General features: G+C 62.3%; 65 protein-coding genes and 4 tRNA genes (2 of these 69 only partly in view). 12 read left to right on the top strand and 57 right to left on the bottom strand.

The genetic code is table 11. The features are described from left to right. Nucleotides 1–1,539, top strand: the 3' portion of a protein-coding gene (locus ACE3OV_RS06805) for a penicillin-binding protein 1A (protein WP_374326205.1). It extends 795 nt beyond the left edge of the window; only the last 1,539 of its 2,334 coding nucleotides appear in the window; its start codon lies beyond the left edge, outside the window; the stop codon is at nt 1,537–1,539. A gap of 15 nt (nt 1,540–1,554) precedes the next feature. Here ACE3OV_RS06805 and ACE3OV_RS06800 read toward each other — a convergent pair whose 3' ends face one another. Beyond that, entirely contained in the window at nt 1,555–2,445 is an 891-nt protein-coding gene (locus ACE3OV_RS06800) for a LysR substrate-binding domain-containing protein (RefSeq protein WP_374326204.1), read from the bottom strand. Between the two features lie 175 nt (nt 2,446–2,620). Here ACE3OV_RS06800 and ACE3OV_RS06795 point away from each other — a divergent pair, with 175 nt between their 5' ends. From ACE3OV_RS06795 to ACE3OV_RS06785, 3 genes are read left to right on the top strand one after another with little or no spacing between them, the layout of a single operon-like run. Beyond that, nucleotides 2,621–2,959: a DUF2917 domain-containing protein gene (locus ACE3OV_RS06795; RefSeq protein WP_374326203.1), complete on the top strand. Its 339-nt coding sequence runs from the start codon at nt 2,621–2,623 to the stop codon at nt 2,957–2,959. Continuing rightward, nucleotides 2,956–3,351, top strand: coding sequence for a PaaI family thioesterase (locus ACE3OV_RS06790; protein ID WP_374326202.1), 396 nt, complete (start codon nt 2,956–2,958; stop codon nt 3,349–3,351). Before ACE3OV_RS06795 ends, ACE3OV_RS06790 begins: the two co-directional genes overlap by 4 nt. A 37-nt stretch (nt 3,352–3,388) precedes the next feature. Next, complete coding sequence (locus ACE3OV_RS06785; protein WP_374326201.1) at nt 3,389–3,886, top strand: cupin domain-containing protein; 498 nt, start codon at nt 3,389–3,391, stop codon at nt 3,884–3,886. 11 nt (nt 3,887–3,897) lie between these two features. Here ACE3OV_RS06785 and ACE3OV_RS06780 read toward each other — a convergent pair whose 3' ends face one another. After that, nucleotides 3,898–4,644: a M48 family metalloprotease gene (locus tag ACE3OV_RS06780; RefSeq protein WP_374326200.1), complete on the bottom strand. Its 747-nt coding sequence runs from the start codon at nt 4,642–4,644 to the stop codon at nt 3,898–3,900. Between the two features lie 131 nt (nt 4,645–4,775). Between ACE3OV_RS06780 and ACE3OV_RS06775 the strand changes: the two genes are divergently transcribed. Then, a complete protein-coding gene (locus ACE3OV_RS06775) occupies nt 4,776–5,666 on the top strand; it encodes an alpha/beta fold hydrolase (RefSeq protein WP_374326199.1) in 891 nt (296 codons plus the stop codon). Here the strand turns inward: ACE3OV_RS06775 and recG are convergent. After that, on the bottom strand, nt 5,656–7,683 hold the full coding sequence (gene recG / locus ACE3OV_RS06770; RefSeq protein WP_374326198.1) for an ATP-dependent DNA helicase RecG: 2,028 nt from the start codon (nt 7,681–7,683) through the stop codon (nt 5,656–5,658). The two genes, ACE3OV_RS06775 and recG, sit on opposite strands and share 11 nt — an antisense overlap. Before the next feature lie 4 nt (nt 7,684–7,687). Next, nucleotides 7,688–8,068 carry a RidA family protein gene (locus ACE3OV_RS06765; RefSeq protein WP_374326197.1) on the bottom strand — a complete coding sequence of 127 codons (381 nt, stop codon included), beginning with the start codon at nt 8,066–8,068 and terminating at the stop codon, nt 7,688–7,690. 53 nt (nt 8,069–8,121) lie between these two features. Between ACE3OV_RS06765 and ACE3OV_RS06760 the strand changes: the two genes are divergently transcribed. After that, nucleotides 8,122–8,442: a tetratricopeptide repeat protein gene (locus tag ACE3OV_RS06760; protein ID WP_374326196.1), complete on the top strand. Its 321-nt coding sequence runs from the start codon at nt 8,122–8,124 to the stop codon at nt 8,440–8,442. Here ACE3OV_RS06760 and ACE3OV_RS06755 read toward each other — a convergent pair. From ACE3OV_RS06755 to ACE3OV_RS06740, 4 genes are all read right to left on the bottom strand, one after another. Further along, on the bottom strand, nt 8,439–9,257 hold the full coding sequence (locus ACE3OV_RS06755; protein ID WP_374326195.1) for an SPOR domain-containing protein: 819 nt from the start codon (nt 9,255–9,257) through the stop codon (nt 8,439–8,441). The two genes, ACE3OV_RS06760 and ACE3OV_RS06755, sit on opposite strands and share 4 nt — an antisense overlap. An 8-nt stretch (nt 9,258–9,265) precedes the next feature. Beyond that, on the bottom strand, nt 9,266–9,781 hold the full coding sequence (locus ACE3OV_RS06750; protein ID WP_374326194.1) for a DUF2802 domain-containing protein: 516 nt from the start codon (nt 9,779–9,781) through the stop codon (nt 9,266–9,268). Between the two features lie 6 nt (nt 9,782–9,787). After that, nucleotides 9,788–10,870 (bottom strand): OmpP1/FadL family transporter, encoded by a 1,083-nt coding sequence (locus ACE3OV_RS06745; RefSeq protein ID WP_374326193.1) that lies wholly within the window; start codon nt 10,868–10,870, stop codon nt 9,788–9,790. Nucleotides 10,871–10,932: 62 nt separating this feature from the next. Continuing rightward, nucleotides 10,933–11,328 carry an acyl-CoA thioesterase gene (locus tag ACE3OV_RS06740; RefSeq protein WP_374326192.1) on the bottom strand — a complete coding sequence of 132 codons (396 nt, stop codon included), beginning with the start codon at nt 11,326–11,328 and terminating at the stop codon, nt 10,933–10,935. 91 nt (nt 11,329–11,419) lie between these two features. On the opposite strand from ACE3OV_RS06740, the gene ACE3OV_RS06735 reads away from it, so the two are divergent. Then, nucleotides 11,420–13,216, top strand: a complete 1,797-nt coding sequence (locus ACE3OV_RS06735) for an ABC transporter ATP-binding protein/permease (RefSeq protein WP_374326191.1) — start codon at nt 11,420–11,422, stop codon at nt 13,214–13,216. A gap of 116 nt (nt 13,217–13,332) precedes the next feature. Continuing rightward, nucleotides 13,333–14,874: a SpoIIE family protein phosphatase gene (locus ACE3OV_RS06730; protein WP_374326190.1), complete on the top strand. Its 1,542-nt coding sequence runs from the start codon at nt 13,333–13,335 to the stop codon at nt 14,872–14,874. A gap of 66 nt (nt 14,875–14,940) precedes the next feature. Here ACE3OV_RS06730 and rplQ read toward each other — a convergent pair whose 3' ends face one another. From rplQ to ilvD, 48 genes are all read right to left on the bottom strand, one after another. Then, nucleotides 14,941–15,342 carry a 50S ribosomal protein L17 gene (rplQ, locus tag ACE3OV_RS06725; RefSeq protein WP_374326189.1) on the bottom strand — a complete coding sequence of 134 codons (402 nt, stop codon included), beginning with the start codon at nt 15,340–15,342 and terminating at the stop codon, nt 14,941–14,943. Between the two features lie 57 nt (nt 15,343–15,399). Continuing rightward, entirely contained in the window at nt 15,400–16,374 is a 975-nt protein-coding gene (locus tag ACE3OV_RS06720; protein WP_374326188.1) for a DNA-directed RNA polymerase subunit alpha, read from the bottom strand. A 24-nt stretch (nt 16,375–16,398) separates the two neighbouring features. Beyond that, on the bottom strand, nt 16,399–17,028 hold the full coding sequence (gene rpsD / locus ACE3OV_RS06715) for a 30S ribosomal protein S4 (RefSeq protein ID WP_374326187.1): 630 nt from the start codon (nt 17,026–17,028) through the stop codon (nt 16,399–16,401). Between the two features lie 12 nt (nt 17,029–17,040). After that, the gene (gene rpsK / locus ACE3OV_RS06710) at nt 17,041–17,430 is read right to left on the bottom strand and encodes a 30S ribosomal protein S11 (RefSeq protein WP_374326186.1); all 390 of its coding nucleotides are present in this window, start codon (nt 17,428–17,430) and stop codon (nt 17,041–17,043) included. A 12-nt stretch (nt 17,431–17,442) separates the two neighbouring features. Then, the gene (rpsM, locus tag ACE3OV_RS06705) at nt 17,443–17,805 is read right to left on the bottom strand and encodes a 30S ribosomal protein S13 (protein ID WP_374326185.1); all 363 of its coding nucleotides are present in this window, start codon (nt 17,803–17,805) and stop codon (nt 17,443–17,445) included. A 50-nt stretch (nt 17,806–17,855) separates the two neighbouring features. Beyond that, nucleotides 17,856–17,969, bottom strand: coding sequence for a 50S ribosomal protein L36 (rpmJ, locus tag ACE3OV_RS06700; protein WP_121458103.1), 114 nt, complete (start codon nt 17,967–17,969; stop codon nt 17,856–17,858). Nucleotides 17,970–18,045: 76 nt separating this feature from the next. Beyond that, nucleotides 18,046–18,264, bottom strand: coding sequence for a translation initiation factor IF-1 (infA, locus tag ACE3OV_RS06695; protein WP_028994205.1), 219 nt, complete (start codon nt 18,262–18,264; stop codon nt 18,046–18,048). A 3-nt stretch (nt 18,265–18,267) separates the two neighbouring features. Next, nucleotides 18,268–19,590 carry a preprotein translocase subunit SecY gene (gene secY / locus ACE3OV_RS06690; protein ID WP_374326184.1) on the bottom strand — a complete coding sequence of 441 codons (1,323 nt, stop codon included), beginning with the start codon at nt 19,588–19,590 and terminating at the stop codon, nt 18,268–18,270. A gap of 16 nt (nt 19,591–19,606) precedes the next feature. After that, on the bottom strand, nt 19,607–20,041 hold the full coding sequence (gene rplO, locus ACE3OV_RS06685) for a 50S ribosomal protein L15 (protein ID WP_374326183.1): 435 nt from the start codon (nt 20,039–20,041) through the stop codon (nt 19,607–19,609). 3 nt (nt 20,042–20,044) lie between these two features. Beyond that, nucleotides 20,045–20,227 carry a 50S ribosomal protein L30 gene (gene rpmD, locus ACE3OV_RS06680; RefSeq protein ID WP_121458100.1) on the bottom strand — a complete coding sequence of 61 codons (183 nt, stop codon included), beginning with the start codon at nt 20,225–20,227 and terminating at the stop codon, nt 20,045–20,047. A 3-nt stretch (nt 20,228–20,230) separates the two neighbouring features. Then, nucleotides 20,231–20,758, bottom strand: a complete 528-nt coding sequence (gene rpsE / locus ACE3OV_RS06675) for a 30S ribosomal protein S5 (protein ID WP_374326182.1) — start codon at nt 20,756–20,758, stop codon at nt 20,231–20,233. Nucleotides 20,759–20,784: 26 nt separating this feature from the next. Beyond that, nucleotides 20,785–21,138: a 50S ribosomal protein L18 gene (gene rplR / locus ACE3OV_RS06670; protein ID WP_374326243.1), complete on the bottom strand. Its 354-nt coding sequence runs from the start codon at nt 21,136–21,138 to the stop codon at nt 20,785–20,787. Between the two features lie 12 nt (nt 21,139–21,150). Continuing rightward, on the bottom strand, nt 21,151–21,681 hold the full coding sequence (gene rplF / locus ACE3OV_RS06665) for a 50S ribosomal protein L6 (protein ID WP_374326181.1): 531 nt from the start codon (nt 21,679–21,681) through the stop codon (nt 21,151–21,153). Nucleotides 21,682–21,692: 11 nt separating this feature from the next. Further along, the gene (gene rpsH / locus ACE3OV_RS06660) at nt 21,693–22,091 is read right to left on the bottom strand and encodes a 30S ribosomal protein S8 (protein WP_374326180.1); all 399 of its coding nucleotides are present in this window, start codon (nt 22,089–22,091) and stop codon (nt 21,693–21,695) included. Between the two features lie 14 nt (nt 22,092–22,105). Further along, nucleotides 22,106–22,411: a 30S ribosomal protein S14 gene (gene rpsN, locus ACE3OV_RS06655; RefSeq protein WP_374326179.1), complete on the bottom strand. Its 306-nt coding sequence runs from the start codon at nt 22,409–22,411 to the stop codon at nt 22,106–22,108. A 7-nt stretch (nt 22,412–22,418) separates the two neighbouring features. Then, on the bottom strand, nt 22,419–22,958 hold the full coding sequence (rplE, locus tag ACE3OV_RS06650; RefSeq protein WP_374326178.1) for a 50S ribosomal protein L5: 540 nt from the start codon (nt 22,956–22,958) through the stop codon (nt 22,419–22,421). Between the two features lie 9 nt (nt 22,959–22,967). Beyond that, nucleotides 22,968–23,285 carry a 50S ribosomal protein L24 gene (rplX, locus tag ACE3OV_RS06645; protein ID WP_374326177.1) on the bottom strand — a complete coding sequence of 106 codons (318 nt, stop codon included), beginning with the start codon at nt 23,283–23,285 and terminating at the stop codon, nt 22,968–22,970. A gap of 11 nt (nt 23,286–23,296) precedes the next feature. Next, nucleotides 23,297–23,665: a 50S ribosomal protein L14 gene (rplN, locus tag ACE3OV_RS06640; protein ID WP_028994194.1), complete on the bottom strand. Its 369-nt coding sequence runs from the start codon at nt 23,663–23,665 to the stop codon at nt 23,297–23,299. 153 nt (nt 23,666–23,818) lie between these two features. Further along, nucleotides 23,819–24,085, bottom strand: coding sequence for a 30S ribosomal protein S17 (gene rpsQ / locus ACE3OV_RS06635; protein WP_374326176.1), 267 nt, complete (start codon nt 24,083–24,085; stop codon nt 23,819–23,821). Beyond that, complete coding sequence (gene rpmC, locus ACE3OV_RS06630; protein WP_374326175.1) at nt 24,082–24,276, bottom strand: 50S ribosomal protein L29; 195 nt, start codon at nt 24,274–24,276, stop codon at nt 24,082–24,084. Before rpmC ends, rpsQ begins: the two co-directional genes overlap by 4 nt. A 2-nt stretch (nt 24,277–24,278) precedes the next feature. Next, nucleotides 24,279–24,692 (bottom strand): 50S ribosomal protein L16, encoded by a 414-nt coding sequence (gene rplP, locus ACE3OV_RS06625; protein WP_374326174.1) that lies wholly within the window; start codon nt 24,690–24,692, stop codon nt 24,279–24,281. A 1-nt stretch (nt 24,693) separates the two neighbouring features. Next, entirely contained in the window at nt 24,694–25,479 is a 786-nt protein-coding gene (gene rpsC, locus ACE3OV_RS06620; RefSeq protein WP_374326173.1) for a 30S ribosomal protein S3, read from the bottom strand. Between the two features lie 9 nt (nt 25,480–25,488). Further along, on the bottom strand, nt 25,489–25,818 hold the full coding sequence (rplV, locus tag ACE3OV_RS06615; protein WP_374326172.1) for a 50S ribosomal protein L22: 330 nt from the start codon (nt 25,816–25,818) through the stop codon (nt 25,489–25,491). Between the two features lie 9 nt (nt 25,819–25,827). Then, complete coding sequence (gene rpsS / locus ACE3OV_RS06610; RefSeq protein ID WP_028994188.1) at nt 25,828–26,103, bottom strand: 30S ribosomal protein S19; 276 nt, start codon at nt 26,101–26,103, stop codon at nt 25,828–25,830. Nucleotides 26,104–26,113: 10 nt separating this feature from the next. Then, a complete protein-coding gene (gene rplB, locus ACE3OV_RS06605; RefSeq protein WP_374326171.1) occupies nt 26,114–26,941 on the bottom strand; it encodes a 50S ribosomal protein L2 in 828 nt (275 codons plus the stop codon). Then, nucleotides 26,941–27,243, bottom strand: a complete 303-nt coding sequence (rplW, locus tag ACE3OV_RS06600) for a 50S ribosomal protein L23 (protein ID WP_374326170.1) — start codon at nt 27,241–27,243, stop codon at nt 26,941–26,943. The genes rplB and rplW overlap by 1 nt, the downstream gene beginning before the upstream one ends. Then, nucleotides 27,240–27,863 (bottom strand): 50S ribosomal protein L4, encoded by a 624-nt coding sequence (gene rplD / locus ACE3OV_RS06595; protein WP_374326169.1) that lies wholly within the window; start codon nt 27,861–27,863, stop codon nt 27,240–27,242. Before rplD ends, rplW begins: the two co-directional genes overlap by 4 nt. Nucleotides 27,864–27,872: 9 nt before the next feature. Next, nucleotides 27,873–28,511 (bottom strand): 50S ribosomal protein L3, encoded by a 639-nt coding sequence (gene rplC, locus ACE3OV_RS06590; RefSeq protein WP_374326168.1) that lies wholly within the window; start codon nt 28,509–28,511, stop codon nt 27,873–27,875. A gap of 110 nt (nt 28,512–28,621) precedes the next feature. Further along, complete coding sequence (rpsJ, locus tag ACE3OV_RS06585; protein ID WP_028994183.1) at nt 28,622–28,933, bottom strand: 30S ribosomal protein S10; 312 nt, start codon at nt 28,931–28,933, stop codon at nt 28,622–28,624. A 66-nt stretch (nt 28,934–28,999) separates the two neighbouring features. Next, nucleotides 29,000–30,190 (bottom strand): elongation factor Tu, encoded by a 1,191-nt coding sequence (gene tuf / locus ACE3OV_RS06580; protein WP_374326158.1) that lies wholly within the window; start codon nt 30,188–30,190, stop codon nt 29,000–29,002. Nucleotides 30,191–30,211: 21 nt separating this feature from the next. Then, nucleotides 30,212–32,305 carry an elongation factor G gene (gene fusA, locus ACE3OV_RS06575; RefSeq protein WP_374326167.1) on the bottom strand — a complete coding sequence of 698 codons (2,094 nt, stop codon included), beginning with the start codon at nt 32,303–32,305 and terminating at the stop codon, nt 30,212–30,214. 18 nt (nt 32,306–32,323) lie between these two features. Further along, the gene (gene rpsG / locus ACE3OV_RS06570; protein WP_374326166.1) at nt 32,324–32,794 is read right to left on the bottom strand and encodes a 30S ribosomal protein S7; all 471 of its coding nucleotides are present in this window, start codon (nt 32,792–32,794) and stop codon (nt 32,324–32,326) included. Nucleotides 32,795–32,904: 110 nt separating this feature from the next. After that, a complete protein-coding gene (gene rpsL / locus ACE3OV_RS06565) occupies nt 32,905–33,282 on the bottom strand; it encodes a 30S ribosomal protein S12 (RefSeq protein ID WP_011286083.1) in 378 nt (125 codons plus the stop codon). Nucleotides 33,283–33,437: 155 nt separating this feature from the next. Further along, nucleotides 33,438–37,649, bottom strand: coding sequence for a DNA-directed RNA polymerase subunit beta' (rpoC, locus tag ACE3OV_RS06560; RefSeq protein ID WP_374326165.1), 4,212 nt, complete (start codon nt 37,647–37,649; stop codon nt 33,438–33,440). Between the two features lie 21 nt (nt 37,650–37,670). After that, complete coding sequence (gene rpoB, locus ACE3OV_RS06555) at nt 37,671–41,954, bottom strand: DNA-directed RNA polymerase subunit beta (protein WP_374326164.1); 4,284 nt, start codon at nt 41,952–41,954, stop codon at nt 37,671–37,673. A 205-nt stretch (nt 41,955–42,159) separates the two neighbouring features. Further along, complete coding sequence (gene rplL / locus ACE3OV_RS06550) at nt 42,160–42,531, bottom strand: 50S ribosomal protein L7/L12 (RefSeq protein WP_374326163.1); 372 nt, start codon at nt 42,529–42,531, stop codon at nt 42,160–42,162. A gap of 38 nt (nt 42,532–42,569) precedes the next feature. Next, on the bottom strand, nt 42,570–43,067 hold the full coding sequence (rplJ, locus tag ACE3OV_RS06545; protein ID WP_374326162.1) for a 50S ribosomal protein L10: 498 nt from the start codon (nt 43,065–43,067) through the stop codon (nt 42,570–42,572). A 225-nt stretch (nt 43,068–43,292) separates the two neighbouring features. Further along, the gene (rplA, locus tag ACE3OV_RS06540; protein WP_374326161.1) at nt 43,293–43,988 is read right to left on the bottom strand and encodes a 50S ribosomal protein L1; all 696 of its coding nucleotides are present in this window, start codon (nt 43,986–43,988) and stop codon (nt 43,293–43,295) included. A 2-nt stretch (nt 43,989–43,990) separates the two neighbouring features. Continuing rightward, complete coding sequence (gene rplK / locus ACE3OV_RS06535; protein ID WP_301276452.1) at nt 43,991–44,422, bottom strand: 50S ribosomal protein L11; 432 nt, start codon at nt 44,420–44,422, stop codon at nt 43,991–43,993. Nucleotides 44,423–44,525: 103 nt separating this feature from the next. Beyond that, on the bottom strand, nt 44,526–45,059 hold the full coding sequence (gene nusG, locus ACE3OV_RS06530; protein WP_374326160.1) for a transcription termination/antitermination protein NusG: 534 nt from the start codon (nt 45,057–45,059) through the stop codon (nt 44,526–44,528). Beyond that, nucleotides 45,056–45,409, bottom strand: a complete 354-nt coding sequence (secE, locus tag ACE3OV_RS06525; protein ID WP_374326159.1) for a preprotein translocase subunit SecE — start codon at nt 45,407–45,409, stop codon at nt 45,056–45,058. The genes nusG and secE overlap by 4 nt, the downstream gene beginning before the upstream one ends. A 24-nt stretch (nt 45,410–45,433) precedes the next feature. Continuing rightward, nucleotides 45,434–45,509, bottom strand: a tRNA-Trp gene (locus ACE3OV_RS06520). Nucleotides 45,510–45,569: 60 nt separating this feature from the next. Then, nucleotides 45,570–46,760 (bottom strand): elongation factor Tu, encoded by a 1,191-nt coding sequence (tuf, locus tag ACE3OV_RS06515; protein ID WP_374326158.1) that lies wholly within the window; start codon nt 46,758–46,760, stop codon nt 45,570–45,572. Between the two features lie 53 nt (nt 46,761–46,813). Further along, nucleotides 46,814–46,888 (bottom strand) — tRNA-Thr (locus tag ACE3OV_RS06510). A 30-nt stretch (nt 46,889–46,918) separates the two neighbouring features. Further along, nucleotides 46,919–46,992, bottom strand: a tRNA-Gly gene (locus tag ACE3OV_RS06505). Nucleotides 46,993–47,032: 40 nt separating this feature from the next. Continuing rightward, nucleotides 47,033–47,117: transfer RNA gene (locus ACE3OV_RS06500), tRNA-Tyr, on the bottom strand. A 116-nt stretch (nt 47,118–47,233) separates the two neighbouring features. Continuing rightward, entirely contained in the window at nt 47,234–47,542 is a 309-nt protein-coding gene (locus tag ACE3OV_RS06495) for a c-type cytochrome (RefSeq protein WP_374326157.1), read from the bottom strand. Between the two features lie 184 nt (nt 47,543–47,726). Beyond that, entirely contained in the window at nt 47,727–49,583 is a 1,857-nt protein-coding gene (gene ilvD / locus ACE3OV_RS06490; RefSeq protein WP_374326156.1) for a dihydroxy-acid dehydratase, read from the bottom strand. An 88-nt stretch (nt 49,584–49,671) separates the two neighbouring features. On the opposite strand from ilvD, the gene lgt reads away from it, so the two are divergent. Genes lgt through ACE3OV_RS06475 form a run of 3 tightly spaced genes read left to right on the top strand, consistent with a single transcriptional unit; the run spans nt 49,672 to nt 51,762 of the window. Then, the gene (gene lgt / locus ACE3OV_RS06485) at nt 49,672–50,463 is read left to right on the top strand and encodes a prolipoprotein diacylglyceryl transferase (RefSeq protein ID WP_374326155.1); all 792 of its coding nucleotides are present in this window, start codon (nt 49,672–49,674) and stop codon (nt 50,461–50,463) included. 41 nt (nt 50,464–50,504) lie between these two features. Further along, nucleotides 50,505–50,978 (top strand): VOC family protein, encoded by a 474-nt coding sequence (locus ACE3OV_RS06480; protein ID WP_374326154.1) that lies wholly within the window; start codon nt 50,505–50,507, stop codon nt 50,976–50,978. Nucleotides 50,979–51,000: 22 nt separating this feature from the next. After that, nucleotides 51,001–51,762 (top strand): hypothetical protein, encoded by a 762-nt coding sequence (locus tag ACE3OV_RS06475; protein ID WP_374326153.1) that lies wholly within the window; start codon nt 51,001–51,003, stop codon nt 51,760–51,762. Nucleotides 51,763–51,816: 54 nt separating this feature from the next. On the opposite strand, the gene htpX is transcribed toward ACE3OV_RS06475, so the two are convergent. Then, the gene (gene htpX, locus ACE3OV_RS06470; protein WP_374326152.1) at nt 51,817–52,695 is read right to left on the bottom strand and encodes a protease HtpX; all 879 of its coding nucleotides are present in this window, start codon (nt 52,693–52,695) and stop codon (nt 51,817–51,819) included. Between the two features lie 102 nt (nt 52,696–52,797). Here htpX and ACE3OV_RS06465 point away from each other — a divergent pair, with 102 nt between their 5' ends. After that, nucleotides 52,798–53,505, top strand: partial view of a LysR family transcriptional regulator gene (locus tag ACE3OV_RS06465; RefSeq protein WP_374326151.1) — the 5' portion only. The gene runs 195 nt beyond the window's last position; only the first 708 of its 903 coding nucleotides appear in the window; it begins with the start codon at nt 52,798–52,800; the stop codon falls past the right edge of the window.

Here is a 53,505-nt window from a genome sequence, read left to right as displayed (position 1 = left end):
CAGCCGCTGGCGGTCAGCCAGCGCATGCAGTTCGAAGCCCAGGCCGACCATGTTGCGGAGATGGTGCGCCAGGAGCTTTTCGCGCGTTACCAGAGCGCCGCCTACACCCAGGGCTTCAACGTCTACACCACGCTCGACAAGGCCGAGCAGAACGCCGCCTACGAATCGCTGCGGCGCAACGTGCTGGCTTACGATCAGCGCCATGGTTACCGCGGCCCGGAAGGTTTTGTCGAGCTGCCGGCCAATGCCGATGAGCGGGAAGAAGCGATCGACCAGGCACTGAGCAAACACCCGGGCAGCGACAGGCTGATCGCCGCCGTCGTCACCGAAGTTTCGGCCAAGCGCGTACGCGCCGAACCGGCCTTCGGCGACACCCTGGAAATCACCGGCAATGGCCTGCGCTTCGCCGCCCGCGCGCTGCAGCCGAAAACACCACTGGCCCAACGCATCCGCGTCGGCTCGGTGATCCGCGTCAGCCAGGACGGCAAGGGCCGCTGGGCGATTGCCCAGATGCCGGAGGTGGAAGCCGCCTTCGTCGCCCTCGACGCCGAGGACGGTTCCTACCGGGCACTGGTCGGCGGCTTCGACTTCTACCGCAAGCAGTTCAACCACGTCACCAGCGCCTGGCGCCAGCCAGGTTCGATCATCAAGCCCTTCATCTATTCGGCGGCGCTGGAGAAGGGCTTCTCGCCGGCCACCCTGATGAACGACGAACCGATCTCGCTACCCGGCGGCGCCGATGGCCAGCCGTGGGAACCAAGTAACGACGACGGCTACGACGGCCCGCTGACGCTGCGTCGGGCGCTGGCGCGCTCGAAGAACGTGGTCGCCGTGCGCCTGCTGCAGGCGATCACGCCGCAGTACGGGCGCGACTACCTGGCGCGTTTCGGTTTCGACACCGCCAAACACCCGGACAACCTGACGCTGACGCTGGGCAGCGGCTCGGTGACGCCGCTGCAGATGGCCCAGGCCTACGCGGTATTCGCCAATGGCGGACACACGGTCAGCCCGCGCCTGATCGAAAAAATCACCGACGCCCGCGGCCAGGTGCTGTGGGAAGCCCCGGCGCCGTCGCAGGAGGAAAGGCAAGCGGCGATCGATCCACGCAACGCCTTCATCATCGACAGCATGCTGCGCGAAGTGGTGACCAGCGGCACTGGCGCCGCCGCCAGCCAGCGCCTGGGACGCGGCGACCTCGCCGGCAAGACCGGCACCACCAGCGACGCCTTCGACGGCTGGTTCGCCGGCTACGCGGGCAAGGTGGTGGCGGTGGCGTGGATGGGCTACGACCAGCCGAAATCGCTCGGCGCCCGCGAATTCGGCGCCACGCTGGCGCTACCGATCTGGGCCGACTACATGCGCCAGGCGCTGGCCGGCAAGCCCCCCACCGAGCGAACGGCACCGCCCGGCGTCTCCTACATCGACGGCGACTGGGTGTACGACGAGTTCGCCGGCGACGCCGGGGTCAAGGCGCTGGATGTCGAAATCTCGCCCATCGACAGCATCATGGACGCGATGCGCAAGCTGTTCGGCGAGTAAGGCGAAAGGCGCCGGCTAGGCTGCGCCCTGCCCGGCCAGCCAGTCAGCGAAGGCAGCCACCGCCGCACCGTCGCTGCTGGGCGCGCGCAGCAGCCAGTAAGCGTAGGGGCTAGCGAAGGCCGGCGCGTCCGGCCAGCGGCACAAGCGTCCATCGCCCAGCGCCTCGGCGAGCAAGGGCAGACGGCCGAGGACGACGCCCTGGCCGGCGATGGCGGCCTGCACCGCCTGGTCGTACTGGTTGAAGCCGAGCCGGCGCAAGCTCCCCCCTGAGAGGCCGAGGCTGGCCAGCCAGGGCGTCCAGTCGAGACCGGGCAGGCTTCTTTCCTGGTATTCGATCAAGGTCGGGCTTTCTTCCGGGCTGGCCGCGAGCTTTTCCGCCAGAGCCGGCGCCAGCACCGGGGCGATGCTCTCGCGGAACAGCAGGCGGTCGCCGCGCCCTATCGTCGGTTCGGTCTGATAGCGGATGGCCAGATCGATGCCGGCCGGGACCAGGTCGACCGGCGAGTTGGCGGCGACGACGCGGACTTCGACGGCCGGATGGGCGGCCTGGAATTCGCCCAGACGCGGCAACAACCAGAGCGCGGTGACGCCGATGCTGGCGGTGATCGTCACACTGTCGGCGGCGGCCCGCTGGCGCAGGCTGGCGGCAATCTCGCCGTATTCGGTGAGCCAGGCGATGGCGGCGGGCAACAGGCGCTCGCCGGCGGCGGTCAGTTCGATGGCGCGGTGCTTGCGAACGAACAGCGGCACGCCGAGCGCGTTCTCCAGCGACTGAATCTGGCGACTGATCGCCGACTGGGTCAGACACAGGTCGACCGCCGCGAGCGTGATGCTGCGCCGGCTGGCCGCCGCGACGAAACCGCGCAGGGGCTCCAGCGGCGGCAGCGAGAGCAGGTCTTTTCGCATGATTTTCACGCATCCATTCAATGCCGATATTGCGTTTGAACTAGCTGTAATTCTGCGGAAAACTGACTTTAACCGCAGCGCAACCGAAGCCTCAAGCAATGCGGGATTTGCAACCGAAACGCATCTGGATGCTGGGCTTTTGGCGAACCTTCGTCAAGCCCGGCAGGAGACGATCATGACCGAACACCCCGATCTGCCCGGCAGCTTGTTCTGCCACCTGCAACTGAACTCCGAGCAACTGACCAGGCTGTCGCCGCGCCGCGTCGCCGCGCTGAGCGTCGAAAGCGGCCGGGCCTGGATCACCCGCCATGGCGAAGCCAAGGACCTGATACTCGGCCCCGGCCAGCGCCTGAGCTTGAGTGCCGACGACGCGCCGCTGCTGGTCAGCGGTTTCGACAACGAGCGGATGACCGGGCTGCGCGTCGAATTCCGTGTCCCGGCAAGCGACTGGCGGCTGCGCCTGGCGCGCCGGCTGCTGCTCCCGCGCGGCCCCCTGGCCGGAGTCTGGCAATGAACGCGCGCCAACCCTGCGACGACTTCCGCCTGTTGTCGAGCAACCCGCTGGTGCGCCTGGACGGCGGCGATGCCGACCTCTCGTTCAAGGTCGGCAAGCGCCACCTCAACGGCGCCGGCACGCTGCACGGCGGCGTCCTCGCCAGCGTCTTCGACAGCGCCCTCGGCGAATGCGTCTATCGCCAGGCGCAGCACAGCGGCCGGCCGGCAAGCCTGGTGGTGACCACGCAACTGGACATCCACTACTGCGCGCCAGCCCATGTCGGTGAGCGGGTGGCGGTCGCCGTCGAGGTGCTGCGCCTGGGCGGCCGGCTGGCGGTGGCGACGGCGCGCGCCTCGGTAGCGGAGCGGCTGGTCGGTACGGCAACCGGCTCCTTCTACCTGACGCGCTGAACCCGGCTTATAGTCTTCCGCTCAAGGAGGGAAACCGATGACCAAGCCGCCTTTCGTCCATATCGACGATCTCGAACTGCACGACGAAGCGCACGGCGAGCGCTTCGCCTCGGCCAACGCCAGCATCGGCGCCCAGCTCGGCCTCAAGAGCCTGGGCTGCCGACTGAGCGAAGTGCCGCCGGGCAAGACCGCCTGGCCGCGCCACGCCCACCTGGCCAACGACGAACTGGTCCTGATCCTCGCCGGCAACGGCCGCCTGCGCTACGGCAACGCCGAATACGCGGTTGCCGCCGGCGACCTGCTCGCTTTCCCCGGCGGCGACCCGGCGGCGGCGCACCAGATCGTCAACGACGGCCACGTGCCGCTACGCTACCTCTGCGTATCCACGCAACAGGCACCGGATATCGCGATCTACCCCGATTCCGGTAAGTTCTTCGTCGTCGCCGGCAGCGCGCCAGGCGGCGACAAGACGGCGCGGACTTTCGCCCATGTCGGCCGCTTGGTCGACGCGGTCGATTACTGGGCCGACGAGTGAGGCTGGAAAACTCAGATCTGGGCGCGGATGCGGTCAGCGCGTTCGCGCGGGCTGGGATGGGTGGACAGCCAGGAGGCATTGTTGCCGCCCAGGCCGTCCAGCTTTTCCAGCGCAGTGACGCAAGCCTGCAGCGGATACTGCTTTTCGCGCATGAAGTTGAGGGCGCGGTCGTCGGCTTCGTTCTCGTTGGCTTGCGAGTGCTTGGCGTGGACCACCTGTTCGAACAGGCTGCCCAGGGCGGAATCGGCAACATCGCCGGCGGTACCGCCGGCCGAGGCGACCGCATTGCGCAGCGCGCTGGTGCGCAGCGCCGTCTGGATGCGTGCCTTGGTGTGGCCAGCCTGGACATGGCCGATTTCGTGGCCGATCACGTAGCGGATTTCGTCGTCGCTGAAACGGTCCATCAACCCGCTATAGATGCGGATCACACCGTTGGCCATGGCGAAGGCGTTCACTTCCGAGGAAATATAGGCCCTGATGTTGAGCGTCAGGCCGTCGTAGCTGCTCAAGCCTTCCGACAACTTGGCGATACGCTGGCCGTAGGGCGAGAAGGAACTGGCAAGCTGGTTCTGGCGGTCGGAATTGGCGGCCAGGCGGTCGAAGTAAACGCGCAAATCGGAATCGGAGATGGTTTCCGACTGCAGGATGTTGCGGCCAGCCTCGAGCGCGCGCCCCCAGTTGAATTGCGCGCTGGCGGAATTGACGAAGCTGACGCCGGAAAACATGGTGGCGAGCAGGACAAAATCGCGACGTTTCATGAAAGCTCCCTGACTTTTGCTTGGTTTGATATGCCGACATTATATGCCCTTGGCAATATCAGGGTATTGCCGGCTGGCGTATTTGCCGCATCGGCTAGAATCAGTAGCTTGATCCCCTGATTTTCCAGAACATGCTGCCTTCCCGATCCGAATTTCTCGACCTCAACGGCGTCCGCCTGCACATCCGCCGCTGGGGCCGCGCCGACGCCCCGACGTTGTTCCTGCTGCACGGCTGGATGGACGTTTCCGCCTCCTGGCAGTTCGTCGTCGATGCGCTGGCGCGGGAATGGAACATCGTCGCCCCGGACTGGCGCGGCTTCGGCCAGTCGCAATGGCTGAACCGGCCGTATTTCTTCGCCGAGCACATGGGCGATCTGGTGGCGATCATCGAGCGCTACGCCCAGGACGAAGCGGTGCGCATCGCCGGTCACAGCATGGGCGGCATCCTCGGTACGCTGTACGCCGGCATCCGGCCGCAGCGCGTGCAGCGCCTGGTGTCGCTGGAGGGCATGGGCATCGCACCGACCACCGCCGACATGGCGCCGGCCCGCTACCGCCAATGGCTGGACGAGCTGGCCCAGCCGCCGCGCATGCACGTCTATCCTGACCGCCAGGCCTTCGCCCGCCGCCTGCTGAAAAGCGATCCTTACCTGAGCGAGGACCGCGCCGAGTTTCTCTCCCGCCACCTGGCGCGCATCGGCGACGGCACCAACCGCCAGGGCGAAGCGCGCCACGGCGTGATCTGGAACGGCGACCCATGGCACAAGGCGACCTCGCCCTACCTGTTTCGGCTCGAAGAATCGATGGCAATCTGGCGCGAAGTCGCCTGCCCGGTGCTCTGGATCAGCGGTCGCCAGTCCTGGATCGTGCGCGATTTCGCCGCCCGCCCGGGCGACTGGGAAGCGCGCCGCGCCTGCTTCGCCAACCTGCAGGAAAGCTGGATCGACAACGCCGACCACATGCTGCACCACGACCAGCCGGAACAGGTGGCGGCACTGATCGAGGACTGGTTCAGGACTTGAGCAGTTCCTCGCGGGCGCCGAGCCAGCGCTGCAGGTGTTTTTCAGCCAGCGCCGGGTGCTCGGTGAGCATTTCCTCGGCAATCTGGCGCGCCATCTCGACCAGGTCGGCATCCATTTCCAGGTCGGCGTAGCGCAGCAGCGGCACGCCGCTCTGGCGGGCGCCGACGAATTCGCCGGGGCCACGCAGTTGCAGATCCTGGCGGGCGATCTCGAAACCGTCGGTATTCTCGAAGATGATCTTCAGCCGCTGGCGGGCGATCTCGCCGAGCGGCCCGGCGTAGATCAGCACGCAGCTCGATTCGTACTGGCCGCGGCCAACGCGGCCGCGCAACTGGTGCAGTTGCGAGAGGCCGAAGCGTTCGGCGTGTTCGATGACCATCAGGCTGGCGTTGGGCACATCGACACCGACTTCGATCACCGTCGTCGCCACCAGCACGTCGATGTCGCCGGCCGCGAAGGCGCTCATCACCGCCTGCTTCTCGTCGGCCTTCAGCCGTCCGTGCACCAGGCCGACGGTCAAGCCAGGCAGATCGGCCGAAAGCTGGGCGTAGGTCTCTTCCGCCGTCTGCAATTGCAAAGCTTCCGACTCCTCGATCAGCGGGCACACCCAGTAGGCCTGGCGGCCTTCCTCGACGTGTTTCTTGACGAAACCGACGACGTCCTGGCGCCGGTTGTCGGCGACCAGCCGGGTCTTGATCGGCGTCCGCCCGGGCGGTAGTTCGTCGAGGACGGTGACGTCGAGGTCGGCGTAGTAGCTCATGGCCAGCGTGCGCGGAATCGGCGTCGCCGACATCATCAACTGGTGCGGATTGCTGCCCTTCTTGCGCAGCGCCAGGCGCTGGGCGACACCGAAGCGGTGCTGCTCGTCGACGATGGCCAGGCCCAGTTTGGCGAAGTCGACACCGTCCTGGATCAGCGCATGGGTGCCGACCACCAGTTGCGCGTCGGCCGCGGTCGCCGCCAGTTGCGCGCGCTTGGCTTTCGACTTCAAGCTGCCGGACAGCCAGGCGACGCGCACGCCGAGCGGCTCCAGCCAGTCCTTGAGTTTCAGGTAATGCTGCTCGGCGAGGATTTCGGTCGGCGCCATGAAAGCCGCCTGCCAGCCGGCGGAAATCGCCTGGCAGGCCGCCAGCGCGGCGACGATGGTCTTGCCGGCGCCGACGTCGCCCTGCAATAGGCGCTGCATCGGGTAAGGCTGGGCGAGGTCGCCGGCAATCTCGGCCATCGCCCGCAACTGCGCGCCGGTCAGGCCGAAGGGCAGGCGGTCGAGCAGGCGGGCGCCGAGGTCGTCCTGCGCCACCAGCACCGGCGCCCCCTGCTCGCGGCGGGCGAGGTAGGCGCGGCGCAGCGACAGTTGCTGGGCGAGCACTTCATCGAACTTGACCCGCCGCCAGGCCGGGTGATTGCGCGTATGCAGCGTGTCGAGGTCGGTACCGGGCGGCGGCCGGTGCAGGAAGTGCAGGCTGCGCGCCAGGCCGGGCAGTTTCAGCCGCTGGCGAATCTCGTCGGGCAGCGTCTCGGCGAGGTCGCCGTCGGCCAGCGCGCGACCGATCAGCTTCTGCAGCGCCGAATTAGCGAGCCCGGCGGTGGACGGGTAGATCGGCGTCATCTCGCTCGGTAGCGGCTCGCCGTCGGCGATCTTCCTGAACCGTGGATGCACCATCTCCAGCCCGAAGAAACCGCCGCGCACCTCGCCGAAAGCGCGCACCCGAGAACCGGCGCTGAACGCCGCCTGGTGATTCGGGTAGAAGCTGAAGAAGCGCAGGGTGATTTCGCCGCTCTCGTCGTAAGCGCGGACCACCAGTTGCCGGCGCGGCTTGAACTGGATTTCACTGTCGGCGACGCTGACCTCGATCTGCACCGGTTCGCCGGCAAAGGCGCGGGCGATCGGGGTGATCCGGGTTTCGTCCTCGTAGCGCAGCGGCAGGTGGACCAGCAAATCGGCCTCCGTGTGGAGGCCGATTTTGGCCAGCTTCTTCTTCAGCGCGTCGGAGGCGCGGATCGGCGCCTGCGACATGCGCTCAGCCGAGGAACATCACCGCGTCGGCCTCGACCAGCGCGCCACGCGGCAATTCCTTGACGCCAACGGCGGCGCGCGCCGGGAAGGGCTCGCTGAAGTAGCTGGCCATGGTTTCGTTGACCTTGGTGAAGTTGCCGAGGTCGGTCAGGAAGACGTTGAGCTTGACCACGTCGGCGAGCGTGCCGCCGGCCGCTTCGGCAACCGCCTTGAGATTGTCGAAGACGCGAACGATTTGCGCGTCGATGCCGTCTACCATCTGCATGCTCGTCGGATCGAGGCCGATCTGCCCGGACAGGTAGACGGTGTCGCCGACGCGCACTGCTTGCGAATAGGTGCCGATGGCGGCCGGCGCATGCGGCGTGGCGATGATGGTCTTGGCCATGTTGCGTTCCTCTTGGTGAATTTGCAAAACCGTTATTTTAGACCCGAGCTTCCATGAACCCACGCATCGAATCCCTGGAAAAAATGATCGGTGGACCGCGCGACGGCGCCCTGCTGCGCTTCTCGCTGGGCAACGAGTACCTGAAGGCGGAAGCGCCGCGCCAGGCGGCCGACTGCTTCCGCGCCGCGGTCGACCGCGATCCGAACTATTCGGCGGCCTGGAAAGCACTGGGCAAGGCGCTGACCCAGGCTGGCGAAAGCGCCGCTGCGGCGGACGCCTACAGCGACGGCATCCGGGTGGCGGAAGCGCGCGGCGACATCCAGGCGGCCAAGGAGATGAAGGTCTTCCTGCGCCGGCTGCAAAAAAGCGCCTAGCGATTGCCCTTCGGTTCGACGAGCATGCTTTCGATGCCCAGTTCGCGCAGCTTGGCCTGCGCGGCGGCGGCTTCGCGCCGGGTCCGGAAAGGACCGACCTGGACCCGCGCCTCGATCTGCGACGGCACGCCGTTAAGCGTCAGCCGGGCATGCAGCTCCTCGGCACGCTGGGCGCTGGCGAAGACGCCGGCCTGCAGCACGAAGCCCGAGAACAGGCGGGGCGCTGCCGGCGTTTCAGCAGCGGGTGGACGCGCTGCGCCGGGCGTCGTCGTCAACACCTTGGCGGCAGGTGTGGGCGCCGGCGCTGCGACAACCGGAAGCGCTGGCTTGGCCGGCTCCGGCAGCGGCGCCACGGCCGGCTTGGTCGGCAAGAGTTGCGGCGGCGCCGTCATTTCCGGAACGACCTCCGCCTCCGCCGGGGCGCCGTTGCGCCGCCCCGTCTTCGTTACCGTGGGGGCTAGCGCCTGCGTTTGCGACGGGTTGGCCGCCACGTCGGGCGGCGGCGGCGGCGGCGCCTCGCCTGCATCGACGGTCGCGGGTTCCGCGCTTTCCGGTACGGCGGCTTCGGCAGGCGGTGCGGCTTCGGGCTCGGCCGGGGTCACCGGCTGGGTCAGCATTTTCGGCGGCGCCACCGGCACCGGCCGGGTGTAGACGGCGACTTCTTCTTCCTCGGCTGGCTGCGAGAAGCGATCGAAGATGGCCAGCACGCCGAGCAGAACCGCCACCAGGGCACCGGCGACGGCCAAGCGGCGGGCCAGTTGTGCCCGTAATTCCGATTCGACCGGCACTACCGTATCTGGGCGTTTTTCCGTCATTTTCGTCCTCACTCGACCCGGCTGCGCGCCAGGGCCACGACCAGTTCGGCCTCGGCGCGGGCGATGCCGCAGCGCTCGGCGATCATCGAGGCATCGTAACCGGCCGCCGCCATCTGCATCGCGTCACCGTAGATCGGCGCCACCGTCTGCGTGGCGCGCAGGTGGGCCAACTCCTGCTGCATGTCCTCGCGCAGTGCAGCGAGTTCGGCGCGCATCACTTCGACTTCGTCACGCAGTTGTGCGAGCTCCCGCTCCAGTCCTTCAACCAGCAGTTCGCTGGCAAGATGCGAAGCGGTTTCGGCATAGGCCGGCGGCACTGGCTCGACGACCGGCACTGGCGGCACGGCCGGCGGGGTAACAACCGGTTCAGGTTGAGGCGCCGGCTGGCGCGGTGGTGAGCGACGGAAACGGAGCAGCACGAAGCCGATATAAAACGCGACCAGGACCAACAGGACGAGGACGCCTTCGCGCACGCCAATCGTCAGACCGGCGATTTCCAGCGAAGGCAGCCCACTTCCCTGCACGACCCCTTAGAACCCGACGGTGTATTGAACGCCGAGGACATGCGCGCCGTTTTCGTACTTGCCGACGGCAGCGCCATCGTTGATCTTGGCGTCGCGCATGTAGCGGTAGGCGTAACCGACATCGACCAGGCTGGCGCGGCCGAGCTTCCACTGGCCACCGAGCGACAGCCACAGGCGGTCGCTGTCCGGCATCTGGACCGGGCGGTTGCTGCTGCCGACCGGACTGCGCTCGTAGGCGACGCCGAACTTGAGCTTGGTCACCTCGGAGAGCTTGTACGCCGTGCCCCAGGCGAGGCGCCAGGAGTTGTCGAAGTCGAGGTCGTCGACGCCGCTCCAGTGAGTGTAGGAGAGGTCACCCATGGCTTCCCAGTGATCGGACACCTGCTGCCAGACGGACAGGGTGAAGCTGGCCGGGGTGTCGACGTCGACACCGGCCACGTCGTGGTCGATCTTCGAACGGTAGGCGACGCCGACGCGCATCGCTGGCGACAGCGTGAACAGGGCACCGGCATTCCAGCCCAGCGCGCTGTCGTCACCCTTGAAGGAAGTCGGCGCGGCATCGGTGTAACGCATGTCTAGCTGCTGGTAGTTGAGGCCCAGGCCGAGCGACACCTTGTCATTGACCTGATAGGCAACGGCCGGGTTGAGATTGAGCGTGGTGATTTCCGACTTGAGGCCTTCGGTGGCACCATCCCAGCCAGCGTTGTACTTGATGTCGTTGAGGAAGGGGCGGGAAATGCCGAGGCCGAAGCTGAGGCCCGGGATCGCCTGCCAACTGACGAAGGCGTTCGGCAGCACATTCGTGTTGCCGGCATCACCGCCCGACGAGACGCCGGCCGCATTCTGGAACTTGTGGCTTTCGGCAACACCGACCGCACCGAAGGAGACATTGAAGCCGGCGAGGCGGGTCAGGCCGGCCGGATTGGCGAACATCGTCGCCGCGCTGTCGGCGATCGCCGCAGAACCGGCGTAGGCAGTTCCCAGCCCGCTGGCATTCTGTTCAAGGGCCTGAAAACCCGCCGCCGGCGCCAGGCCGGCATAGGCCAGCAGCATCATGGCTGGCAGGAGACGCATCGTGTGCTTGGTCATTGCTTCGTTCCTCGAAGGCTTCCGATTAATTCAATCGCGCGATTTTATTCCATTTCCGTGTTTCATTCGGCAGAAAGTTCGCGCTTGGCGCCGCTTTCGTCGATCGCGACATAGGTTAGCTCGGCCTGCGTGACGCGGACGACGATCGGCCGATCGTGATGACGCTCGGCAAACACCTCGACACGGACGGTGATCGAGGTGCGGCCGACGCGGACGATTTCGGCGTAGAGACTGACGATGTCGCCGACCGAGATCGCCTGCCGGAACTGGAAGGAGTTGACCGACACCGTCGCCACCCGGCCGCGTGCCCGGCGCATCGCCGGGATTGCGCCAGCAACGTCGACCTGGGCCATGACCCAGCCGCCGAAGACGTCGCCGTTCTGGTTGAGGTCGGCCGGCATCGGTACGACGCGCAGCGTCGGTTGCCGGTCGGGAAGCTGCAGGGGTTCGCTGTGCATGATTCAAGGCCTGTTTCTGAATGCTCGGGATTCTCCCGGAAAGGCGGCGGATTTCATATACTCGCCTTCCTTTCTTCTCGCGCCTGTAGCCATGCGTCGCGCCTCCGCCCTGCCCAAACCGCCCGCCGGCCAGCCGCTGCCGGATCTGCACGTGTGGCAGACGCTGCGCCTGCTCTTCCCCTATCTCTGGCAGTACCGGGTCCGTGTCGTCGGCGCCCTGCTCTGTCTGGTCGCCGCCAAGCTGGCCAATGTCGGCGTGCCACTGGTGTTCAAGGAGATGATCGACGGGCTGTCCGGCGAACTGCTGGCGTTGCCGGTGATGTTGCTGCTGCTCTACGGCAGCCTGCGTTTCAGCAACTCGCTGTTCACCGAACTGCGCGAGATGCTTTTCGCCCGGGTCACCCAGCGGGCGATCCGCAAGGTGGCGCTGGAAGTCTTCCTGCATCTGCACGCGCTGTCGCTGCGCTTTCACCTCGAGCGGCAGACCGGCGGCATTTCGCGCGACATCGAGCGCGGCACCCGGTCGATTTCCAGCCTGATCTCGTATTCGCTGTATTCGATCCTGCCGACGCTGGTCGAGATCGCCCTCGTGCTGGGCATCCTCTTCGTTCGCTACGATGCCGGCTTCGTCGTCATCACGGTGATCTCGCTGGTCGCCTACGTGTTGTTCACGATCAAGGTCAGCAATTGGCGGATCGCCATCCGCCGCGCCGTCAACGAAAGCGATTCAGCGGCCAATACGCGCGCCGTCGATAGCCTGCTGAACTACGAGACGGTCAAGTATTTCAATAACGAAGCTTGGGAAGCGGACCGTTACGACCAGCAACTGCGTCAGCTCGAAAACGCCAGCACGCGCAGCCAGACCACGCTGGCCGCGCTCAACCTCGGCCAGCAGGCGATCATTGCCCTGGGCGTGACGGCGATGATGTGGCGCGCGGCTGACGGCGTGGTTGCCGGCACCATGACGATCGGCGACCTGGTGCTGGTCAATGCCTTCCTGATCCAGCTCTACCTGCCCCTCAACTTCCTCGGCATCGTCTATCGCGAACTGCGGCAGGCGCTCACCGACATCGAGCGGATGTTCGGCTTGCTCAACGAACACCGCGAAATCGCCGATGCAGCGGATGCCCAGATCCTGCCCGGCGGGCAGGCGGTGACGATCGAGTTCGCCGCGGTGGACTTCGCCTACGAGCCGAACCGCCAGATCCTCCACGAGCTCAGCTTCACTGTGCCCGCCGGCAGCAGCGTCGCCGTCGTCGGCCACAGCGGCGCCGGAAAATCGACGCTGGCCCGGCTGCTGTTCCGTTTCTACGACGTCACCGGCGGCAGCATCCGCATCAACGGCCACGACCTGCGGCAACTGACCCAGCACAGCCTGCGCTCAGCGATCGGCATCGTGCCGCAGGACACCGTGCTGTTCAACGACTCCATCCTTTACAACATCCGCTACGGGCGGGTCGATGCCAGCGACGACGAAGTGATCGCCGCCGCCCGCGCCGCCAGCCTGCACGATTTCGTCAGCCGTCTGCCCGATGGCTACGCCACCCGGGTCGGCGAACGCGGCCTGAAACTCTCCGGCGGCGAGAAGCAGCGTGTCGCCATCGCCCGCGCCCTGCTCAAGAACCCGCCCATCCTGATCTTCGACGAAGCGACTTCAGCGCTCGACTCGGCAACCGAAAAGGCGATCCAGACACAACTCGAGCTGGCAGCACGCGGCCGGACGACGCTGGTGATCGCCCACCGCCTGTCGACGGTGATGAACGCCGACCGCATCCTGGTCATGGATGCCGGCCGCATTATCGAAAGCGGGACGCATGCCGAACTGGTTGCAAAAAATGGAAAATATGCCAACATGTGGCTGCTGCAGCAAAGGGAGAACGCCATTTGAAGGGCGTTTCCCGCGACGTGGTAGGATGGCGCCCTAGCCGGCATTTACCAGACATTCATGATGCGCTCCGATTCTCTGAATAACGGCTCTCCTTCGGTGATTACAGGCCAGCAAAAATGAGTAACGCATTCGACAAGATGAGCGTTCTGGCGGTCGACGACAATCGCACGAATCTGCATATTCTTCAGGTCTTCCTGAAGAAACTGGGGCACGACGTCATCCTCGCCGAGAACGGCGAACAGGCAGTGCAACGCTTCCAGAAGGATCACCCGGACCTGGTCCTGCTCGACATCATGATGCCGGTCATGGACGGTTTCGAGGCCGCCCGGCGGATCAAGGCAGCCAGCCGCGACAAGTGGGTGCCGATCATCTTCCTGTCCGCGCTCAACCGCGACGAGAACCTTGTCGAGGGCCTGGAAGCCGGCGCTGACGACTACCTGACCAAGCCGATCAACTTCGTCGTGCTCGAGGCCAAGTTGCGCTCGATGCAACGTTCGCTGGCCCTGCAGCGCAACGCTGCGGTATCACTTCAACGCCTGCAGGCAATTTCCGACAACGTTCTCGACGCCATCATCACCGTCGATTGCAAGGGTGAAATCCTGAGCCTGAATCGCGCAACCGAACGCATTTTCAACCGCCGCATCCGCGACCTGCTGGGACAACCCGTCAGCACGCTATTGCCCGCGCTGCTCACCGCCCCCACCGGGACCGACCGCAATGGGCAAGCAGTCTGCGCGCTCAGTGCGTTCAAGGGGCGCGACCGGGAATCCGTCGGCCGCCACGGCGATGGCAGCGACTTTCCGGTCGAAGTTGGCGTCTCGGAAGTGTCCATCGACCAGGAAGGACTTTTCGTCTGCGTCATCCGCGACATTTCGGAACGCCAGAAGGCTGCTCGCCAGTTGCAGGAAAACGCGGCGCTCCTGCAGACTTACTACGACCACAGCCAGAGCGAACAGCAACTGGCGGTCCGCCTGATGGAAAAGCTGCTGCACCGACCGGGACTGAGCGACCCCAGGCTACGCTACAAGGTAACCGCCAGCGAGAATTTCAGCGGTGACATTGTCGCCGCCGCGCGCTCCGCCGCTGGCCGCTTCTACGCGCTGCTCGCCGACGCCACCGGCCACGGCCTGCCGGCAGCGATCAGCGTGCTGCCGGTGCTGGCACTGTTCTACCGGATGACTCGCCTGAACGTCGATATCCCCGAACTCGTGTTCGAACTCAACCAGCAGTTGAAGGAATCGATGCCGGTTGGCCGCTTTGTCGCGGCCACCTTGCTCTGCCTCGACGAAACCGGAAAAACCGGGGAAATCTGGATCGGCGGCACCCCGGAAGCCTTGATGCTCGATCGCGACGGCAATCCGGCCATGCGTTTCGCGTCGGAGAATCTGGCACTGGGCATCCAGGAGAGCGATTTGATCAATTGCGCCCCCCGCTGTTTCACCTGGGAGCCCGGCAGTCAGTTGTTGTTCTATTCAGACGGCCTGCTTGAAGCGGCCGACCGCGAAGGTCGTCAATTCGGCAGCGAAGGCGTCCTCGCCGCACTGCGTGGCCAGCCGGGGGAAAACCGTTTCGCCCGACTGGAAGAGGCGCTGGCCGCGCATCTGGGAGAGAACCCGGCGGCCGATGACGTCTCGCTGATGCTGATCGACTGCCCCTGAAGAAAAACGCCGCAGCATGAAAAAAGGCCGGATCGCTCCGGCCTTTATTTGACATGCTGGCGAAGCTTACTCGCCAGACTCGTCAGCAACTTCAACCGCTTCCGTCGGTTCCGGACGGTCCAGCAGTTCGACAAACGCCATCGGCGCATTGTCGCCGACGCGGAAGCCGCACTTCAGGATGCGCAGATAGCCGCCCGGACGGGTAGCGTAGCGCGGGCCAATTTCGGCGAACAGCTTGACGACGATCTCACGATCACGCAGACGGTCGAAGGCCAGGCGCTTGTTGGCCAGCGTCGGGGTCTTGCCGAGGGTGATCATCGGCTCGACGACCCGGCGCAGTTCCTTGGCCTTGGGCAGCGTGGTCTTGATCGCTTCGTGACGCAGCAGCGAAACGGTCATGTTGCGCAGCATTGCCAGACGATGGCTGCTGGTACGGTTGAGTTTGCGAAGTCCATTACGGTGACGCATGGTTAATCCTTTCTATGTTCTGCAGGCGTCCCTTGGCAGCCCGGATCGGGAAAAGGCTTACGCCTTCTCCAGACCGGCGGGCGGCCAATTCTCGAGTTTCATGCCGAGCGTGAGACCACGGGCGGCAAGCACTTCCTTGATTTCATTGAGCGACTTGCGACCCAGGTTCGGGGTCTTCAGCAACTCGTTTTCAGTGCGCTGGATCAGGTCGCCGATGTAGTAGATGTTCTCGGCCTTCAGGCAGTTCGCGGAGCGAACCGTCAGCTCGAGATCATCGACCGGGCGCAGCAGCACCGGATCGACCTGGGCCGGCTTGGAGGCTTCCGCCACCGGGGCGGTACCTTCCAGATCGGCGAAGACCGACAGCTGCTCAATCAGCACGCGGGCAGCGTAGCGGATCGCTTCTTCCGGTTCCACGACGCCGTTCGTTTCGATATCGACGATCAGCTTGTCGAGATCGGTACGCTGCTCGACGCGGGCGTTTTCGACCGAATAGGCAACGCGACGAACCGGGCTGAACGAGGCGTCCAGAACCAGTTGGCCGATCGTCTTCGAATCGCCGAGATTGCGCACGTTGCCGGGCACATAGCCGCGACCACGTTCGACCTTGATCTCCATCGCCAGCTTGCCGGCGGCGGAGAGGTGGGCAATCACATGCTCCGGATTGATGATTTCGACGTCGTGCGGCAACTCGATGTCACCAGCGCGAATCACGCCCTCGCCTTCCTTGGACAGCTTGAGGGTGACGACTTCGCGGTTGTGCAGCTTGAAGACGACGCCCTTCAGGTTCAGGAGGATGTCCACGACGTCTTCCTGAACACCGTCGATGGTCGAATACTCGTGCAACACGCCGTCGATCGACACTTCCGTCGGCGCGTAGCCCGGCATCGACGACAGCAGGATGCGGCGCAGGGCGTTGCCGAGGGTGTGACCGAAGCCGCGTTCGAACGGCTCCATGACCACCTTGGCTTCGACCGGCGAAACACTCTGCACGTCGATGATGCGGGGCTTGAGAAGTCCACTGCTTTGCATGGGCTAGATTCCTCTGCTTGCGGGTTACTTCGAATAAAGTTCGATGACCAGACCTTCGTTCAGCGTCGCCGGGAGTTCCGAGCGCTGCGGCATGGCCTTGAACGTGCCCTTGCCTTCCTTGACATCGACGGAAATCCATTCCGGGAAACCACGGGACTCGGCAGCTTCGAGCGCAGCCTTGCAGCGCAGCGAAGCGCGGGCACGATCGGTGAGTTGCACGACGTCACCCGGTTTGACCAGGAAAGACGGGATGTTGACGCGCTTGCCGTTGACCAGGACGCCGTTGTGACGGACAACCTGACGGGATTCGGTGCGCGAGGCGCCAAAGCCCATGCGGTAGGCGACGGAATCCAGGCGGGCTTCCAGCAACTGCAGCAGGTTTTCGCCAGTCTGGCCCTTGCGGCGCTCAGCTTCGGCGAAGGTTTTGCGGAACTGGCCTTCGAGGACGCCGTAGACGCGACGGATCTTCTGCTTGGCACGCAGGTGAACGCCGTAGTCGGACAGACGGGCACCGGACTTCTGACCGTGCTGGCCAGGTGCATACGAGCGACGCTCGATGGCGCACTTGTCGGTGAAGCACTTTTCGCCCTTCAGGAACAGCTTTTCGCCTTCGCGGCGGCACTGACGGCATTTCGGATCGAGATTACGAGCCACTTGTCTTTCTCCTTAGATGCGGCGCTTCTTGGGCGGACGGCAGCCGTTGTGCGGCACCGGCGTCACGTCGGAAATCGCGGTGATCTTCATGCCCAGCGCGTTGAGCGCACGGACGGAAGATTCGCGGCCGGGGCCGGGGCCCTTGATGCGCACTTCCAGATTCTTCACGCCACATTCCTGAGCGGCCTTGCCGGCGGCTTCAGCAGCGACCTGGGCAGCGAACGGGGTGGACTTGCGCGAACCGCGGAAGCCGGCACCGCCGGAAGTCGCCCAGGACAGGGCGTTGCCCTGACGGTCGGTGATGGTGATGATGGTGTTGTTGAACGACGCGTGGATGTGGGCGATGCCCTCGGCGACGTTCTTCTTGACCTTCTTGCGAACTTTGGTAACGGTCTTGGCCATGTTCTGTCCTTATTACTTCTTACCAGCGATGGCCTTGCGCGGCCCCTTGCGGGTCCGGGCGTTGGTCTTCGTGCGCTGACCGCGGCAGGGCAAGCCCTTGCGGTGACGCAGACCACGGTAGCAACCGAGGTCCATCAGGCGCTTGATGTTCATCGTGACTTCGCGACGCAGGTCACCTTCAACGGTGAACTTGCCGACTTCGTCACGCAACCGGTCCATGTCCGCGTCGGACAGGTCCTTCATTTTGGTGGTACGAGCCACGCCGGCCGCGTCGCAAATCTTTTGCGCACGGGTGCGGCCAATGCCGAAAATCGCCGTCAGGGCGATTTCGGCATGCTGGTGGTTCGGAATGTTTACCCCTGCAATACGGGCCATTGACTCACTCCAATATTTCTAAAATTAACGAATGCCGAATTCGTCAGGAATTAACCCTGGCGCTGCTTATGACGGGGATCCTTGCAAATGATGCGCACGACACCCTTGCGACGGATCACCTTGCAATTGCGACAAACGCGCTTCACTGAAGGTTGCACTTTCATGTTTCACTCCTCGTCTGCGAGAGCTTGGAAGCAGCCGTGATTCCTTGCCCTGCGGTTTATTGCGTAGAGAACTTGTTTACTTTGCCCGGAAAACGATCCGGGCCTTGCTTAAATCATACGGGGTCAGCTGTACCGTAACCTTGTCGCCAGGCAGGATGCGGATGTAGTGCATGCGCATCTTGCCGGAGATGAAGCCGAGTACAACGTGGCCGTTTTCCAGCTTGACCTTGAAGGTTGCGTTGGGGAGGTTTTCAATGACCTCGCCCTGCATCTCGATGTAGTCTTCTTTAGCCATCGTTTACTTGACCAGCGGGGAACCCTTGAAGTTTGCCTTCTTCAGAAGACTCTCATATTGGTGCGACATCACGTAAGCCTGGACCTGCGACATGAAGTCCATGGTCACGACGACGATGATCAACAGCGAGGTGCCGCCGAAATAGAACGGCACGTTCCACTTCAGGATCAGGAACTCGGGCAGCAGACAGACCACCGTGATGTAGGCAGCGCCGATCAGGGTCAGACGCATCAGAATCTTGTCGATGTAACGGGCAGTCTGCTCGCCGGGACGGATCCCCGGGACGAAAGCGCCACTCTTCTTCAGGTTGTCGGCGGTTTCCTTGGAATTGAAAACCAGCGCGGTGTAGAAGAAACAGAAGAAAATGATCGCCGCGGCGTAGAGCATCACGTAGATAGGTTGCCCCGGCGACAGCACGGAAGCCATGTCCTTCAGCCAGTACATCGACTCGCTGGAACCGAACCAGCCGGCGAGGGTTGCCGGGAACAGGATGATCGACGAGGCGAAGATCGGCGGAATGACGCCCGACATGTTCAGCTTCAGCGGCAGATGCGAACTCTGACCGCCGTAGATCTTGTTGCCGACCTGGCGCTTGGCGTAGTTGACCAGAATCTTGCGCTGGCCACGCTCGACAAAAACGACGAAGGCAGTGACGACAACGACCAGCAGGCTGATGACGATTGCGGTCAGCGGATGCATGCCGCCGGTACGCACCAGCTCGAGCAGACCGCCAATCGCATTGGGCAGGCCCGCGGCGATACCGGCGAAGATGATGATGGAGATGCCGTTACCCAAGCCACGTTCGGTAATCTGTTCGCCCAGCCACATCAGGAACATGGTGCCGGTGAGCAGGGTGGACACCGTGGTCAGACGGAACATGAAGCCCGGATCATTGACCAGCCCGGGTTGTGCTTCCAGCGCAATGGCAATGCCGATACCCTGGAACAGCGCCAGGATGACGGTGCCGTAACGCGTATATTGCGTGATCTTGCGCCTTCCCGCCTCGCCTTCCTTCTTCAGGGCTTCGAGTTGGGGACTGGCGACGCTCATCAACTGCATGATGATCGATGCCGAAATGTAAGGCATGATCCCCAGTGCAAAGATGGTGAAACGCGACAGGGCGCCACCCGAGAACATGTTGAACATGCCCAGGATGCCGCCCTTCTGCGAATTGAAGAGATCGGCCAGAACGTTGGGGTCGATACCCGGAACCGGAATATGCGCGCCGATGCGGTAAACCACCAGGGCGCCCAGCAGGAACCAGAGCCGGCGCTTGAGATCGCCAAACTTGCCACCCTTGCCAACGGTATTCGGATTTGCTGCCAACGTTCAGCCCTCTCTCTTACTCGGCGATGAAACCGCCGGCTGCTTCGATCGCAGCCTTGGCACCCTTGGTGGCGCCAACACCCTTGAGCACGACCTTACGGCTGATCGCACCGGACAGGATGACCTTCGCGGAAAGAGCATCACCCGGAACGACACCGGCGACTTGCAGCACGAGCAGATCGATTTCCTCGACCGGCAGGGCTTCGATTTCGCTCAGGCGGACTTCGTAATTGCGGGCACGCGTCAGCGAATTGAAACCACGCTTCGGCAGGCGGCGCTGCAGCGGCATTTGACCGCCCTCGAAACCGACCTTGTGGAAACCGCCGGAGCGGGACTTCTGACCCTTGTGACCGCGGCCACAGGTTTTGCCCAGGCCGGAACCAATACCACGACCGACGCGCTTGGCGGCCTTCTTGGAACCTTCACCCGGCTTGATGGTGTTCAGACGCATGGCTTAACCCTCAACCTTGACGAGATACTGAACCTTCTGGATCATGCCGCGCACTTGCGGCGTATCCAGCAGCTCGGCAGAGCTGTTCAGCTTGCGCAGGCCGAGACCGCGCACGGTGGCGCGATGGTCCTGCTTGGTGCCGATGATGCTCTTGACGAGCGTCACTTTGATTTTCTTGTCGGACATGACTTACCCCAGAATCTGTTCAACCGACTTGCCGCGCTTGGCAGCAATCTCGGCCGGCGTATTCACCTTCATCAAACCGTCGATGGTGGCACGCACGATGTTGTAGGGATTGGTGGAACCATGAGCCTTGGCCACCACGTTGGTCACACCGACCACTTCGAAGACGGCGCGCATGGCACCGCCGGCGATGATGCCGGTACCTTCGGGCGCCGGCTGGATCATCACCGTGGTGGCGCCATGACGGCCCATCACGGTGTGATGCACGGTACCGTTCTTCAGGCTGACCTTGGCCATCTTGCGACGCGCCTCGTCCATTGCCTTCTGGGCGGCGACCGGCACTTCGCGGGACTTGCCCTTGCCCATGCCGATGCTGCCGTCGCCGTCACCGACCACGGTGAGCGCTGCGAAACCGAGGATGCGACCGCCCTTCACCACCTTGGTGACGCGGTTGACCGCAACCATCTTCTCGCGCATGCCGTCGTCGCGCTCTTCAGCCTGCTGCGGCTTCTTGTTTCTTTCGGGTTTAGCCATTTTCTAACCTATTCCTTTCGCGCCGATCAGAACTTCAGACCGGCTTCACGCGCGGCTTCGGCCAGCGCCTGGACACGACCGTGATAACGCAGGCCGGAACGATCGAAGGCAACCTGTTCGACACCGGCGGCCTTGGCGCGCTCGGCGATCAGCTTGCCGATCAGGACGGCGGCAGCCTTGTTGCCGCCATTGGCGAGATCGCCACGCACGCTCTTGTCGAGCGACGAAGCAGAAGCCAGAACCTTACCGCCGCAAGACGAGATGATCTGGGCGTAAATGTGGCAGTTGGTGCGGTTGACGCACAGACGAACAGCCTTCAGCTCGGCGATTTTGGCCCGGGTTTTGCGGGCACGACGCAGACGCGCTTCCTTCTTGTTAATCATATGCCACCCTTACTTCTTCTTGGTTTCCTTGATTACCACCACCTCATCGGAGTAGCGAACGCCCTTGCCCTTGTAGGGCTCCGGCTTGCGATACGCACGAATTTCGGCGGCGACCTGGCCAACTTGCTGCTTGTCGGCTCCCTTGATCAGAATTTCGGTCTGCGTCGGGCACTCGACCTTGATGCCAGCCGGCATCTTGTGAGCAACCGGATGCGAGAAACCGAGGGAAAGATTGAGCACATCGCCTTGAGCCTGGGCGCGATAACCGACGCCGACCAGCTGCAGCTTGCGTTCAAACCCCTTGGAAACGCCGACCACCATGTTGTTCAGGTTGGCGCGCATCGTTCCCCACATGGCGGAACCGTTCTCGGCGCCACTCACCTTGCCGACGACGAGGCTCTGGCCTTCCTGGGCAACCGTGACCGCCGCGTTGGCGGCCGTCTTCAGGGTGCCCATGGGCCCCTTGACGACGATCTGCTCACCGATGGCCACTTCGACACCGGCCGGCAGAACAATGGGATTCTTACCTACACGAGACATTTGTTCGCTCCTTATGCCACGATGCAGAGGACTTCACCACCCACACGGGAGGCGCGCGCCTTGCGATCAGTCATCACACCCTTCGGCGTGGAGACGATGGCAACACCCAGACCGTTCATGACGCGGGGAATGTCTTCGGCGCCCTTGTAGATCCGCAGACCAGGCTTGGAAACACGCTCGATGCGTTCGATGACCGGACGACCGGCGTAGTACTTGAGACCGATTTCCAGGTTCGCCTTGCCATCATCGGACTGACGAACTGCGAAATCTTCAACGTAACCCTCATCCTTGAGCACGGCGGCAATCGCCACCTTCAGCTTGGAGGACGGCATGGACACAGACGCCTTTTCGGCGAGCTGGGCGTTGCGGATGCGGGTCAGCATATCCGCGATCGGATCGCTCATAGCCATTTCTGTATCTCCTATTACCAGCTGGCCTTGATCACACCCGGGATTTCGCCATTGAAAGCGAGCTCACGGATCTTGTGACGACACAGGCCGAATTTACGGAACACACCACGCGGACGACCCGTCAACTGGCAACGGTTGCGCAGACGCGAGGGGCTCGAGTTGCGGGGCAGCGCCTGCAGCTTCAGACGCGCTTCGTAGCGCTCTTCGTCCGACAGGGCGGCGTTGTTGATGATCGCGTCAAGGGCTGCGCGCTTCTTGGCGAACTGCGCCACCAGCTTGCGACGCTTCTCTTCCCGATTGATCAGAGAAAGTTTTGCCATGATTGCCTCAATTCTTGAACGGGAACTTGAACGCGGCGAGCAGGGCTTTCGCTTCTGCATCGGTCTTCGCGGTCGTCGTGATACTGATGTTCATGCCACGCAGCGCATCAATCTTGTCGTACTCGATTTCCGGGAAGATGATCTGCTCTTTGACACCCATGTTGTAGTTGCCCTGGCCGTCGAAACCCTTGCCAGCCACACCGCGGAAGTCGCGCACGCGCGGCAGGGCGATGGTAACCAGGCGATCGAGGAATTCGAACATGCGCGGACCGCGCAGGGTAACCATGCAACCGATCGGATAGCCGTCACGAATCTTGAAGCCGGCGATCGACTTGCGGGCCTTCGTGGTCACCGGCTTCTGGCCGGCAATCTTCTGCATGTCGCCAACGGCGTTCTCAAGAACCTTCTTGTCGGCAACCGCCTCACCCACACCCATGTTCAGGGTGACCTTGGTGATCCGCGGCACTTCCATGACGGACTTGTAACCGAACCGCTTGGTCAATTCGGCAACCACGGTGTCCTTGTAATATTGCTGCAAACGCGCCATGACTACCCCTTAAGCATTCACCAGTTCGCCGTTCGACTTGAACACGCGAACCTTGCGACCATCTTCCAGCACCCGGATACCGACACGGTCGGCCTTCTTGGTTGCCGGATTGAACAGCGCAACATTGGAGATATGAATCGGCATGTCCTTGTCGACGATACCGCCCTGAACACCCTTGATCGGATTCGGCTTGACGTGCTTCTTGGCACGATTGACGCCTTCCACAACCAGGTGCTCGGCGTCGACGCGATGCGCCACGGTACCGCGCTTGCCCTTGTCCTTGCCGGTCACGACGATGACTTCGTCGCCTTTACGAATCTTTTCCATCTCCAGCCTCCTTACAGCACTTCCGGCGCCAGCGACACGATCTTCATGAAGCGCTCGGTCCGCAATTCGCGGGTAACCGGCCCAAAGATGCGCGTGCCGATCGGCTCGAGCTTGTTGTTGAGAAGCACCGCGGCATTGCCATCGAAGCGCACCAGGGAGCCGTCCGGACGACGCACACCCTTGGCGGTACGAACCACCACGGCGTTATAGACATCACCCTTCTTGACCCGACCACGCGGGGCAGCATCCTTGATGCTGACCTTGATGATGTCGCCAATACCGGCGTAGCGGCGCTTGGAGCCGCCCAACACCTTGATACACATTACCGAACGTGCGCCGGTGTTATCGGCGACATCCAGTGTCGTCTGCATCTGAATCATTTAATTTAACTCCAACTTAATCCGCTGCGCGGTCAGTCTTGGAACCCGTTAGGGTCTGACAGATTTGCCGCCAAGAACAGCCATGGCCGCAAAAAAGAAGCCGGATTATACCGGCTTCCCTTTGTTACGCGCAAGCAGTTTTGAAAAAAAGCATCAAATAACGACTGCCTTTTCCAGAACGCTGGTCACCGCCCAAGACTTGGTCTTCGACAGCGGACGGGTTTCGACGATCTCGACGAGATCACCGGCCCGGGCCAGGTTGTCCTGGTTATGCGCCGCATACTTCTTCGAGCGGATCATGACCTTGCCGTAAACGGGGTGCTTGACCTTGCGCTCAACCAGCACGGTCACCGTCTTTTCCATCTTGTCGCTGACGACGCGACCAATCAGGGTACGCTTGACGCTGTTGTTTTCGCTCATTGCTGCACCGCCTTTTCACGAATCAGGGTACGCACACGAGCAATGTCGCGACGCACCTTTGCCATTTGGCTGGTATTGGAGAGCTGCTGCGTCGCCAGTTGCATGCGCAGGCCGAATTGGGCCTTCAGCAGTTCAAGCAATTCCGCCTTGAGCTCGTCCACGCTCTTGGTTCTCAGTTCACTAGCTTTCATGATTACCCCAGATGACGCGTCACGAAGGTGGTGGAAATCGGCAGCTTGGCGGCGGCAAGCGCGAAAGCTTCGCGCGCCAGCGCTTCGTTGACACCGTCCATCTCGTAGAGCACCTTGCCCGGCTGGATTTCGGCAACCCAGTATTCCGGATTACCCTTACCGTTACCCATACGAACTTCGGCCGGCTTCTTGGAAATCGGCTTGTCCGGGAAGATACGGATCCAGATGCGACCACCGCGCTTGATATGGCGGGTCATCGCACGACGGGCGGCTTCGATCTGGCGGGCCGTCAGGCGACCGCGACCGGTGGCCTTCAAACCCCATTCGCCAAACGACACTTCGGTGCCGCGGGTGGCGAGGCCTTCGTTACGCCCCTTATGTTCCTTGCGGAACTTGCGACGATTCGGTTGCAACATGTTAAGCACCTGCCTTTCTTACGCGCTTGGCCGGGTCGCCAGCACCGTCATTCTTCTTGACGGTGCGGGTACGCGGCTTGTCGCCTTCCGGCTTGCCCGGGGCGCGCCGCGGGCGACGCTCTTCGGCCGCCGGCTCTTCAGCCACCGGCTGCTCGTTGCGATCGAGCATCTCACCCTTGTAAACCCAGACCTTGATCCCGATGATGCCGTAGGTGGTCAAGGCTTCCGAGGTCGCATAGTCGATGTCGGCACGCAGCGTGTGCAGCGGCACACGGCCTTCGCGATACCACTCGCTACGGGCGATTTCCGCACCGTTCAGACGACCGGCGCTCATCACCTTGATACCCTGGGCACCGAGGCGCATGGCATTCTGCATCGCCCGCTTCATGGCACGACGGAACATGATGCGCTTTTCGAGCTGCTGGGCGATCGAATCGGCGATCAGCTGGGCATCGATTTCCGGCTTGCGGATTTCTTCGATCGACACATGGACGGGCACGCCCATGATGCGCTGAAGATCCGTACGCAGTTGTTCGATGTCCTCGCCTTTCTTGCCGATGACCACACCCGGGCGGGCGGAGTAAACGGTGACGCGGGCGTTCTTGGCCGGACGCTCGATCAGTACGCGACCGACAGAGGCGTGAGCCAGCTTGCGCTTCAGATACTCACGGACCTTGACATCTTCCTGGAGCATCCCCGGAAAATCCTTGCTGTTGGCGAACCAACGGGAATTCCAGTTTTTGGTGACGGCGAGGCGGAAGCCTACCGGATGAATTTTCTGTCCCATGGCTCTTCCTTAATTACCAACGGTCAGATAGATATGGCAGGTCGGCTTGCTGATCCGATTGCCACGACCCTTGGCGCGCGCGGTGAAGCGCTTGAGCACCATGCCTTTTTCGACGTAGATGGTTTTCACCATCAGTTCGTCGATATCGGCACCATCATTGTGTTCCGCGTTGGCGATGGCCGACTCGAGAACCTTCTTGAGGATGCCGGCGCCCTTGGTCGGGCTGAAAGCCAGGATGTTGAGAGCCTGACCAACCGGCTTGCCACGCACCAGATCCGCCACCAGACGGCCTTTTTGCGCGGAGAGGCGTACGCCCCGCAAACTTGCACGAGTTTCCATGTCAGCTCCTTACTTCTTGGCCTTCTTGCCGGCGGTGTGACCCTTGAACGTCCGGGTCAGCGAAAACTCGCCGAGCTTGTGACCGACCATGTTCTCGGTGACGAACACCGGAATATGCTGCTTGCCATTGTGGACCGCAATCGTCAGGCCGATGAACTCGGGGAGGATCGTCGAACGACGCGACCAGGTCTTGATCGGGCGCTTGTCGTTGGTGGCGCGGACTGCTTCGACCTTGTCGATCAGGTGCGCATCAACAAACGGGCCCTTTTTGAGAGAACGTCCCATTTCCTACCCCTTAACGCTTATGACGGCGCTGAACGATCATGCTGTTCGTGCGCTTGTTGCTGCGAGTACGATAGCCCTTGGTCGGCTGACCCCACGGGTTAACCGGCACACGGCCTTCACCGGTCTTGCCTTCACCGCCACCGTGCGGGTGGTCGATCGGGTTCATCGCAGTACCGCGGACGGTCGGGCGAATGCCACGCCAACGTTGCGCACCGGCCTTGCCGATCTTGCGCAGGTTGTTTTCTTCGTTACCGACTTCACCGATGGTGGCGCGGCACTCGACGTGAACGCGGCGCACTTCACCGGAGCGCAGACGAATCTGGGCATAGGTGCCTTCACGGGCCAGCAACTGAACCGAGGTACCGGCCGAACGGGCGATCTGGGCGCCCTTGCCCGGCAGCATCTCGACGCAGCAAATGGTCGTACCAACCGGAATGTTGCGGATCGGCAGCGCATTGCCCGACTTGATCGGTGCTTCGGAACCGCTCAGCACCTGCTGACCGACAACCATGCCCTTGTTGGCGATGATGTAGCGACGCTCGCCGTCGGCGTAGCAAACCAGAGCGATGTTGGCAGTGCGGTTGGGATCGTACTCGAGGCGCTCAACCTTGCCCGGAATACCATCCTTGTTGCGCTTGAAGTCGATCACGCGATAGGCCTGCTTGTGACCGCCACCCTGATGGCGAACGGTGATGCGACCATTGTTGTTGCGACCGGAATTCTTGGACTGGGACTCGACCAGGCCGGCGAACGGCTTGCCTTTGTGCAGGTTGGCGTTAACCACCTGAACAACGGCACGACGCCCCGGGGAAGTCGGCTTGACTTTAACGAGCGCCATTACGCGTTACCCCCTTCGACAAAATTGATTTCCTGGCCGGCCTTGAGGCAGACAAAGGCCTTCTTCCAGCCCTTGCGACGACCGGTGGCGCCCTTGAAGCGCTTGACCTTGCCCTTGACGTTCAGGGTTTGCACCGATTCGACTTCGACCTTGAACAGCAGCTCGACGGCAGCCTTGATTTCCGGCTTGGTCGCATCGGAGGCGACACGGAAAATCACCTGCTCGTTCTTCTCGGCAACAAAGGTCGCCTTTTCGGAGATTTGCGGTGCCAGCAGCACCTGCATCAGACGTTCCTGGTTCATCCCCACATCTCCTCGAATTTGGCCACGGCATTCTTGGTGACCAGCACCTTGGCAAAGCGGATCAGCGAAACCGGGTCGGCTTCCTGCGCTTCAAGGACCAGCACGTTCGGCAGATTGCGCGACGACAGGTAGAGGTTCTCGTTCAGTTCGTCGGTAACCACCAGCAGATTGCCTTCGAGACCCATGCCCTTCAGCTTCTGGGCGAACAGCTTGGTCTTCGGCGCCTCGACGGCGAGGTCGTCGATCACGACGAGACGGTCCTGACGGGCCAACTCGGAGAGGATCGCTGCCATACCGGCGCGGAACATCTTCTTGTTGACCTTCTGACCGTAGTTCTGATCCGGCGAATTCGGGAAAATCCGACCGCCCCCACGCCACAGCGGCGAGCCGTTCGAACCCGAACGAGCACGACCGGTACCCTTCTGGCGCCACGGCTTGGTGGTGGTGTGACGGACTTCCGAGCGGTCCTTCTGCTTGCTGTCGGCGGAACGGGCGTTCGCCTGATAGGCGACGACGATCTGGTGAACCAGCGCCTCGTTGTAATCGCGACCGAACAGCACGTCGGAAGCCTGCAGCTTGGCAGCTTCCTGACCTTGTTCGTTGATAACCTTCAGTTCCATGACGCCCCCTTAAGCCTTGACTGCCGGACGCACGACGACGTCGGAACCCTTGGCGCCAGGCACGGCGCCCTTGACCAGCAACAGTTGCCGCTCGGCATCAACGCGCACGATGGTCAAACCCTGGGTCGTCGACTGCTCGTCGCCCAGATGGCCAGCCATGCGCTTACCCGGGAAAACACGACCCGGATCCTGCGCCATACCGATGGAACCCGGCGCATTGTGCGACACCGAGTTACCGTGGGATGCACGGTTGGAAGAGAAGTTGTGACGCTTGATGCCGCCCTGGAAACCCTTACCGATCGAGGTACCGGTGACGTCAACCTTTTGCCCTTCGGCGAAGATGGTGACGGCAACCTGATCACCCGCCTTGAAGTTGGCGAGTTGCTCGGCGGTAACCGGGAATTCCTTGAGCACGTGCCCGGCTTCGACGCCCGCCTTGGCCAGATGGCCAGCGAGGGGCTTGGAAACACGGGAGGCACGGCGCTGACCGAAAGCAACCTGGACGGCTGCATAGCCATCGACTTCCGGCGTTTTGACTTGGGTCACGCGGTTGTTGGACACGTCAAGCACAGTTACCGGAATGGACGCACCATCCTCGGCAAAAATGCGAGTCATGCCAACCTTGCGACCAACAAGGCCTAGACTCATGGTTATTCTCCTCATCGCCGGCTGCGATTGGCCGGTCGATGTAAAACAACAAATGGGCAGCCGTCGCCGGCCACCCCCGAAAACAGCGGATTATATCCGCAAGACCACAGTTACTGCAACTTGATTTCGACGTCCACGCCGGCCGGCAGGTCCAGCTTCATCAGCGCGTCAACCGTCTTGTCGGTCGGATCGACGATGTCCATCAGGCGCAGGTGGGTGCGGATTTCGAGCTGATCGCGCGAAGCCTTGTTGACGTGCGGCGAACGCAGGATGTCGAAACGCTGCTTGCGGGTCGGCAGCGGCACGGGACCACGAACGACGGCGCCGGTACGCTTGGCGGTCTCGACGATTTCCTGAGCGGACTGGTCGATCAGGCGATAGTCGAAGGCCTTCAGGCGGATACGGATTTTCTGGCTTTGCATTTTTTGGCTTTCAAAAAGAACGATGGGGCAGCGAGGACCGCCACCCCGGATTGAACAAAAGAACGTTTACTCGATGATCTTGGAGACGACACCGGCGCCGACGGTACGGCCGCCTTCGCGGATGGCGAAGCGCAGACCTTCTTCCATGGCGATCGGGGCGATCAGCTTGACCGTCATCGCCACGTTGTCACCCGGCATGACCATTTCCGTGCCTTCCGGCAGCGAGATCGCGCCGGTCACGTCGGTCGTGCGGAAGTAGAACTGCGGACGGTAGTTGTTGAAGAACGGGGTGTGACGACCACCTTCGTCCTTCGACAGAACATACACTTCGCCCGTGAAGTGGGTGTGCGGGGTGATCGAGCCCGGCTTGCACAGGACCTGACCACGCTCGACGTCTTCACGCTTGGTGCCACGCAGCAGGGCGCCAATGTTGTCGCCAGCCTGACCTTGGTCGAGCAGCTTGCGGAACATTTCGACACCGGTGCAGGTGGTCTTGACCGTCGGACGGATACCGACGATTTCGATTTCTTCACCAACCTTGACGATGCCGCGCTCGACGCGACCGGTGACGACCGTACCGCGACCCGAGATCGAGAACACGTCTTCAACCGGCATCAGGAACGGCTGATCAACAGCGCGCTCCGGCGTCGGGATGTAGGAATCCAGCGCATCAGCCAGGCGGAAGATCGACGGCTCGCCGATTTCGGACTGGTCGCCTTCGAGCGCCTTGAGGGCCGAACCGTGGATGATCGGGGTGTCGTCGCCCGGGAAGTCGTACTTCGACAGCAGCTCGCGCAGTTCCATTTCGACCAGCTCGAGCAGTTCGGCGTCGTCGACCATGTCGCACTTGTTCATGAACACCAGAACGTACGGCACACCAACCTGACGGGCCAGCAGGATGTGCTCGCGGGTCTGCGGCATCGGGCCGTCAGCGGCGGAACAGACCAGGATCGCGCCGTCCATCTGGGCGGCACCGGTGATCATGTTCTTGACGTAGTCAGCGTGGCCCGGGCAGTCAACGTGGGCGTAGTGACGGTTCGCGGTTTCGTATTCGACGTGCGCGGTGTTGATCGTGATACCACGGGCCTTTTCTTCCGGCGCCGCGTCGATTTCGTCGTACTTCTTCGCCGCGCCGCCGAACTTGGCGGACAGCACCGTCGTGATCGCAGCGGTCAGCGTGGTCTTGCCGTGGTCAACGTGACCAATCGTGCCAACGTTGACGTGCGGCTTGGTCCGTTCGAATTTTTCCTTAGCCATTATCGGTTCTCCAATAAAGGGTTACTTCTTGTTGATGACCGCTTCAGCGACGTTCTTCGGCGCTTCGACGTAGTGCTTGAATTCCATGGTGTAGGTGGCGCGACCCTGGGACAGCGAGCGCAGCGATGTGGCGTAGCCGAACATTTCGGACAGCGGCACTTCGGCGCGAACTTCCTTGGTACCACCCGGCAGATCGTCCATACCCTGAACGATGCCGCGACGCGACGACAGGTCGCCCATGACGTTACCCATGTAGTCTTCCGGGGTCTCGACCACGACCGACATCATCGGCTCGAGCAGCGTCGGGCTGGCCTTCTTCATACCTTCCTTGAAGGCCATCGAAGCCGCCATGCGGAAGGCATTTTCGTTCGAGTCAACGTCGTGGTAGGAGCCGTCGAACAGCGTGAACTTGACATCCACAACCGGGAAGCCGGCGAGCACGCCACTACCGATGGCGTCCTGCAGGCCCTTGTCGACCGCCGGAATGTATTCGCGCGGAACGACACCGCCCTTGATCGCGTCGACGAACTCGTAGCCCTTGCCGGCTTCGTTCGGCTCGATCTTGAGCCAGACGTGGCCGAATTGACCGCGACCACCGGACTGCTTGACGAACTTGCCTTCCTGTTCGACCGCCTTCTTGATGCATTCGCGATAGGCAACCTGCGGCGCGCCGACGGCGGCCTCAACGTTGAATTCACGCTTCATGCGATCGACGATGATGTCGAGGTGCAACTCGCCCATACCGGAGATGATGGTCTGGCCCGATTCTTCGTCGGTGCGCACGCGGAAGGACGGATCTTCGGCAGCCAGGCGGCCCAGCGCGATACCCATCTTTTCCTGGTCGGCCTTGGTCTTCGGCTCGACGGCGACGTGAATCACCGGCTCCGGGAAGACCATGCGTTCGAGGATGATCGGCGCGTCCGGGTCGCACAAGGTTTCACCGGTGGTGACTTCCTTCAGACCGACGCAGGCGGCGATGTCGCCAGCCAGAACTTCCTTGATTTCTTCGCGGTTGTTGGCGTGCATCTGCAGGATGCGGCCGATCCGTTCCTTCTTGCCCTTGACCGAGTTGTAGACGGTCGCACCGGAGGTCAGAACGCCCGAGTAAACGCGGATGAAGGTCAACTGGCCGACAAACGGGTCGGTCATCAGCTTGAACGCCAGCGCCGAGAACTTCTCGCTGTCGTCGGCCTTGCGCGACACTTCCTGCTCACGCTCGTCCACACCCTGAACCGGCGGGATGTCGACCGGCGACGGCAGCAGTTCGACGACGGCGTCGAGCATGCGCTGCACGCCCTTGTTCTTGAACGCGGTACCGCACAGCATCGGCTGGATTTCGCAGGCCAGGGTGCGCATGCGCAGACCCAGCTTGATCTTCTCTTCCGACAGTTCGCCGTTTTCCAGATACTCGTTCATCAGATCTTCAGAGGCTTCAGCAGCAGCTTCGATCATCTGTTCGCGCCAGGTCTGGGCGGTTTCCACCAGCTCGGCCGGAATTTCGCGGTAATCGAACTTCATGCCCTGGGAAGCCTCGTCCCAGTAGATCGCCTTCATCTTCAGCAGATCGACGACGCCTTCGAAGGTATCTTCCGCACCAATGGGGATGACGATCGGCACCGGGCTGGACTTGAGCCGGGTCTTCATCTGGTCGACGACCTTGAAGAAGTTGGCACCAGAGCGGTCCATCTTGTTCACGAAGGCCAGACGCGGCACCTTGTACTTGGTCGCCTGACGCCAGACGGTTTCCGACTGCGGCTGAACGCCACCGACTGCACAGTAAACCATGCAGGCGCCGTCGAGGACGCGCATCGAGCGCTCGACTTCGATGGTGAAGTCAACGTGTCCCGGGGTGTCGATGATGTTGAAGCGGTGTTCCGGGAAGGAATTATCCATTCCCTTCCAGAAGCAGGTGGTGGCAGCCGAGGTGATGGTGATGCCACGCTCTTGTTCCTGCTCCATCCAGTCCATGGTGGCGGCACCGTCATGCACTTCACCGATCTTGTGGTTAACACCGGTGTAGTAAAGGATGCGCTCGGTCGTGGTGGTCTTGCCGGCGTCGATGTGCGCGCTGATGCCGATATTGCGGTAGCGCTCGATGGGTGTCTTACGTGCCACGTTAAAGCCCTCGGTAGATTAGAAGCGGAAGTGGGCGAAAGCCTTGTTGGCTTCGGCCATGCGATGGACTTCGTCGCGCTTCTTGACGGCGCCACCACGGTTTTCCGAGGCTTCCAGCATTTCGGCAGCGAGGCGCTGGCCCATGGACTTTTCCGAACGCTTGCGCGCGAACTCGCGCAGCCAGCGCATGGCGAGCGCAGCGCGGCGGGCCGGACGGACTTCGACCGGCACCTGATAGTTGGCACCGCCGACGCGGCGCGACTTCACTTCGACCATCGGCTTGATGTTCGACATGGCAGCACCGAAGACTTCCAGCGGGTCCTTGCCGGACTTCTTGTTGACGATTTCGAAGGCGCCATAAACGATACGCTCGGCGACCGACTTCTTGCCGCTCTGCATCACGGCGTTGATGAACTTGGAAACTTCGACGCTACCGAACTTCGGGTCCGGCAGGATGTCACGCTTGGGTACTTCACGACGACGGGGCATATCAACCTCTCTTGATCACTATTCAGTTGAAAAGCCGGGAAGGGGTTTTCACCCCCCCGGCCCTCTCGGCCGCCCAGCGGAGCGGCCACTTACTCAAACTGCCGGATGACTCAGGCAGCCTTCGGACGCTTCGCCCCGTACTTCGAACGGGACTGCTTGCGATCCTTGACGCCCTGGGTATCCAGGGAGCCACGCACGGTGTGGTAACGCACACCGGGCAAGTCCTTGACACGACCACCACGAATCAGGACCACGGAGTGCTCCTGCAGGTTGTGGCCTTCACCGCCGATGTACGAAATGACTTCGAAGCCATTCGTCAGACGAACCTTGCACACCTTACGCAGTGCGGAGTTCGGCTTTTTCGGGGTGGTGGTATAGACGCGGGTGCAAACACCGCGCTTTTGCGGGCACTTTTCCAGTGCAGGAACCTTGCTCTTGGCCTTTTCGGCGACGCGCGGCTTGCGCACGAGCTGGTTGATGGTCGGCATATCAAACTTCCTTCAACAGCCAGGCCCCGACTGGGGCACGACGGCAATTTTGTTATCCATAGCAGAGACAATGATTAGCCTCTGCCGACAAAGACCATAGATTCTATGGTTGATCAACCCCCGTGTCAACGCGACACGAGGGTTGCCTTACTGCATCAGAGCCCCTGATCGGCGTCCTGTGTTGCATTTTCGACAGCAGCTTCCTCGAACGGACGGTCCATCGCGATGTCTTCGCCAGCCGCCTGGGCCTTGCGGCTGCGGTGGTAGGCGAGACCGGTACCGGCCGGGATGAGGCGACCGACGATGACGTTTTCCTTGAGACCACGCAGTTCGTCGCGCTTGCCCATGATTGCCGCTTCGGTAAGAACGCGGGTGGTTTCCTGGAAGGACGCCGCCGAGATGAAGGAGTCGGTCGACAGCGAGGCCTTGGTGATACCCAGCAACATGTGGTCGTAGGTTGCGGGAATCTTGCCCTCGGTGTTGGCACGGTCGTTTTCGGCGAAGAGTTCGGCCCGCTCGACTTGCTCGGACTTGATGAACTTGGTGTCACCCGGTTCAACGATGGTGACGCGACGCAACATCTGACGGACGATCACTTCAATGTGCTTGTCGTTGATCTTCACGCCCTGCAGACGGTAAACGTCCTGGACTTCGTCGGTGATGTAGCGGGCCAGCGCCTCGATCCCCTGCAGACGCAGGATGTCGTGCGGGTCCGGTTCGCCTTCGACGATCTTCTCGCCCTTGTTCACCACCTGGCCGTCGTGCACCAGCACATGCTTGTCCTTGGAGATCAGGAACTCGTGCTGTTCGCCTTCAAGATCGGTGATGACCAGACGCTGCTTGCCCTTGGTGTCCTTGCCGAAGCTGATCGTGCCGGTGACTTCCGCCAGCACTGAGGCATCCTTCGGCGTACGGGCTTCGAACAGCTCGGCGACGCGCGGCAGACCGCCGGTAATGTCGCGGGTCTTCGCAGATTCCTGCGGCATGCGGGCGAGTACGTCGCCGACGCCGACCTGTTGGCCGTCGACCACCGAGATGATCGAGCCGACCTGGAAGGCGATCGACACCGCATGTTCGCTACCGTGCACCTTGACTTCCTGACCGGCGTCGTCAAGCAGCTTGACGACCGGGCGCAGGCCCTTGGCCGAGGCCTTACCGCCGCGCTTGTTGTCGATCACGACCAGGGTGGACAGACCGGTCACATCGTCGATCTGCTTGGCAACGGTAACGCCCTCTTCGACGTTCTCGAAGCGGACGGTACCGGCGTATTCGGTGATGATCGGCCGGGTATGCGGGTCCCAGGTGGCGAGCTTGGTACCGGCCTTGACGGCCTTGCCTTCATCGACCGTCAGCATGGCGCCGTACGGCACCTTGTGACGTTCCCGTTCGCGACCGTGATCGTCGGTGATCAGTACTTCGCCAGAACGGGAAATGACGACCTTCTCGTCCTTGGCGCTGGTCACGTAACGCATGTTCGAGGTGTAGCGAACGGTACCGGCCGACTTGGCTTCGACCTGCGAGGCAACGGCAGCCCGGGAGGCCGCGCCGCCGACGTGGAAGGTCCGCATGGTGAGCTGGGTACCCGGTTCGCCGATCGACTGGGCGGCGATGACGCCAACCGATTCACCGGCATTGACCATCGTGCCGCGGCCAAGGTCGCGACCGTAGCACTTGGCGCACAGACCGTAGCGGGTGTCGCAGGTGAGCGGGGTGCGGACCTTGACTTCGTCGATGCCGAGCTTGTCGATCAGGTCAACCAGGTCTTCGTCGAGCATGGTGCCGGCGAAGATCACGGTTTCCTGGGTTTCCGGATCGATCAGGTCATCGACCGTGACGCGACCGAGGATACGCTCGCGCAGCGGCTCAATGACCTCACCGCCCTCGACCAGCGCCTTGACGACGAAGCCGTTCTTGGTGCCGCAATCGTCTTCGGTGATCACCAGATCCTGCGTCACATCGACCAGACGACGCGTCAGGTAACCGGAGTTGGCGGTCTTCAACGCGGTGTCGGCCAGACCCTTACGAGCACCGTGGGTCGAGATGAAGTACTGGAGAACGTTCAGGCCTTCGCGGAAGTTGGTGGTGATCGGCGTCTCGATGATCGAGCCGTCCGGCTTCGCCATCAGACCGCGCATGCCGGCCAGCTGACGAATCTGCGCCGCGGAACCGCGGGCGCCGGAGTCGGCCATCATGTAGATCGAGTTGAACGACTCCTGCTTAACCTTCTTGCCATGGCGGTCGATGGTTTCTTCGTGGCCGAGTTCGTCCATCATCACCTTGGCGACCTGGTCACCGGTACGGCCCCAGATATCGACGACCTTGTTGTAACGCTCGCCCTGGGTGACCAGACCATTGGTGTACTGGGTTTCGATTTCCTTGACCTCGGCTTCCGCCGCGGCAATGATCTCGTACTTCTTGGCCGGCACGCGCATGTCGTCGGAGCAGAAGGAGATGCCGCCGCGGGTGGCGAGGCGGTAGCCGTTCTGCATCAGCTGGTCAGCGAAGATGACGGTTTCCTTGAGGCCGCAGCGACGGAAGGATTCGTCGATCAGCTTGGAAATTTCCTTCTTCTTCAGTGCCTTGTCGATCGCCTTGAAGGGCAGGCCCTTGGGCAGGATGCGCGAGAGCAGCGCACGGCCGGCGGTGGTTTCGACGCGAACCAGCTTCTCGGTCCATTCGCCATCGACGGCGGCCGGCTCATATTGCTTCAGGCGCACCGAGATGCGGGCGTGGATGTCGAGCTGACCAGCGGCCATGGCGCGGTCGATTTCGGCGATGTCGGCAAAGTACATGCCTTCGCCCTTGGCATTGATTTTCTCGCGAGTCGCGTAGTACAGACCGAGAACGATATCCTGCGACGGCACGATGATCGGCTGGCCGTTGGCGGGCGACAGCACGTTGTTGGAGGCCAGCATCAGGGTGCGGGCTTCCATCTGCGCTTCCAGCGACAGCGGCACGTGGACGGCCATCTGGTCACCGTCGAAGTCGGCGTTGAAAGCGGCACAGACCAGCGGGTGCAACTGGATCGCCTTGCCTTCGATCAGGGTCGGTTCGAAGGCCTGGATACCGAGGCGGTGCAAGGTCGGCGCCCGGTTCAGCATGACCGGGTGTTCGCGGATGACGTCTTCGAGCATGTCCCAGACGATCGGCTCCTGGCTCTCGACCATCTTCTTGGCTTGCTTGATCGTCGTCGCGTAGCCGCCGACTTCCAGCTTGTGGAAGATGAAGGGCTTGAACAGTTCGAGCGCCATCAGCTTGGGCAGGCCGCACTGATGCAGCTTGAGCTGCGGTCCGACGACGATGACCGAACGACCGGAGTAGTCGACGCGCTTGCCGAGCAGGTTCTGCCGGAAGCGGCCGCCCTTGCCCTTGATCATGTCGGCCAGCGATTTCAGCGGCCGCTTGTTGGCGCCAGTCATCGCCTTGCCGCGACGGCCGTTGTCGAGCAGGCTGTCGACGGCTTCCTGCAGCATGCGCTTTTCGTTACGGACGATGATGTCCGGCGCCTTCAGTTCGAGCAGGCGCTTCAGACGGTTGTTACGGTTGATGACGCGACGGTAGAGGTCGTTCAGGTCGGAGGTCGCGAAGCGACCGCCATCGAGCGGCACCAGCGGACGCAGGTCCGGCGGCAGCACCGGCAGCACTTCGAGGATCATCCAGTCGGGCTTGATGCCGGACTTCTGGAAACCTTCGAGGATCTTCAGGCGCTTGGCGAGCTTCTTGTTCTTGGCTTCCGAACCGGTGACGTCGAGTTCCGCGCGCAGGTTCTCGACTTCGATGTTGAGGTCGAGGTTGCGCAGCATTTCGCGAATGCCTTCGGCGCCCATCAGCGCCTGGAACTCGTCGCCGTGCTCTTCCATCATCTCCAGATACTGGTCTTCGGTCAGCAACTGACCGCGCTGCAGGTTGGAGACCATGCCCGGGTCGGTGACGACATAGGCTTCGAAGTAGAGGACGCGTTCGATATCACGCAGCGTCATGTCGAGGACCATGCCCAGACGCGACGGCAGCGACTTCAGGAACCAGATGTGGGCGACCGGCGAGGCCAGTTCGATGTGACCCATGCGGTCGCGACGAACCTTGGCCAGCGTCACTTCAACGCCGCACTTCTCGCAGATCACGCCACGATGCTTGAGGCGCTTGTACTTGCCGCACAGGCACTCATAGTCCTTGATCGGGCCAAAGATCTTGGCGCAGAACAGACCGTCGCGTTCCGGCTTGAAGGTCCGGTAGTTGATGGTTTCCGGCTTCTTGACTTCGCCGTAGGACCAGGAACGGATCTTCTCAGGCGAAGCGAGGCCAATGGTGATCGCGTCGAATTCTTCTTCGGCGGTCACCTGCTTGAACAGGTCGAGCAATGCTTTCATCGTTTAACTCCTGAGCCCTAATCAGTAACGTTCCAGATCGATGTCGATCGCCAGCGAACGGATTTCCTTGACCAGCACGTTGAAGGATTCCGGCATGCCGGCGTCGATCTTGTGCTCGCCCTTGACGATGTTTTCGTAAACCTTGGTCCGGCCGTTGACGTCGTCGGACTTGACGGTGAGCATTTCCTGCAGCACGTAGGACGCGCCGTAGGCTTCCAGCGCCCACACTTCCATTTCCCCGAAACGTTGGCCACCGAACTGTGCCTTGCCGCCCAGCGGCTGCTGGGTGACCAGCGAGTACGGGCCGGTCGAACGGGCGTGCATCTTGTCGTCGACCAAGTGGTGCAGCTTCAGGTAGTGCATGTAGCCGACCGTCACCTGACGCTCGAAGGCGTCGCCGGTGCGGCCGTCGAACAGGGTCATCTGACCCGACGACGGCATGCCGGCAAGCGCCAGCATGGCCTTGATTTCCTCTTCCTTGGCACCGTCGAACACCGGCGTTGCGAACGGCACGCCTTCCTTGAGGTTGCCGGCCATTTCGATGATCTCGGCGTCGGTCAGCGAATCCAGATCTTCCGGCTTGCCATTGCCGTTGTACACCTCCTCGAGGAAGCCGCGCACTTCCTTGGCCGTCGCCTGGCGGCGCAACATGTCGCCGATCTTGTAGCCGAGGCCCTTGGCAGCAAGGCCGAGGTGGACTTCAAGAATCTGCCCGACGTTCATCCGCGACGGCACGCCGAGCGGGTTGAGAACGATGTCGACCGGACGGCCATCGGCCATGTAGGGCATGTCTTCGACCGGCAGGATGCGCGAAACGACACCCTTGTTACCGTGGCGACCGGCCATCTTGTCGCCGGGCTGCAGGCGACGCTTGACCGCGACATAGACCTTGACCATCTTCTGCACGCCCGGCGGCAGTTCATCGCCCTGCGTCAGCTTCTTGCGCTTGGCTTCGAAAGCGACGTCGAAGTCCTTGCGCGCCTGTTCCAGACCTTCCTTGACCTGTTCCAGTTGCAGCGCGACTTCGTCGTCGGCGAGACGGATGTCGAACCAGTGGTGCGGATCCATACCGTCCAGGTAGGCCTGGTCGATGACCGTGCCCTTGGCCAGCTTCTTCGGACCGCCGTTGGCCTTCTTGCCGAGAATCAGGCGACCGATCCGCTCGAAGGCGTCGCGTTCGACGATGCGCATCTGGTCGGCGAGGTCGAGCTTGTAGTGACGCAGGTGCTCGTCGATGATCGACTGGGCGCGCTTGTCGCGCTCGATGCCTTCGCGGGTGAACACCTGGACGTCGATGACGGTACCGGCGATGCCGGCCGGCACGCGCAGCGAGGTGTCCTTCACGTCGGAGGCCTTCTCGCCGAAAATCGCGCGCAGCAGCTTTTCTTCCGGCGTCAGCTGGGTTTCGCCCTTGGGCGTGACCTTGCCAACCAGCACGTCTCCGGCATGCACTTCGGCACCGATGTACACGATACCTGCGTCATCCAGACGCGACAGTTGCACTTCGCCGAGCGAGGCGATGTCGCGGGTGATTTCTTCAGGGCCGAGCTTGGTGTCACGGGCGACGACCGTCAGTTCCTCGATGTGGATCGAGGTGTAGCGGTCTTCGGCGACGACGCGTTCGGAGATCAGGATCGAATCTTCGAAGTTGTAGCCGTTCCACGGCATGAACGCGATCAGCATGTTCTGGCCGAGGGCGAGTTCGCCCTTGTCGGTAGACGCACCGTCAGCGACCACATCGCCCTTGGCGATGATGTCACCGATCTTGACCATCGGCCGCTGGTTGATGTTCGTGTTCTGGTTGGAGCGGGTGTACTTGACCAGATTGTAGATATCGACACCGACTTCACCGGCAACGGTTTCGTTGTCGTTGACGCGGACCACGACGCGACCGGCATCGACGTAATCGACAACACCACCACGCAAGGCGACGACGGCGGTGCCGGAGTCGACGGCGACGGTGCGTTCAATACCGGTACCGACCAGCGGCTTCTCCGGACGCAGGCAGGGAACGGCCTGACGTTGCATGTTGGCGCCCATCAGCGCGCGGTTCGCATCGTCATGCTCAAGGAAGGGAATCAGCGAGGCGGCAACGGAAACGATCTGGCCCGGGGCAACGTCCATGTACTGGACGCGCGACGGCTCGGCCAGGATGGTTTCGCCCTTTTCACGGCAGGTCACCAGATCGTCGGCCAGCTGGCCATTGGCATCGAGTGCGGCGTTGGCCTGGGCGACGACGTAGTTGCCTTCTTCAATGGCCGACAGGTAGTCGATCTCGTTGCTCACCTTGCCATCGACGACGCGACGGTAGGCGGTTTCGATGAAACCGTAGCTGTTGACGCGGGCGAACAGCGCCAGCGAATTGATCAGACCGATGTTCGGACCTTCCGGCGTTTCGATCGGGCAGACGCGGCCGTAGTGGGTCGGATGCACGTCGCGCACTTCGAAGCCGGCACGTTCGCGGGTCAGACCGCCCGGGCCGAGGGCCGAGACGCGGCGCTTGTGGGTGATCTCCGACAGCGGGTTGGTCTGGTCCATGAACTGCGACAGCTGGCTGGAACCGAAGAATTCCTTGATCGCGGCACTGATCGGCTTGGCGTTGATCAGGTCATGCGGCATCAGGTTGTCGGACTCGGCCTGGCTCAGGCGCTCCTTGACCGCGCGTTCGACGCGCACCAGACCGGCGCGGAACTGATTTTCGGCGAGTTCACCGACCGAACGGACGCGGCGGTTGCCGAGGTGGTCGATGTCATCGATGTCGCCACGGCCATTGCGCAGATCGACCAGAACCTTGATCACGTCGACGATGTCGCGCGGCGACAGGGTCAGCTGTTCGCGCACTTCGACGTTGGCGCCGAGCGGCTTGATGCGGGCGGCCAGTTCGCTGGCCACTTCCTTGGTCAGGTTCTCGCTCAGCGCGCGCGGCCCGAAGGGCAAACCGGCGACCAGTTCCTGGATGGTTTCTAGGGCGAAACCGGAGGCTTCGGCGAGGTTCTTCAACGCGGCTTCGGCGCGCGACACCAGGCTACGCACCATGACCTTGTATTCGACCACGTCTTCGCGGCTCAGGCGGCGGTTGAACTTCATCCGGCCGACACCGGACAGATCGTAACGTTCGTCCGAGTAGAACAGGCCGTTGAAGAGGATTTCCACCGCTTCTTCCGTCGGCGGTTCGCCCGGACGCATCATCCGGTAGATGGCGATCCGCGCCGCCTGGCGGGAGGCCGTTTCGTCGCCACGCAGGGTGTTGGAAATGAAGGCGCCACGATCGAGATCGTTGGTGTAGAGCGTTTCGACGCTGGAAATGCCGGCTTCGCGCAGCTTGGCGAGCAGGGTTTCGGTGATTTCGTCGTTGGCGTTGGCAACGATCTCGCCGGAAGCGGTATCGACGATGTCACGGGCGAGCACGCGACCGAGCAGGAATTCCTCGGGAACGACGATCTGCTTGATGCCAGCGGTGGCGATGTCGCGGATATGCTTGGCGGTGATGCGCTTGTCCTTGGCGACGATGACCTTGCCATCCGGCGCAACGAAATCGAAGCGCGCCACTTCGCCGCGCAGGCGTTCCGGCATCAGGGTGAATTCGATCTTCTCGCCGGAAAGCTTGAACAGGTCGAAATCGAAGAACTCAGCGAGGATTTCTTCCGACGACATGCCCAGTGCCTTGAGCAGCGTGGTCACCGGCATCTTGCGGCGGCGGTCGACGCGGAAGAACAGCGAATCCTTGGGATCGAACTCGAAGTCGAGCCAGGAACCGCGGTAAGGAATGACACGAGCGGAGAACAGCAGCTTGCCGGAACTGTGCGTCTTGCCGCGATCGTGCTCGAAGAACACGCCAGGCGAACGGTGCAGCTGCGAAACGATGACGCGCTCGGTACCGTTGATGACGAAGGAACCGTTAGTCGTCATCAGGGGAATTTCACCCATGTAGACTTCCTGTTCCTTGACTTCCTTGACCGTATCCGGGGTTTCACGGTCCATCAGGACCAGACGCACGCGGGCACGCAGCGAAGCAGCGAAGGTCAGGCCGCGCTGCTGGCATTCAACGACGTCGAAAGCGGGCTCACCGAGGGCGTAGCTGACAAACTCCAGCCGAGCGTTTCCGGAGTGAGAAACAATCGGGAAAATCGAAGTAAACGCTGCCTGCAGGCCTTCGTTCTTGCGCTGCTCCGCTGGCACCTCGGCCTGCAGGAAGTCGGTGAACGACTGCAACTGCGTGGCGAGCAGGAAGGGAACCTCAAGGACGCTCGCACGCTTGGCGAAGCTCTTGCGGATGCGTTTCTTCTCGGTGAAGGAGTAAGTCATGGTAACTCCGTGAAGGTTGAATCAGATGTCGGACCTGTGGAAACAGGCAAACGCAAAGCGGATCGCCCGGTCCTTGAGGAACGGGAGATCACGGTTTGCGTTTGCCGGCTGGCAGGTAATCAAGCGTAGGTCTTCAGATAAAAACCGTTTAAGAAGCAGAAAAGGGCTGGTGGCAAAAACCACCAGCCCGCAAGGCTGCAGTCGATTACTTGATTTCGACCTTGGCGCCAGCGTCTTCCAGTTGCTTCTTGAGCGCTTCGGCGTCGGCCTTGGCAATGCCTTCCTTGACCGGCTTCGGCGCACCGTCGACCAGGTCCTTGGCTTCCTTCAGGCCCAGGCCGGTAACGGCACGGACGACCTTGATCACTTCGACCTTCTTCTCGCCGGCACCAGTCAGGATGACGGTGAATTCGGTCTGCTCTTCGACAGCAGCAGCGGCACCGGCGGCCGGGCCGGCAACGGCGACGGCAGCGGCGGAAACGCCGAACTTCTCTTCGAACGCCTTGACCAGGTCATTCAGTTCCATAACGGTCAGGGAGCCAACGGCTTCCAGGATGTCTTCTTTGCTAATTGCCATTTCAATAAACTCCTAATTCAGTTCGTATGCGGTAAGTTTCAAGCGGCGGCTTCTTCGCGCTGCTTGGCCAGGGCGTCGAGCGCGCGGACAAAGCCGGCGACCGGAGCCTGCATGACGTACAGCAGCTTGGAGAGCAGCTCTTCGCGGCTCGGGACGGAGGCGAGTGCCTGCACGCCGGCCTTGTCGAGCACCTTGCCGGCATAGGAACCGGCCTTGAGCACCAACTTGTCGTTAGTCTTGGCGAAGTCGTTGAGGACCTTCGCAGCAGCCACCGGGTCGGCGGAGACGCTGTAAATCAGCGGCCCGACCATGTGCTCGGCCAGGCCGGCAAACTCGGTGCCTTCCACGGCGCGACGCACCAGGGTGTTCTTCAGCACGCGCAGGTAAACACCAGACTCGCGAGCCTTACGGCGCAGCACGGTGAGGTCACCGACCTCGATGCCACGATATTCGGCGATCGCAATCGTCTGGGCGTTGGCTACCTGTGCCGACACCTCAGCCACGACGGCTTTTTTGTCATTCAGATTGAGACCCACAGGTCTTTCCTCCTTTCAAGTCATAACACGGCGGAGAAATTCCGCCGCACCTACGGCGACCTGAACCAGAAGCCTACCGATCGCGGACAATCGGCAAAAATCCGTTTCGGGAACACCGTCTGCGCAGGATGCTTTCGCGATTAAGCCTCCGGAACGGAGGCACCTGCGGTCTTTGACGATTCGCAGCCAGCGCCCGAAAGCACCGGCTGCGACCCAAAGTACTGCTTAGCCGACCAGGGTGGCCTGGTCGACGCGAACCCCGGGACCCATGGTGGCGGAAACGGCAACCTTCTTCAGGTACTGGCCCTTGGCGCTAGCCGGCTTGGCCTTGTTCAGCGCATCAATCAGCGCCTTCAGGTTGGTTTCCAGGTTTTCCACGGAGAACGAGGCACGACCGATCGTCGCATGCACGATACCAGCCTTGTCGGTACGGTACTGGACCTGACCGGCCTTGGCGTTCTTGACGGCGGTGGTGACATCCATGGTCACCGTGCCCACCTTCGGGTTCGGCATCAGGCCGCGCGGGCCGAGAATCTGGCCGAGCTGGCCGACGATGCGCATGGCGTCCGGGGTGGCGATGACGATGTCGAAATTCAGGTTGCCACCCTTGACTTCGGCGGCCAGATCGTCGAAACCGACGATATCGGCGCCAGCGGCCTTGGCGGCTTCGGCCTTCTCGCCCTGGGCGAAGACGGCAACCCGAACGGTCTTGCCGGTACCTGCCGGCAGAACGACGGAGCCGCGCACGACCTGGTCGGACTTGCGTGCGTCAACACCGAGGTTGACGGCGACGTCGATCGACTCGTCAAACTTGGCGGTGGCGGTTTCCTTGGCGAGGCCCAGGGCTTCCTGCAGCGGATAGAGCTTCTGCGGAACGACCTTGCTGGCCAGGGCTTTCTGCTTCTTCGTGAGCTTGGCCATGATTACAGACCCTCCACGGTAATGCCCATCGAACGGGCGGAGCCGGCGATGGTACGGACGGCGGCTTCCATGTCGGCGGCCGTCAGGTCAGGCATCTTGGTCTTGGCGATTTCCTCGCACTGGGCGCGGGTGATCTTGCCGACCTTGTCGGTATGCGGCTTGGCGGAACCAGACTTGATGCCGGCAGCCTTCTTGATCAGGATGGTCGCCGGCGGGGTCTTCATCACGAAGGTGAAGGACTTGTCCGCATAGGCAGTGATGACAACCGGAATCGGCAGGCCCGGCTCGACGCCTTGCGTCTGAGCGTTGAACGCCTTGCAGAATTCCATGATGTTCAGACCGCGCTGACCCAGCGCGGGACCGATCGGGGGCGACGGATTCGCCTTGCCGGCCGGGACTTGCAGCTTGATGAAGCCAACAATTTTCTTGGCCATGATTGCTCCTAGAAGTTGAGTGGTAGCGCGCTTTCATCACCGAGGCGATTAATGACGCTCCTCTTGCCGGCGTTGAGGCCTCCGGCACGCCTTGAAACCAGAATCAGGACTTTTCGACCTGACCGAACTCGAGCTCGACCGGCGTCGCCCGACCAAAGATGGTCACCGAAACGCGCAGGCGGTTCTTTTCGTAATTGACATCCTCGACCGAACCGTGGAAATCGGTGAACGGGCCTTCCTTGACACGAACCACTTCACCCACTTCAAACAGCACCTTGGGACGGGGCTTCTCGACCCCTTCCTGCATCTGCTGCATGATCTTGTCGACTTCCTTCTGGGAAATCGGCGCCGGACGATTGGCCGTGCCACCGACGAAGCCGGTAACCTTGGGCGTGTTCTTCACCAGGTGCCAGGACTCGTCGTCCATTTCCATTTCGACCAGCACATAGCCCGGGAAGAACTTGCGCTCGGAAATGGACTTTTGGCCGCCCTTCATTTCGACGACCTCTTCCACCGGCACCAGGATCTGGCCGAACTTCTCCTGCATCCCGAGACGATTGATGCGCTCCTGAATGGCGCGCATCACGCTTTTCTCGAAACCGGAGTAGGCATGTACGACGTACCAGCGTTTGCTCATGATTTCTTCCAGCCGAGAACGAGGTCATACAGCACCCATTCCAGGCTCTTGTCGGTGAGATAAAGGAAGAGCGCCATGACGACAACGAAGGCAAACACCATCGCCGTGGTCTGCATCGTTTCCTTGCGCGTGGGCCAGACGACCTTGCGCGCCTCAACCACGGATTCGTTGGCGAAAGCAAAGAAGCGCTGCCCCTGGGCAGTCTTCCAGGCGACCGCTGCCGCCACTGCCACACCGGCAAGAACCGCCAGGACGCGCAAAATCATTGCCTGCCCGGAAAGCAGGTAGAAGCCAGCCACGCCGGCCGCCAGTAACACCAGCGCCAGCGAGAACTTGATCTTGTCAGCCATGACGTTCGCGATCTTTAAAGAGAGTGGCAGGGGCGGAGGGAATCGAACCCCCGACCTACGGTTTTGGAAACCGTTGCTCTACCAATTGAGCTACACCCCTGCTGCAGAAACATCAAAGCGCCTCGGTCTCCCGAAGCGCCTTGTTCATAAGAACAATCGATTACTCGATGATCTTGGAGACGACACCGGCGCCGACGGTACGACCGCCTTCGCGGATGGCGAAGCGCAGACCTTCTTCCATGGCGATCGGGGCGATCAGCTTGACCGTCATCGCCACGTTGTCGCCCGGCATGACCATTTCCGTGCCTTCCGGCAGCGAGATCGCGCCGGTCACGTCGGTCGTGCGGAAGTAGAACTGCGGACGGTAGTTGTTGAAGAACGGGGTGTGACGACCGCCTTCGTCCTTCGACAGAACATACACTTCGCCCGTGAAGTGGGTGTGCGGGGTGATCGAGCCCGGCTTGCACAGAACCTGACCACGCTCGACGTCTTCACGCTTGGTGCCACGCAGCAGGGCGCCAATGTTGTCGCCAGCCTGACCTTGGTCGAGCAGCTTGCGGAACATTTCGACACCGGTACAGGTGGTCTTGACCGTCGGACGGATACCGACGATTTCGATTTCTTCACCAACCTTGACGATGCCGCGTTCGACGCGACCGGTGACGACCGTACCGCGACCCGAGATCGAGAACACGTCTTCAACCGGCATCAGGAACGGCTGGTCAACAGCGCGCTCCGGCGTCGGGATGTAGGAGTCCAGCGCATCAGCCAGGCGGAAGATCGACGGCTCGCCGATTTCGGACTGGTCGCCTTCGAGCGCCTTGAGCGCCGAACCGTGGATGATCGGGGTGTCATCGCCCGGGAAGTCGTACTTCGACAGCAGCTCGCGCAGTTCCATTTCGACCAGCTCGAGCAGTTCGGCGTCGTCGACCATGTCGCACTTGTTCATGAACACCAGAACGTACGGCACGCCAACCTGACGGGCCAGCAGGATGTGCTCGCGGGTCTGCGGCATCGGGCCGTCAGCGGCGGAACAGACCAGGATCGCGCCGTCCATCTGGGCGGCACCGGTGATCATGTTCTTGACGTAGTCAGCGTGGCCCGGGCAGTCAACGTGGGCGTAGTGACGGTTCGCGGTTTCGTATTCGACGTGCGCGGTGTTGATCGTGATACCACGGGCCTTTTCTTCCGGCGCCGCGTCGATTTCGTCATACTTCTTCGCCGCGCCGCCGAACTTGGCGGACAGCACCGTCGTGATCGCAGCGGTCAGCGTGGTCTTGCCGTGGTCAACGTGACCAATCGTGCCAACGTTGACGTGCGGCTTGGTACGCTCGAATTTTTCCTTAGCCATTCCAGTTCCTCAATAATCAAATTAGCAAACAGTCCAGAATCAAAGCTAATCGGTGGTGCCCATGGGCAGGATCGAACTGCCGACCTCTCCCTTACCAAGGGAGTGCTCTACCACTGAGCCACATGGGCCTACCTTAAAACTCCAGCCGTACCGCGTCGTGGAGCGGGTGAAGGGAATCGAACCCTCGTCTTAAGCTTGGAAGGCTTCAGCTCTACCATTGAGCTACACCCGCTTAACCCCTACCCGCAGCACTAACCGCTACAGCATCACTCTGGTGGAGGGGGAAGGATTCGAACCTTCGAAGGCAGAGCCGACAGATTTACAGTCTGTTCCCGTTGACCGCTTGGGTACCCCTCCGGGAGAAGCCGGGATTATCCAGACCACCCGCAACCCTGTCAACAGCCTGAACAAAAAATTGACAACAAAAAGCCGGCTGACGCCGGCTTTTTCAAAACGCGGGCAAGGCCCTCAGATCACTTGAGCGACAGAACCCAGGTCACCAGCTTCTTGGCTTCGTCTTCGGTAACCTTGTTCGGCGGCATCGGCACCGCACCCCAATTGCCCTTGCCACCGGCGATCACCTTGGCAGCCAAGGTCGCCACCGCACCCTTGTCGGCCTTGTACTTGGCAGCCACGTCCTTGTAGGAAGGACCAACCAGCTTCTTGTCAACGGCATGGCAGGCCATGCAACCCTTGGCCTTGGCCAGTGCTTCGTCGGCGTTCGCCTGACCGGCCATCACGACACCGGCGGCAACCATCATGGCAATGTAAGCAGCTTTCATACTCTCGCTCCGTTTTGGTAAGGTTGATACTTTTGACAGCTTGGCTTTATTTCATGAACGGATGATATAGCCCTTCACCGCCAATCGCAATTCACAGTTACAACATTTCACATTTTGCCGGCGTGCTGATTTTGCCCGTCTGACGATTCCATTAACGGACGAAACAGCTCAAGGTTGACTCGCATCACTTGCGCCGCTGAATCTGCGTCACATCGCGCACCGCACCCTTGTCCGCCGAGGTCGCCATCAACGCGTAGGCCTGCAGGGCTGGCGACACCACGCGCTGCCGAGCAAGCGGTTGCCACGCCGCCGCGCCGCGCGCCTCCATCGCCGTCCGCCGAGCCGCCAGTTCTTCATCGGCGAGCGCGAGATGGATACGCCGCCCCGGGATGTCGATCTCGATCACGTCGCCCTCTTCGACCAGGCCGATGGCACCGCCATCGGCAGCCTCAGGCGAGGCATGACCAATCGACAGGCCCGAGGTACCGCCGGAGAAACGGCCGTCGGTGAGCAATGCACATTCCTTGCCCAAGCCCATCGACTTCAGGTACGAGGTCGGATAAAGCATTTCTTGCATGCCCGGGCCGCCCTTCGGCCCTTCGTAGCGGATCACGACGACGTCGCCGGCAACGACTTTCCCGCCCAGGATCGCTTCCACCGCCGCATCCTGGCTTTCGAAAACACGCGCCCGACCGCTGAATTTCCAGATCGACTCATCGACGCCGGCCGTCTTGACGATGCAGCCATCGACCGCGATGTTGCCGTAGAGCACGGCCAGACCGCCATCCTGCGAGTAGGCGTTGGCCTGGTTGCGGATGCAGCCGTTGGTGCGGTCGAGATCGAGCTCGGGATAGCGGCGATCCTGGGAGAACGCGGTCTGCGTCGGCACGCCACCCGGTGCCGCCTTGAAGAACTCGAGCACGTCAGGTGCCGCGCTGTGCGTGACATCGTAGGTATGGATCGCCTCGCCCAGCGTCTTCATGTGCACGGTCGACACCTCCGTATGGATCAGACCGGCGCGCGCCAACTCGGCAAGGATACCCATGATGCCGCCGGCGCGATGCACGTCCTCGATGTGGTATTTCTGCGTCGCCGGCGCCACCTTGGCCAGGCACGGCGTCCGGCGCGAGATGCGGTCGATGTCGGCCATCGTGAAATCGACTTCAGCCTCGCGCGCGGTGGCCAGCAGGTGGAGCACGGTATTGGTCGAGCCACCCATCGCGACGTCGAGCGTGATGGCGTTCTCGAAGGCCGCCTTGCTGGCGATCGCGCGCGGCAGCACCGAAGCGTCTTCCTGCTCGTAGTAACGGCGGCAGAGTTCGACGGCGAGACGGCCGGCGCGCAGGAACAGTTGCTTGCGGTCGGCGTGCGTGGCGACGACGGTCCCGTTGCCGGGCAAGCTCAGACCGAGAGCCTCGGTCAGGCAGTTCATCGAGTTGGCGGTGAACATCCCTGAGCACGAGCCGCAGGTCGGGCAGGCGGAGCGCTCGAAGCTTTCGACTTCGGCGTCGGAGACGGTCTTGTCGCCGGCCTTGATCATCGCGTCGATGAGGTCGACCTTGATCGTCTGGTCTTTCCAGCTGACCTTGCCGGCCTCCATCGGCCCGCCGGAAACGAAGACGACCGGGATGTTGAGGCGCATCGCCGCCATCAACATGCCCGGGGTGATCTTGTCGCAGTTCGAGATGCAGACCATCGCGTCGGCGCAATGGGCATTGACCATGTATTCGACCGAATCGGCGATCAGGTCGCGCGACGGCAGCGAGTAAAGCATGCCGCCATGACCCATGGCGATGCCGTCGTCGATGGCGATGGTGTTGAATTCCTTGGCAATCCCACCGGCCGCCTCGATCTCGCGGGCGACCAGCTGACCCATGTCCTTGAGGTGAACATGGCCGGGAACAAACTGGGTGAAGCTGTTGACGACGGCGATGATCGGCTTGCCGAAGTCGCCATCCTTCATGCCGGTCGCGCGCCACAGGGCGCGGGCGCCGGCCATGTTGCGGCCATGGGTGGAAGTGCGGGAACGGTACTGGGGCATGCTCACTCTCCGTGTGTATCTGGCGCCGGCACGTAGCTGTCACGGTCGCGATCTATAATCGGCCAATTCTAGCCGAATCGATTCGACCATGCTGCTCCATCCTCAGTTCGATCCCGTTGCCATTTCACTGGGCCCGCTCGCCATCCGCTGGTACGGCCTGATGTACCTGCTGGCCTTCCTCCAGTTCATCGCCCTCGGTCGCCTGCGCATCCGCCAGAAGCTGGCGCCGGTCAGCGCCGAACAGCTCGACGACCTGCTCTTCTACGGCGTGCTCGGCGTCGTGCTCGGCGGTCGCCTGGGCCAGGTGCTGTTCTACGAACCCGGCTACTACCTGAGCAACCCGTTCGAGATCCTCGCCGTCTGGAAGGGTGGCATGAGTTTCCACGGCGGCTTCCTCGGCGTCTTGCTGGCAATGACGCTGTGGGCAAAGAAAAACCGTCTGCGCTGGCTGACCGTGACCGACTTCATCGCGCCGCTGGTGCCGCTCGGCCTGGCCGCCGGGCGCGTCGGCAACTTCATCAACGGCGAGCTGTGGGGCCGGCTGGCCGACCCGGCACTGCCCTGGGCGATGGTCTTTCCGCAATCAGGCAGTCTCGAGCCGCGCCACCCGTCGCAGCTTTACCACGTCGGCCTCGAGGGGCTGACCTTGTTCGCCATCCTCTGGCTATGGACCGCGAAGCCCCGACCGACCGGCGCCGCCTCGGGCGTCTTCCTGATCGGTTACGGCAGCTTCCGCTTCATCACCGAGTTCTTCCGCGAGCCCGACCACGGCATCTTCGGCCAATCGTACACGGTCAGCATGGGGCAGTGGCTGTCGCTGCCGATGATCCTTGCCGGCGTCACGCTACTGGTCTTGGCCTACCGCCGGAAATCCCTATAATTATGGATTACTCAACCCACAGCCCGACAGGGAGATAACGCATGACTCGTCCGTTCAAGGTTCTCGGCATCCAGCAAATCGCCATCGGCGGCCCGTCCAAGGAAAAACTCAAGACTCTGTGGGTCGACAGGCTCGGCCTCGAAGTCACCGGCACCTTCATGTCGGAGCGCGAGAACGTCGACGAGGACATCTGTGCGATGGGCAAAGGGCCGTTCAAGGTCGAGGTCGACCTGATGCAGCCGCTCGATCCGGAAAAGAAACCGGCCGTGCACACGACGCCGCTGAACCACGTTGGCCTTTGGATCGACGACCTGCCGAAGGCCGTCGAATGGCTGTCCGCCAACGGCGTGCGCTTCGCTCCCGGCGGCATCCGCAAGGGCGCTGCCGGCTTCGACATCTGCTTCCTGCATCCGAAAGGCAACGAGGAATTCCCGATCGGCGGCGAAGGCGTGCTCGTCGAACTGGTGCAGGCACCGCCCGAAGTGGTCGACGCTTTCGCTAAACTGGCGGGGTAATCACCACACAGGAGCGAGGACGATGGCCCAATTTCCCGACGACGATATCGAGAAAACCCGTTCCGCCCTCGCTCCGACGATGGATGCCATGGCGTCCATCCTGCCCTGGGTCGGCAAGACCCAGCCGGCGCGCTACCCACCTGAACTCAACAAGCGCTGGCAAACCGCCTGCCGGAACCTGGCCGATGGCTGGTCAAAGCACGGCCGCAGCGCCCCTGAAACGATTCGCCCCCGGGTCTTCGCGCTGCTCGCCGTGGCCATCGAAACCGGCGAAGCCGACTGCCTGCGCTTCGGCGAAACCCTGGCCAGCGTTGCCGACCACCTCGAACACAAAGCGCCGGGCAACCGTCTGAGCGCCGCCCTGAGCGCGGCCACCGAAGCCCTGCTCGACGAGGGCGGCCTGGAAAACCCACATTTCGGCGAGCGTCTGCGTCATTTCACCGGCCGTCTGGAAACGGCCTTGCGCCCGTCGAGCAAACCTGGCGAACGCTCCGACGTACTCGACCGCCTCTTCGTGCAGGACGCCGAGGAGCGCGTCGCCCGCATGCACGAGGCACTGGAAGTGCTGCCGATCGACGTTTACGCGATCGAACTGGAAGCCAGCGAGCTGATCCAGCACGCCGAACAGATCGAAATGTGGGGGATTTACCACCTGACCCGGCAGGTACTCAATTTCACGCTACAACTTGGCGACGCCAGCGAAGCGGTGCAGGACCAGGCCGCCCGGGACATCGAACAGCAATTGCTGCTGATCGAGGAGGCGCTACGCAGCGTCGAATATTGACCACCCCGCCAGCCACAAAAAAGGGAGACCGCGGTCTCCCTTTTTGCTACCCGGTCAGCGGCCGCCGAGGGCGGCGATGCGTTCCTCGAGCGGCGGATGGGTGGAAAAAAGCGCCATGAATCCGCCCTTGCCGCCAGCGATACCGGACGCCGCCATGTTCTGCGGCAGGGGTTCGGTATGCAGGTTACCGAGGCGACGCAGCGCGTTCTGCATCGGTACTGGCGAGCCCATCAGCCCGGCGGCACCGGCGTCGGCACGGAACTCGCGCTGCCGCGAAAACCAGGCGACGACGATGCTGGCAAGAATGCCGAAGACGATCTCGCAGATCATGCTGGTGACCATGTAACCGATCCCCGGGCCGCTGCTCTCCGAGTCGTTGCGGCGCAGGAAGGAATCGACCAGATAGCCGACGACACGCGAAATGAAGATGACGAAGGTGTTGACGACGCCCTGGATCAGCGTCAGCGTCACCATGTCGCCGTTGGCGATGTGCGCCACTTCGTGCGCCAGCACCGCCTCGACTTCATCACGGGTCATGCTCTGCAACAGGCCGGTGGACACCGCGACCAGCGAACTGCTCTTGCTGGCGCCGGTAGCGAAAGCGTTCGGTTCGCCATCGTAGATCGCCACTTCCGGCATCGGCAGGTTGGCGCGCTTGGCCAGGCGGGCAACGGTATCGACCAGCCAGACTTCGGTGGACGACGACGGGTGCTCGATGACGCGAGCGCCGGTACTCCACTTGGCCATCGGCTTGGACATCAGCAGTGAAATGAAGGAGCCGCCGAAGCCGATCACTGCGGCGAAAGCCAGCAGCATGCCGAGATCGAGACCGTTGGCGGTGAGGAAACGATTGACGCCGAGCAGACTGGTCACCACGCTGAGTACCAGCATGACCGCCAGGTTGGTCAGCAGGAAAAGTACGACGCGTTTCATGTTGAACTCCGGGTGTGATGAAAACGGCGCCATGTTAACACGCGTTGGAATAACGAAAAAAACGTAGCAAAATTGAGGTCAACTTCGTTTTTTTCGAAAACCATGCTCAACTACAAACACCTCCACTACTTCTGGGTCGTCGCCAAGGAAGGCAGCATCACCCGTGCCGCCGAGCGCCTCGGCGTCGCCGTGCAGACGATCAGCGGCCAGCTCGGTCTGCTCGAACGCCAACTGGGCAAGGCCCTGTTCAACAACCAGGGACGCGGTCTGGTGCTGAGCGACGCCGGGCGCAAGGCACTGGCCTACGCCGACCAGATCTTCTTGCTCGGCGAGCAACTGGAGGAAGCCTTGCAGCACGATGGCGACGACGCCATCCTGCGCCTGCGCGTCGGCATCTCCGACGGCATCCCAAAACTGCTCGCCTACCGGCTGCTCAACCAGGTCAGCGCGATGCCGGGCGACGTGCGCCTGATCTGCGACGAGGGCGAATTCGAAAACCTGCTCGCCGAACTGGCGCTGCACCGCCTCGACGTCGTGCTCACCGACCGCCCCGCGCCGGTCGGCAGCAACCTGAAGGTGTTCAGCACCCACCTCGGCGAATTTCCCACCGCCCTCTTCGCCACCGCGCCACTCAGCGAGCGCTACGGCAGTGGTTTCCCGGACAGTCTGGCGCGCGCGCCGCTGCTGCTGCCGACGCGGCACAACGCGCTGCGTAACCGCATCGACCGCTGGCTCGAGGAAAACCAGGTGGCACCGCGCATCGTCGGCGAATTCGAGGACAGCGCCCTGCTCACCACCTTCGGCCGTGGC

The sequence above is a fragment of the Azonexus sp. genome (assembly GCF_041909095.1).
Taxonomy (GTDB): Bacteria; Pseudomonadota; Gammaproteobacteria; order Burkholderiales; family Rhodocyclaceae; genus Azonexus.
The sequence above is the reverse complement of the archived record's forward strand: the minus strand, read 5'-3'. Positions and strand labels throughout refer to the sequence as shown.

What these genes read in the sequence shown, in the direction of transcription:
- ACE3OV_RS06795 (WP_374326203.1), top strand. Translation starts at nt 2,621, where the DNA reads ATGACCGAACACCCCGATCTGCCCGGCAGCTTGTTCTGCCACCTGCAA.
- secE (WP_374326159.1), bottom strand. Translation starts at nt 45,409, where the DNA reads ATGGCTGACAAGATCAAGTTCTCGCTGGCGCTGGTGTTACTGGCGGCC.
- rplQ (WP_374326189.1), bottom strand. Translation starts at nt 15,342, where the DNA reads ATGCGTCACCGTAATGGACTTCGCAAACTCAACCGTACCAGCAGCCAT.
- rpmC (WP_374326175.1), bottom strand. Translation starts at nt 24,276, where the DNA reads ATGAAAGCTAGTGAACTGAGAACCAAGAGCGTGGACGAGCTCAAGGCG.
- ACE3OV_RS06480 (WP_374326154.1), top strand. Translation starts at nt 50,505, where the DNA reads ATGACTCGTCCGTTCAAGGTTCTCGGCATCCAGCAAATCGCCATCGGC.
- rpsG (WP_374326166.1), bottom strand. Translation starts at nt 32,794, where the DNA reads ATGCCCCGTCGTCGTGAAGTACCCAAGCGTGACATCCTGCCGGACCCG.
- rpsS (WP_028994188.1), bottom strand. Translation starts at nt 26,103, where the DNA reads ATGGGACGTTCTCTCAAAAAGGGCCCGTTTGTTGATGCGCACCTGATC.
- rplF (WP_374326181.1), bottom strand. Translation starts at nt 21,681, where the DNA reads ATGTCTCGTGTAGGTAAGAATCCCATTGTTCTGCCGGCCGGTGTCGAA.
- rplD (WP_374326169.1), bottom strand. Translation starts at nt 27,863, where the DNA reads ATGGAACTGAAGGTTATCAACGAACAAGGTCAGGAAGCTGCCAAGCTG.
- rplP (WP_374326174.1), bottom strand. Translation starts at nt 24,692, where the DNA reads ATGTTGCAACCGAATCGTCGCAAGTTCCGCAAGGAACATAAGGGGCGT.
- rplA (WP_374326161.1), bottom strand. Translation starts at nt 43,988, where the DNA reads ATGGCCAAGCTCACGAAGAAGCAGAAAGCCCTGGCCAGCAAGGTCGTT.
- rpoB (WP_374326164.1), bottom strand. Translation starts at nt 41,954, where the DNA reads ATGACTTACTCCTTCACCGAGAAGAAACGCATCCGCAAGAGCTTCGCC.
- rpmD (WP_121458100.1), bottom strand. Translation starts at nt 20,227, where the DNA reads ATGTCCGACAAGAAAATCAAAGTGACGCTCGTCAAGAGCATCATCGGC.
- ACE3OV_RS06760 (WP_374326196.1), top strand. Translation starts at nt 8,122, where the DNA reads ATGAACCCACGCATCGAATCCCTGGAAAAAATGATCGGTGGACCGCGC.
- ACE3OV_RS06775 (WP_374326199.1), top strand. Translation starts at nt 4,776, where the DNA reads ATGCTGCCTTCCCGATCCGAATTTCTCGACCTCAACGGCGTCCGCCTG.
- ACE3OV_RS06790 (WP_374326202.1), top strand. Translation starts at nt 2,956, where the DNA reads ATGAACGCGCGCCAACCCTGCGACGACTTCCGCCTGTTGTCGAGCAAC.
- ACE3OV_RS06475 (WP_374326153.1), top strand. Translation starts at nt 51,001, where the DNA reads ATGGCCCAATTTCCCGACGACGATATCGAGAAAACCCGTTCCGCCCTC.
- rplL (WP_374326163.1), bottom strand. Translation starts at nt 42,531, where the DNA reads ATGGCAATTAGCAAAGAAGACATCCTGGAAGCCGTTGGCTCCCTGACC.
- rplN (WP_028994194.1), bottom strand. Translation starts at nt 23,665, where the DNA reads ATGATTCAGATGCAGACGACACTGGATGTCGCCGATAACACCGGCGCA.
- rplO (WP_374326183.1), bottom strand. Translation starts at nt 20,041, where the DNA reads ATGCGTCTGAACACCATCAAGCCGGGTGAAGGTTCCAAGAAGGCCGCC.
- nusG (WP_374326160.1), bottom strand. Translation starts at nt 45,059, where the DNA reads ATGAGCAAACGCTGGTACGTCGTACATGCCTACTCCGGTTTCGAGAAA.
- rpsM (WP_374326185.1), bottom strand. Translation starts at nt 17,805, where the DNA reads ATGGCCCGTATTGCAGGGGTAAACATTCCGAACCACCAGCATGCCGAA.
- rplK (WP_301276452.1), bottom strand. Translation starts at nt 44,422, where the DNA reads ATGGCCAAGAAAATTGTTGGCTTCATCAAGCTGCAAGTCCCGGCCGGC.
- rplE (WP_374326178.1), bottom strand. Translation starts at nt 22,958, where the DNA reads ATGGCGCGTTTGCAGCAATATTACAAGGACACCGTGGTTGCCGAATTG.
- ACE3OV_RS06720 (WP_374326188.1), bottom strand. Translation starts at nt 16,374, where the DNA reads ATGCAAAGCAGTGGACTTCTCAAGCCCCGCATCATCGACGTGCAGAGT.
- htpX (WP_374326152.1), bottom strand. Translation starts at nt 52,695, where the DNA reads ATGAAACGCGTCGTACTTTTCCTGCTGACCAACCTGGCGGTCATGCTG.
- ilvD (WP_374326156.1), bottom strand. Translation starts at nt 49,583, where the DNA reads ATGCCCCAGTACCGTTCCCGCACTTCCACCCATGGCCGCAACATGGCC.
- ACE3OV_RS06755 (WP_374326195.1), bottom strand. Translation starts at nt 9,257, where the DNA reads ATGACGGAAAAACGCCCAGATACGGTAGTGCCGGTCGAATCGGAATTA.
- rplV (WP_374326172.1), bottom strand. Translation starts at nt 25,818, where the DNA reads ATGGAAACTCGTGCAAGTTTGCGGGGCGTACGCCTCTCCGCGCAAAAA.
- ACE3OV_RS06730 (WP_374326190.1), top strand. Translation starts at nt 13,333, where the DNA reads ATGAGTAACGCATTCGACAAGATGAGCGTTCTGGCGGTCGACGACAAT.
- rpsH (WP_374326180.1), bottom strand. Translation starts at nt 22,091, where the DNA reads ATGGCTATGAGCGATCCGATCGCGGATATGCTGACCCGCATCCGCAAC.
- ACE3OV_RS06740 (WP_374326192.1), bottom strand. Translation starts at nt 11,328, where the DNA reads ATGCACAGCGAACCCCTGCAGCTTCCCGACCGGCAACCGACGCTGCGC.
- rpsE (WP_374326182.1), bottom strand. Translation starts at nt 20,758, where the DNA reads ATGGCTAAACCCGAAAGAAACAAGAAGCCGCAGCAGGCTGAAGAGCGC.
- ACE3OV_RS06765 (WP_374326197.1), bottom strand. Translation starts at nt 8,068, where the DNA reads ATGGCCAAGACCATCATCGCCACGCCGCATGCGCCGGCCGCCATCGGC.
- rpsN (WP_374326179.1), bottom strand. Translation starts at nt 22,411, where the DNA reads ATGGCAAAACTTTCTCTGATCAATCGGGAAGAGAAGCGTCGCAAGCTG.
- ACE3OV_RS06495 (WP_374326157.1), bottom strand. Translation starts at nt 47,542, where the DNA reads ATGAAAGCTGCTTACATTGCCATGATGGTTGCCGCCGGTGTCGTGATG.
- lgt (WP_374326155.1), top strand. Translation starts at nt 49,672, where the DNA reads ATGCTGCTCCATCCTCAGTTCGATCCCGTTGCCATTTCACTGGGCCCG.
- ACE3OV_RS06780 (WP_374326200.1), bottom strand. Translation starts at nt 4,644, where the DNA reads ATGAAACGTCGCGATTTTGTCCTGCTCGCCACCATGTTTTCCGGCGTC.
- rpoC (WP_374326165.1), bottom strand. Translation starts at nt 37,649, where the DNA reads ATGAAAGCATTGCTCGACCTGTTCAAGCAGGTGACCGCCGAAGAAGAA.
- rplW (WP_374326170.1), bottom strand. Translation starts at nt 27,243, where the DNA reads ATGAACCAGGAACGTCTGATGCAGGTGCTGCTGGCACCGCAAATCTCC.
- rplX (WP_374326177.1), bottom strand. Translation starts at nt 23,285, where the DNA reads ATGGAAAAGATTCGTAAAGGCGACGAAGTCATCGTCGTGACCGGCAAG.
- rpsC (WP_374326173.1), bottom strand. Translation starts at nt 25,479, where the DNA reads ATGGGACAGAAAATTCATCCGGTAGGCTTCCGCCTCGCCGTCACCAAA.
- ACE3OV_RS06800 (WP_374326204.1), bottom strand. Translation starts at nt 2,445, where the DNA reads ATGCGAAAAGACCTGCTCTCGCTGCCGCCGCTGGAGCCCCTGCGCGGT.
- ACE3OV_RS06785 (WP_374326201.1), top strand. Translation starts at nt 3,389, where the DNA reads ATGACCAAGCCGCCTTTCGTCCATATCGACGATCTCGAACTGCACGAC.
- ACE3OV_RS06735 (WP_374326191.1), top strand. Translation starts at nt 11,420, where the DNA reads ATGCGTCGCGCCTCCGCCCTGCCCAAACCGCCCGCCGGCCAGCCGCTG.
- rpsK (WP_374326186.1), bottom strand. Translation starts at nt 17,430, where the DNA reads ATGGCCAAGACCGTTACCAAAGTTCGCAAGAAGGTCAAGAAGAACGTC.
- rplB (WP_374326171.1), bottom strand. Translation starts at nt 26,941, where the DNA reads ATGGCGCTCGTTAAAGTCAAGCCGACTTCCCCGGGGCGTCGTGCCGTT.
- recG (WP_374326198.1), bottom strand. Translation starts at nt 7,683, where the DNA reads ATGTCGCAGGCGCCGATCCGCGCCTCCGACGCGCTGAAGAAGAAGCTG.
- rpsJ (WP_028994183.1), bottom strand. Translation starts at nt 28,933, where the DNA reads ATGCAAAGCCAGAAAATCCGTATCCGCCTGAAGGCCTTCGACTATCGC.
- rpsQ (WP_374326176.1), bottom strand. Translation starts at nt 24,085, where the DNA reads ATGAGCGAAAACAACAGCGTCAAGCGTACCCTGATTGGTCGCGTCGTC.
- ACE3OV_RS06745 (WP_374326193.1), bottom strand. Translation starts at nt 10,870, where the DNA reads ATGACCAAGCACACGATGCGTCTCCTGCCAGCCATGATGCTGCTGGCC.
- rpsL (WP_011286083.1), bottom strand. Translation starts at nt 33,282, where the DNA reads ATGCCGACCATCAACCAGCTCGTGCGCAAGCCGCGCGTCGCCGAAAAG.
- rplC (WP_374326168.1), bottom strand. Translation starts at nt 28,511, where the DNA reads ATGAGTCTAGGCCTTGTTGGTCGCAAGGTTGGCATGACTCGCATTTTT.
- tuf (WP_374326158.1), bottom strand. Translation starts at nt 30,190, where the DNA reads ATGGCTAAGGAAAAATTCGAACGGACCAAGCCGCACGTCAACGTTGGC.
- tuf (WP_374326158.1), bottom strand. Translation starts at nt 46,760, where the DNA reads ATGGCTAAGGAAAAATTCGAGCGTACCAAGCCGCACGTCAACGTTGGC.
- rpmJ (WP_121458103.1), bottom strand. Translation starts at nt 17,969, where the DNA reads ATGAAAGTGCAACCTTCAGTGAAGCGCGTTTGTCGCAATTGCAAGGTG.
- infA (WP_028994205.1), bottom strand. Translation starts at nt 18,264, where the DNA reads ATGGCTAAAGAAGACTACATCGAGATGCAGGGCGAGGTCATTGAAAAC.